The following is a 57,671-nucleotide window of genomic DNA, read 5'->3' on the forward strand; positions in this document are numbered from 1 at the left end:
CCGTCGTGACGTGCGGTTCGGAGGTCGTGGTCACGCGGCGCCGCCCGAGGCAGGGGAGCTTCCGGCGCCGGTCGCGGCGCTGGTGGAGCGGCCGGTGGACGGGCCTTCGGCGTCGGAGGCCGCCCGCGCCGTCCCCGCCGCCGGGGGAGCCGGGATCGTCCCGTCGCGCAGGCGCCGGTCGTGCCGCACGAGCACGCGGGCGCACAGCGCCAGCAGGGCGGCGGTGACGGCCAGCAGCCCCCATACCCAGCTTCCGCCGCCCGTACCGGTCGTCCCCGTGCTGGTCGTCCCCATGCTGGTCGTCCCCGTGCCGGGGTTCGCCGTGCCGGGCGCGGGAGTGGCCGCCGGCGCGGTGGCCGTCCCGGGGGCCGCGCCCCCGCCCGTCACGCTGAACTTCACGGCGCCGGTGACCGGGTGGCCGTCGTTCGACACGATGCGGTAGCCGATCGCGTACGCCCCCGCGGGGGTGCCGGTCCGTACGCCGATGGAGACGTTCCTGCCGTCCACCGTGATCTCGCCCTGCTCGTAGTGGGCGCCGTCGGGTCCGGTGACGGCGATGCGCGCGAAGTCGCGGCGTACGGCCTGGTCGAAGGTGAGCGTCACGGAGGCGGGCATGGCGTCGAGGACCGCGCCGTCCTTGGGATCGCTGGCGACGAGCACGTCGTGGGCCCGTGCGGGCGTCGCGACCAGCATCACCGACAGCAGGGCCAGCAGCGGCACGGCGAGCAGCCGCAGACGGCCACGCGGCGGGACGGCGCGCACCCGCGGGCGGTTACGCGGCGGGACGGTGCGCGCGACCGCCGGGGGCGGGGCGGTCCGTCCGGCCGTTCGCCGACCGCCGCCCGTGGCTGGGGCGTCGTTGCACATCCGGGCGACCTGGTCCACCTGCCTTGCCTTCCTTTTCGCCGGGCGCCGACCCAGCCATGGTCCCATTGATCGCGGCCCGCGCACGCCGCGCGGCGAACCGGCGACGGCAGCGGATCGTGCCGTGATGATCGGTTCCGGTGATGTGCCGGGCGGCGTACGCATTCTCCTGATTAGGTGGACGACGGGCCGGATCCGGCGTTCGGCCCCGTATTCGGCCCCGTATTCGGCCCCGTATTCGGCACCGTGCGTCCGTCGTGACGACCGCCGCGAAGGAGGAGCTCATCATGACCCCCCAGCCGACCGTAGGCGGATCCGAGCGGAGCGAGGCGCCGGTGCGGCGCTCGCCGTGGCTGACGATCGTCGTCATCTACGTCGCAGGAGTCGTGGCGGCGATGAGCTACGGCAAGTTCTCCGCGGTCGGGCCGTCGATGGCCGACGAGCTCGGGCTGTCGCTGTCGCAACTGGGCTGGGCGATCTCGGCGGTGGTCGGGGTGGGCGCCGTCGCCGGGCTGCCCGCCGGATATCTGGTCCGCCGGTTCGGCGCGGGCAGGTCGCTGGTCGCCGCATTGGCGTTGATGGTGGCGGCGAGCGCGCTGAGCGCGGCCGCGGGGAGTTTCGGCTGGTTGCTGGCCGCCCGGATCGTCGAAGGCGTCGGCTATCTCGTGGTCACCATCGCCTGCCCGGCCCTGGTCCTCCAACTCGCCGAGGAACGGGACCGGGGGGTCGCCCTGTCCGTCTGGGCGACGTTCGTCCCGGTGGGCATCGGCGTGAGCACCCTCGTGGGCGGTGCCGCCGGCGAGGCCCTCGGCTGGCGCGGCTGGGTGCTGCTGATCGCGGGGCTGACGCTGCTGATGGCGGTGGCCGTCCGGATGCGGCTGCCGCGGACGTCCGTCTCCGGCGCGGCCGCCGGGCCCGTGCCCGGCGCGCGGGCGCTGGCGTGGCCCGCGCTGCTCACCGTGTCCTTCTGCCTGATGGTGATGGTGACGATGCCGGTGGTCGTGCTGCTGCCCACGCTCCTGATCGACGAGCACGCGAGCTCCGCCGGGGCCGCAGGGGCCCTGACCTCGGCGATCTCGTTCGTCGGCGTCCTCGGCGGGGTGTCCGTGGGCGTCCTGCTCCGCCGGGGCGTGCCGCTCGCCGTGCTCGCCGTGACCGGGCTGCTGGTCGTGCCGGCCGCCTGGCTCGTCTACGGCGCCGGGGCTCCGCTGGCCGCCGCGGCGACCGGCGCGGGGATCGTCTCCCTGGAGAACGGCCTGCTGGGCGCCTTCGCCTTCGCCGCCCTGCCCTTCGTGCTCGAGCGCCTCGACCACGCCGACGTGGGCACCGGAATGGTGGCCCAGATGGGCAGTCTGGGCGCGCTCGTCGGCCCCCCGCTGTTCGGCCTCGTGGCCGGGGCCTCCGGGTTCGGGGCCGTCGTGCCGGTCATCGCCGCCGGGATGCTGGCCTCGGTCGGCGGGATGCTGCTGGTGACCAGGAACGTCGCCCGCCGTTCCCGGGGCCTCGCCGCTGAATGAGAGGCGCGACGCCCGGCGGTCTCTCGACTTGTGATCGGCTGAGACCGCCGGGCGCCGGCTCCGGGCCGTACCGGTGTCACCGGCCGGGACGGCCCGGAGGCTGTGCCGTACGTCCGGGCGAGCCGCCGCGGGACGTGCGGGCGAGGAGGTGGGTCAGAGCTTGGTCCAGAGGGCGGCGACGTTCGGCGGCTCCCAGCCCGCCAGGGCGGTGTGCGGCTGCCGGCACTGGTAGACCGCGCCGCCGTAGGTCACCCGGTCACCCGCCGCGTACGCCGTGCCGGCCGCCCAGGCGGGGTAGCCGCCGGGGCTCGCCGACGGCGAAACCGACGGCGAGGTGGACGGCGAGGTGGACGGCGAGGCCGAAGGTGAGGCGGACGGCGATGCGCTTGGGGACGGGCTGGGAGACCTGCTGGGGGAAGCGCTGGGAGACGCGGACGGCGAGGCCGAGGGTGAGGCCGAGGGCGAGGCGGACGCGCAGGGTCCCTGGTCCAGCCACACCTGGGCGTTGCCGGGCGTCTCGCCCTGGGTCCACCACTGCGCCTTCCAGGTGTGACCGGCGTACGAGACGAGGTTGCCGCCCGTGTAGACGGTCGTGGACGACCACGCGGGGGCCGTGCACGTCCCCGCCGAAGGAGACGCGCTGGGCGACGCCGACGGGGAGCCGGACGGGGAAGCCGAGGGAGACGCGGTCACGCCGCCCCTGGCGAGGTCCTGCGTGATGCCGTACGTCGCGCCGCCGAAGGAGACCGTCCAGTTCGAGGGGGTCGAGGTGGGCAGGTAGTAGACGAAGGCGACGTCCACGGAGGCGCCCGGCGCGAGGGCCTGCCAGCTCGGCAGCTTCAGCGACACCCGGTTGTAGTCGCCCTTCAGGCCGCCGACGTTGTTGGACGCGGTGTGGTCCCTGCGGATGATCGTGGAGCCGAAGCCCGACTGGTCGGCCGCGTTGCCCGGGGCCGAGGTCGCGTAGTCGAACTGGAACTCCGTTCCGCCCGGCAGCGTCACGCCCGAGTTGTTGGTGATGTGGATCTTCGGGTTGATCGGGTAGTTGTTGTCGCCCAGGGCGAAGTCGCGGAACTCCACCGAGACGTCCAGCTTCTGCGCCGGGATCGGGGTGGTCGCCCGCACGTTCCCGTACGGCGTGGCGGCCTTGAACTTGTCGTACATGAGCGTGGTCAGCGTGGTGCCGGGCTCGTACTGGCCCTTGGCGGAGTTCCAGCCGTAGTCGCCGGCCAGTTCCCAGATCATCGTGCCGCCGATGCCCCTGGAGATCACGTAGTCGGCCTTGGCCGCCACCGACTGGTCGTCCTCGGTGGACAGGAACACCTTCTTGGTGGAGTTCCACAGCCAGGGGGCGGTCAGCGTCGAGTCGTAGTAGCGGGCGTAGGTGCCGGTCAGCGACGTGTCGGTGACGCCGTAGGAGGCCAGGTAGTCGCCGAGGATGCCCTTCTCGAGGTTCTTGGCGTGCCACATCGGGTTGGAGCCCGCCGGGGACTCCTTGCCGTTGTCGTCGAGGTCGTGCCACAGGTTGTCGATGCCGACCGCGCCGTCGCCGCAGCTCGTGAGGCCGGAGCCGGCCGGGCAGGTGGTCGCGGGGGCGGTGCCCCACAGGCCGTTCGTGCCGCCCTGCACGTTCTTGAACCCCCGCGTGTAGTACGGCAGGCCGATGTTGATCCGGCCCGGCTGCATCGCCCCGCGGAAGTAGTGGTAGGCCCAGTCGGTGTTGAGGTAGCCGATGCCGCCGTACTGCCCGGCCCCGTACACGCCGGCGGCGGCGAGCTCGCCGTCCTTGCCGTCGTCGAAGAGGTAGGCGTTGGGGCCGACGTACTTGTTCCACGCGCCGTGCAGGTCGTACGACATGATGTTGACGTAGTCGAGGTACTGCGTGACCTGGTAGGTCTCCATGCCGCGCAGCAGCCAGCCGGACGCGGGCGCGGCGACGGTCAGCATGTAGTACTTCCCGTCGGCGGCGGAGGCGCGGTCCAGCTTCTCGCGCAGCGTCTTCATCAGCGCGACGTAGCCCTTCATCAGGGTGCCGCGCTTGCCGTTGGCGATCGGCCAGTCGAGCGGGTTGCCCGCGTCGTTGTTCGACGTCGGGTACTCGTAGTCGATGTCCACGCCGTTGAAGCCGTACGTGCGCAGGAACGACACGACCGAGTCGGCGAAGGCGTCGATGCCGGCCTGGGTCGACGTCATCGTGTAGAAGCCGCCGCTCGCCTGCCGCTTGCCGGCGTCGTCGATGTATCCGCCGGTCTCGGCCCAGCCGCCGACGCTGACGAGCGTCTTGGTGTTCGGGAACTGCTTCTTGAACTTGTTGAGCAGGTTGAAGTGGCCCTTGTAGGAGTAGGCCGGGTCCATCTCGGCCCCGGCGACGCCCGGCCAGGTCATGCCGATGGCCGGGTTCCTGTCCGTGTTCGACCCGACGGAGATCTTGTTGTCCGGCCCCACATGGGCGAACGCGTAGTTGATGTGGGTGACCTTGCCCCAGGGGATGTCACCGGCGAGGTAGCGGGTCTGGCCGTTGGAGCCGTCGCGCCAGCCGGTGAAGTAGCCGATGATGCGGCGGGGGTGGTCGGCGCCCATCTTCTCCCGGCCCTCGGTGTCGTAGGCCAGGCAGTAGGGGACCTCCACACCGGGCGTCCGGTAGAGCCCGTCGGGCCGGCACGCCTCGTCGCCGGCCGCCGCTCCGGCGGTGCCGCCGGTCGCGGCCAGTGCCACGGCGCCGGCGGCGAACGCGATGCAGACCGCGGAAGCGGTCCGCGCTAACGATGATCTCAACAGGCGCACAGCCATACCTCCGACAGGCGAAGTGCCGATCCTCCACACCCCACCCCCCAGGGGTTGATCGGAACGTAAGCCGCCGGAACAGCCGCGTCAATGCTTTCTATTAAGAAACTTTCCTTTTAATCAGCCCTTAAGGCGAGCTTGATCAGGCCAGCAGCCAGCCGTACAGCCAGGCGAGCAGCACGAGGCCGGTCAGGGCGGGGACGATCTTCGCGGCGGCAGCGTTCAGCCGGAACGCCTCGACGATCGACAGCCCGGTGGAGACGAGGGCCAGCAGGCCATACCAGGCCAGGGCGTGCGGCACCCCGATCGCGAGCGTGGTCCAGTCCCGGATCCCCGACAGGCTGAGGGCCGACAGCGCGCCCAGCGCGACGCCCGCCAGGCCCGCGAGCGCGCTCAGCCCGCCGCCGCGCCTGCGCACCAGGGAGACCAGCCCCGCGACGAGCTGGACGGCCGACACGAGCAGGAAGACCGCGGGGACGGCCAGCGGGATCGGCGACCGGGACAGCCGGTAGACCGAGGACGTGAGGAGCAGGTCGCCCGGACGCACGACCGGGTACGGCGCGGCGCCGGGGTCGCACGGGCGGCCGTCGCGGCCGGGTCGTCGAGGAACGCGGCGATCATCTGACGGCTGCAGGCGCTCCGACAGGAAGACGGCGTGCCCGACCCGGCGAACTCGGCGAACCGCGCGCCCGGCACCGCCGACACCGCCTGACGCGCGGCCTCCGGCGGTGTGGTGGGGTCGTACTGGCCACCGAGGACCAGTATCGGCGGCGCCGCCCCCTCCCGACGACGCCGTCTGGGTTACCGACGCGTGCGGGGTCAGGAGGTCGGCGTCGGCCCGCGCGGCCGGCAGGCCCCAGGCGTCGCAGACCGCCGCGTCGACGACCCCGGTGAACAGCCGGGGGCCCCGCGAGCCGGGGAAGGAGTTGTACGGCGCCTCGTCCTGGCACTGGACGGCGTAGTACAGGCCCCACTCGTGCGAGGTCAGCCCGTCGCCGGCCGCGTCGACCAGGGGTTGCAGCAGTTCGGTGCGCCCGGCGGCCAGCCCGTCCACGAGGGCCGGCACGATCGGGATCACGTCGGTCTCGTGCAGCGCCTCGCCGAGGATCGTCGCCACGTCGTCCCCGTTGAGCTGCACAGTCAGCCGCTTGTGGGTGAGCGGGTCCCGGGTCTCGTACGTCGCTGGGTGCGCGTCGAGCGCCTTGACCATGGCGTCGAACCGGGCCGCGACGCCCAGCTTGGTCGTCGTCGCCGAGAGCGCGGCGGACGCCTTGTCGTACCAGCGGGAGCCCGCGGGAAGCAGGGAGTCCAGCACGACCCCCCGGGTGCCCTGCGGGTCGCGCGCCGCCGCCAGCAGCATGGGGCGGGTGGAGTAGCTGACGCCGAACAGGTACCACCGCGGGTAGCCGAGCGCGGTCCGCAGGTCCACGACGTCGGCCGCGATCTCGGCGGTCCGGTAGCCGCGCAGGTCGACGTGCTCGGCCTCCAGGCGCGACTGGCAGGCCAGCGCCTGCCGGGCGAGCGGGGTGGTCTCGGCCGACGCGGGTCCGGGCGTGCGCAGGGTGTCCACGACCCCGCGGACGATCTCGGGGCAGCTCAGCCTGGGCTCGGAGTAGCGCCCGCCGCGCTGTTCGAGCACGACCACGTCGCGGCCGGGGAACATCTGGCTGAGGAACCCGGTGAGCTGGAGCGAGGCCGATCCCGGCCCGCCGCTCATGTAGACGACCGGGTCGGCCGCCTGCCCCGAGGCCTGTGACGCCCGGTGCACCGCGTAGCCGACCTTGATCGTCCTGCTGTTGGGGACGTCACGCCGCTCGGGGGCGAGGAGGTAGCCGCAGGTCGTGCCGGACGGTACGGCGACCGGGCACGGGTGCTCCTCGACGGACCCTTCCGCCGCCTCGGCCGCCCGCTCGGGGGAGACCGCCGACGCCGGGCCGGTCACCGCGTGCCCCGCGCCCGGCACCGTCCCGGACCATGCTGTCCCGGCCGGCACCGTCCCGGACCACGTTGTTCCGGCCCGTACCGTCCCGGCCCCGTCGCGGACCGGCGCCGCGAGGGCCGCCGACCCGGAACCTCCCAGAAGCACGAGCGCCGCGGCGAATGCCGTGACGGCCGCTCCACGCGAACTCCGCAACCGTCAGCCCCGTCCCGCGAACCCGGCGATATCCGCAGAAACCTTAGCGTGTTCGTCGGTCATCCCGCCCCCATTCGTCCATGCGCTCCCATTTTGGACGATCATGGGATCGGTCCCGGTTTCACCGGGGCCGTGCGGTGCTCTCCCGGACCACGAGGTCGGTGGACAGCTCGACGCGGCGGGCCTCGGTGTTCTCGCCCCGGCCCATGGCCAGCACCATCCGCGCGGCCAGCGCGGCCATCTCCTCCAGGGGCTGGCGCACGGTGGTCAGCGGCGGCCACGCGGACCGGGACAGCGGCAGGTCGTCGAAGCCGACCACGCTGAGGTCCTCGGGCACCCGCAGGCCCCGCTGCCGGGCCGCCTCGAACACGCCGAACGCCTGCATGTCGCTGCCGGCGAAGATGGCGGTCGGAGGGTTGTCGAGCGAGAGCAGCGCGTGACCGGCGTCGTGGCCCGAGTTGACGAGGAAGTCGCCGTACCGGATGAGCTCCGGGTCGATGGACACCCCGGCCGTCTCCAGCGCGGCGCGGTAGCCGTCGATCCTGGCCCGGCTGCACAGCATGTCGGGCGGGCCGCCGATCATGCCGATCCGGGTGTGGCCGAGGTCGAGAAGGTGGCGCGTGGCCGCGAGGCCGCCGTGCCAGTTGGTCGCGCCGACCGACGCCACGCCGGGCGGCGGCTCGCCCTCGGGATCGACGACGACGAACGGGATCGAGCGGGCGCTGAGCTGGCCCTGCTGCCGCACCGAGAGCCGGGAGCTGACGATGATCACACCGTCCGTGCGCCGCGCCGCGATGCGCTCCAGCCAGTCACGGCCGGGGCCCGCGTGGGTGTGCAGCACGGAGATCACCACGCTCGCGGCGGCCTCGTGCGCCGCCTGCTCGGCCCCGCGCACCAGCTCCATGGCCCACGGGCTCTCGATCTCGGCGAAAACCAGGTCCAGTAAACCGACCGGGCCGTCGCCCTGCCCCGTCCTACGCTGGTATCCGTGCTTCTGCAGGAGGCGCTCCACCCGCTGACGGGTCTCCGGCGCCACCTCGGGACGGCCGTTGATCACCTTGGACACGGTCGGAACGGAGACTCCGGCCTCCTCCGCTATCTGGGCGATGGTCACCCGCCTCTTCACTGGCATGAAGCAGATCGTAGCCGAAAGTTTCGGTAGACCTGAACCGGTTCCTCCTGATGAGACGCCAGACGGCCGTGATCAAGCCGCGAGCGCCCTTGACGCTCAACCTCAGCTTTACTTATCCTCCGGACCACGAAACATTCGGATGCTCGCCGAAACTTTCAGCGCGACCGTCAACAGCGGGTAGCGAGGAGGAGGCGGGGGCCGTCGCCCTCCGGCCACGCCGCCGGTACCGAGGATTGAGGAGAATCGATGACGCTGCTGCGCGTGTCCGGATCCCGGCTGGTAGACGAGGCGGGCGACCCGGTCAGGCTGCGGGGGGTCGGCCTGGGCGGTTGGCTCAACATGGAGAACTTCATCACCGGCTACCCGGCCGACGAGTCCTCGATGCGCGCGGCGGTGCGGGAGGTGCTCGGCGAGGAACGCTACGAGTTGTTCTTCGACCGCTTCCTGACCTCGTTCTTCACCGAGGCCGACGCCGACCTGCTGCGGGACATGGGCGTCAACTGCGTGCGCATCCCGGTGAACTACCACCACTTCGAGGCGGACGACCGGCCGATGGAGATCATCGAGCGTGGTTTCCGCCACCTCGACCGGGTTATCGACCTGCTGGGGGAGCGCGGCGTCTACAGCGTCATCGACCTGCACGCGCTTCCGGGGGCTCAGAACCAGCACTGGCACTCCGACAACCCCACCCACGTCGCCTCCTTCTGGCAGCACCGGCACTTCCAGGACCGGGCGGTTCACCTTTGGGAGGCGATGGCCGACCACTACAAGGACAACCCGTGGGTGGCGGGCTACAACCCGATCAACGAGCCGGCCGACTCGAGCGGCCAGGTGGTCGGGCCCTTCTACGACCGTCTGGTCAAGGCGCTGCGCGCCGTCGACCCCGCTCACGTGCTGTTCCTCGACGGGAACACCTACTCGACCGACTTCTCGGTGTTCCGCGAGGTCTACGAGAACACCGTGTTCGTCTGCCATGACTACGCGCTGGCCGGATTCGCCCACGGCGGGCCGTACCCCGGGTACACCCGCGGCGAGTGGTGTGACCGCGACGAACTCGAGCGCGCCTTCGCCCGCCGCACCGCCTTCCAGCGGGAGACCGGCACGCCGATCTGGGTCGGCGAGTTCGGGCCCGTCTACACCGGCGACCCCTCCGTGGACGAGCAGCGCTACCAGATCCTGCGCGACCAGCTGGAGATCTTCGACGCGTACGAGGCCGGCTGGTCCATCTGGACGTACAAGGACGTCGGTCTCCAGGGCCTGGTCTGCGCGGGCATGCCCTACATGGAGCGGTTCGAGCCGTTCATGGCGAAGAAGAAGCGGCTCGGCGCCGACCGGTGGGGCTCGACGATGGAGGAGACGGCGAGCGAGCTCGCGCCGCTGCACCGGCTGATCGACACGGAGTTCCCTTCCTGGGACCCTTACCCGTGGGGCGCCCGCTACCAGACCGACGACCTCATCCGGCACATCCTGATCGCCCAGGCGCTGCTCCCCGAGTACGCCGAGCTGTTCCGCGGGCTGGACGACGACGAACTGCTCGCGCTCGCCGACTCCTTCGCCCTGTCCAACTGCACTCGGCGCGAGCCCCTGATCCGGCTTCTCGCCGACAACCTGGCCGCGCGCTAGCGCGGCACGAGGAGACCCCCCGATGCGCAGCCTCCGTTCCCGGGCGGCCGCGGCGATCCTGCGTTCGCTTGCAGTACGGCCCGCTGCCGCGGCGTCCTGTGCCTGTTCGCGGGACTGCCGGTGGTCGCGGCGAGTGCGGCACCCGCCGACGCCGCGGCCGTGCAGGTCGCGAAGTACGACTTCGAAGACGGCACCACCCAGGGATGGGGGCCCAGAGGCGACGGGGTCGAGGTCGGCGCGACCTCCGACGCCGCGCACTCGGGGTCGCGCTCCCTGCTCACCTCCGGCCGCACCGCCACCTGGCACGGGGCGTCCATCAGCCCGCCCTTCCAGAAGGGCGTCACGTACCAGGTCACGGCGTACGCCCGGATGGTGAGCGGGGAGCCGTCGAGCACGATCGCGCTGACCGTGCAGCGCACGCCCGACGGCGGCGACACCACCTACGAACGCGTGGCCGCCGCCACCGTGACCGACGGCGGCTGGGCCGAGCTGTCGGGCACCTACTCCTTCGGCGCCGACTCCACCGGCCTGCAGCTCTACGCCGAGAGCTCCGAGGCCACCGCGAAGTACTACATCGACGACATCGTCATCACCTCCGACACCGACCCCGCGCGCTCGGGCCTGAGCACCGACTTCGAGACCGGCACGGCCCAGGGCTGGTCGCCGCGCGCCTCGGCGTCCCTGACGGCGAGCACGGAGGCCGCGCACGGCGGCTCCCGCAGCCTCGCGGTGACCGGCCGCTCGGCCTCCTGGGACGGCCCGGCGATCAGCGTGCTCGGCAAGATGGCCAAGGGGTCGAAGTACACCCTGTCGGCCTGGGTGCGCCTGGGCCCGGACACGACCGCGGGCGGTCTCGGCCTGTCGATCGAGCGCCGGACGAACGGCACCCCCAGCTACGAGCGGGTGGCCGCGCCGAAGGCCGTCCCCGAAGGACAGTGGGTGCAGCTCACCGGCACCTACACGCTCGCGTACGACGTGGACTTCCTCAGCGTCTACGTCGAGTCCGACACCGGCACGTTCCCGTTCTACCTGGACGACTTCACGCTGACGTACGTCGAGCCCAAGCCGATCCAGACCGACATCCCCTCGCTCAAGGACGAGGTGCCGTTCACGCTGGGCGCGGCCGTCGCCCGCGCGCAGACGCTCGGCGAACACGGCGACCTGCTGCTCAAGCACTTCGGCGGGGTCACCCCCGGCAACGACCTGAAGTGGGACGCGACCGAGCCGCGTGAGGGCGAGTTCACCTTCGCCGAGGGCGACTACCTGGTGAACTACGCCGTCCAGCACGGCCTCACCTTCCGCGGGCACACGCTCGCCTGGCACAGCCAGACGCCCGACTGGGTGTTCAAGGACGGCGACCGCGACCTCACCTCCTCGCCCGAGGACAAGGCGCTGCTGCTCAAGCGGCTGGAGAACCACGTGAAGACGCTGGTCGGCCGCTACAAGGGCAAGATCGCGGTCTGGGACGTGGTCAACGAGGTCGTGGACGAGAACCAGCCCGACGGCCTGCGCCGGTCGAAGTGGTTCCAGATCACCGGCCTCGACTTCATCCGCACGGCCTTCCGCGTCGCGCACGAGACCGACCCGGCCGCCGAGCTGTTCATCAACGACTACAACACCGAGTTCCCGCGCAAGCGGCAGGCGCTGTACGACCTGGTGAAGAAGCTGAGGGCCGAGGGTGTGCCGATCGACGGCGTCGGCCACCAGCTCCACCTCAACATCGAGCAGCCGCCGGCTTCCGAGGTCGAGGCCACCATCGAGCAGTTCGCCACGCTCGGGGTGGACCAGCAGATCACCGAGCTGGACGTGAGCGTCTACCCCGACTTCGTCTCCACCTACGACGAGGTGCCGGCCGAGGTGCTCGCCGAGCAGGGCTACCGCTACAAGGAGCTGTTCGACGTCTTCCGCAGGCACAAGGCGCAGATCAGCTCGGTCACCGTATGGGGCCTGGCCGACGACGCCACCTGGCTGTCGACCTTCCCGATCACCCGGCTGAACGCCCCGCTGCTCTTCGACGACGAGCTCCAGGCCAAGCCGGCGTACTGGGGCGTCGTGGACCCGGCGAAGCTGCCGCCGCTGGTGCGCAGACTGGAGGCCCCCGCCGCGACGCCGAAGGTGGACGGCGGTCGCGACCTCGAATGGGACCTGCTGCCCGACGCCCCGATCGCCCGCGTCGGCGACGTGTCCGCCGGGTTCCAGGCCCGCTCGTCGGCCAGGTGGCTGTACGTCCTGGCCGAGGTGCGCGACCCGAGCGACGACCGGGGCGACCGGGTCGCGTTCACCGTGGGCGGTACGCCGTACGCCGTCCGGCGCGACGGCGGCCACCCGCGCGGCGTCGACGCGGCCGTGAGGAAGACGGCCGGCGGCTACCGGGTGGAGGCGCGGCTCCCGATCGGGACCGACGTCGCCGTGGCGGTCGCCGACGCCTCCGGCGGCTCGCAGACCTTCTGGACCGGGAAGGTCACCGCCACGCCCGCGGTGAAGCTGGCCACCGCGCCGGGCCGCCGGCCGGTGGTCGACGGCACCGTCGACCGGGTCTGGGCGGCGGCGCCGGAGATCCGCACCGCCACCTGGATCCAGGGCACGTCGGGGGCGACCGCGCGGGCCCGGGCGATGTGGAGCGGCGACACGCTGTACCTGCTGGCGCAGGTCGCCGACCCCACGCTCAGCGAGCAGTCGGCCAACCCGTGGGAGCAGGACTCCGTCGAGTTCTTCGTCGACCCCGGCAACGGCAAGACCAGGGGCTACGGCGACGACGACGGCCAGTATCGGATCAGCTTCTCCGGGAGGACGTCGGCCGGAGGCCCGCTCGACCCCGCCGCCATCGCGGGCAACCTGACGGCCGCCGCCAAGGTCGTCCCCGGCGGCTACGTGGTCGAGGCCGCCGTCAAGCTGCCCACGATCACGCTGCGGGACGGCACGCTGCTCGGCTTCGACGTCCAGGTCAACGACGCCACAGGGGCCGCCAGGACCGGCGCGGTGACCTGGAACGACGCCACCGGGCAGGGATACCGGGACACGAGCCACTGGGGCGTGCTCCAACTGCGTCACTGAACTGCGTCACTGAACTGTGCCACTGAACTGTGCCACTCAACTCCGGCACCGGCCCGGCGAAGGGGCCCAGCGGAGAGGACCAGTGCAGGGGCCTGGCGCAGGGAGGCCCCGCGCTGGAAGGCTCTGCGCTGGAAAGCCCCGCGCTGGAAGGCGCGCCGCGTGTCCGTGCCGGACGGCCCGGTTCCCCACCTGGGGAACCGGGCCCGTCACGTTCGAGGAAGGGACGAATGATCGACGGAGTCGACGGCTGGGAGTACCGGAACCCGGTCATCCCCGGGTTCCACCCCGATCCATCGGTCTGCCGGGTGGGCGAGGACTACTACCTGGTGACCTCCAGCTTCGAGTGGTTCCCCGGTGTGCCGATCTTCCACAGCCGCGACCTGGTCAACTGGCGGCAGCTCGGCCACGTGCTCGACCGCCCGTCCAGCTCGACCTGGACGGCATGCGGCCCTCGGGCGGCGTCTACGCCGCCACCATCCGCCATCACGACGGTGTCTTCCACGTCGTCACCACGCTGGTGGACGGGCGGGGCAACTTCGTCGTCACCGCCACCGACCCCGCGGGCCCCTGGAGCGAACCCCGATGGCTGCCGGGAACCCGCGGCATCGACCCCTCGCTGCTGTTCGACGACGGCCGGGTCTGGCTCACCGGCACCAGGGAGAAGGACGCGCCCCGCTATCCCGGCGAGACCGAGGTCTACCTCCTGGAGCTCGACCCGTCCACACTGGAGCCGCGCGGCGAGGAGCGGGTCGTCTGGGAGGCCGCCCAGCGGGGCGCCGTGTGGTCCGAGGGCCCGCACCTGTACAAGATCGGCGGCAGGTACTACCTGCTGACCTCGGAGGGCGGCACGTCGTACGACCACGCGGTCGTGGTCGCCAGGGCCGACCACGTGACCGGGCCGTACGAGCCGAACCCGCGCAACCCGATCCTCACCCACCGGCATCTCGGTCTCGGCCACCCCATCGCCTGCACGGGCCACGCGGACCTGATGGAGACCCAGGACGGCGAGTGGTGGATGGTGCTGCTGGCCACCCGCCCGTACGGCACCCCCGGCGACCTGGGCGCCGGCAACGTGAGAGGCGACAACCTGGGCAGGGAGACGTTCCTCACCCGGGTCTCCTGGGAGGACGGCTGGCCGGTCGCCGAGCAGGTCGGGTCCGTGGCCGCGGGGCCGGCGCTGCCCGAGCACCGCTGGCCCGCCGTCCCCGCCTGCGACCACTTCGACGCCGACCGGCTCTCACCCGTCTGGAACCACCTGCGCACCCCGCGCACGCCCTACTGGAGCCTGGGCGACAGCCGCCTGCGGCTGCGGCTGCGGCCGGAGACGCTGGCCCAGCGGGTCAACCCGAGCCTGGTGGCCCGCAGACAGCAGCACATGGACTTCGCCGTCCACGCCGCGCTCGACTTCATGCCCGCGGCCGGGGAGTGCGCCGGTCTCGCCCTGGTGCAGAACGACGACCACCACGTGCTGCTCGTGCGGACCGTGCGCGGCCTCGAACTCGTCCGCAGGAGGGCGGGCTGGGACGACCTGCTCGCCTCCGTGCGGGTGCCCGGCCAGCGGCGGCTGTATCTCGGAGTCGAGGCGCGCGGGCAGGCCTACCAGGCCAGGTACGCCGTGGCGCCGGGGGAGTGGACCGACCTCGGCGACCCGGTGGACGGCAGGATCCTCAGCAGCGCCGTGGCCGGCGGCTTCACCGGGGCCTACGTCGGCATGTACGCCAGCTCCAACGGCCGCCCGAGCTCCAACGTGGCCGCGTTCGACTGGTTCGAGTACCTGCCGCTCAGCCCGTGACTCACTGGACGATGCGGCGGAAGGCGGAGCCGGCCGCCCGCACCGCCAGGGCGGGCGAGAGCCGTACGGCCCGCCAGGTGGCGCGGGCGGACGCCGGCGCGACGATGAGCGCCTGGTTCCTGGCCACGCCGCGCAGCACGTCGCGGGCGAGCGACTCGACGGGATACAGGCGGCCCTGGGCCCGCACGGCCGTCGTGCGGGCGCGCAGGCCGATCTCGGTCTGCGGCAGCCCGGGGTTGGCGTTGTCCAGCAGCGGGGTGTCGGTGAACCCGGGGCAGACCACGCTGACCCTCACGCCGTGTGCCGCCGCCTCGGCCCGTAGCGCGAGCGACAGCCCGACGACGGCGTGCTTGGTCGCCGTGTACGGCAGCATCATGGGCGCGGGGGTCAGCCCGGCCAGCGACGCGGTGTTGACGATGTGCCCGTAGCCCTGCTCGATCATGAGCGGGTACGCCGCGTGCACCCCGTGGACCACCCCGCGCAGGTTCACGTCGATGGTCCGGTTCCAGTGGTCGAGCGTGAACTCCTCGGCACGGCCGCCCACCGCGATTCCGGCGTTGTTGAACAGGAAGTCGAGCCGCCCGTGCTCGGCCGCCACACCGGTGACCAGTTCCCGCACCGCCTCCGCGTCGGAGACGTCGCACACGACGCCCGCGCAGCCGAGGTCCTTGGCGGCGTCCTCGGCCCCCCGGACGTCGGCGATCGTGACGTGGACGCCGCGCCGTACGAGCTCGGCGGCGACGGCCCGCCCGATCCCCGACGCCCCGCCCGTGACGACGGCGGTCTTCCTCACGAGTTTCCCCTCGCTTGAGCCTTAGGCTCATCCCAGATGCCCATCGCCCGCCACAAACGGCGGCTGACCGGGTTCATCATGCCCAGATCGGCGCAAAGCTCTCTCGTCCTGGACACCGAGTCGCGGGTCTGCGCGGCCGTCTCGGGGTTGTCGACGTAGACCTCGCGCACGACGTCGTCCGGGATCCGGAACGCCCTGATCATCGAGCCGGGCGGGGACAGCATGATCCGCGCCATCAGGCCGATGATCAACGGCGTGAGCACACTCAGCGCGAAGCGGCGGTGGCGCGGCATGCGCGGCACCCGCCGGCGCAGGTAGTGACGGGCGAAGGAGATGTGCCGCGCCTCCTCCGCCACGTGGATGCGCATGATGGTCTCCTCGAGCGGATGCCGGATGCGCCCGCTCTTGAGCGTCGTGCGCTGCACGTGGTCGATCGGGTCCTCGCCGCCCAGCACGAAGACGAAGAACAGCTCGGTGGAGATCAGCGGAATCCACGGCACCACCTGGGCGAGCAGGCTGAGCGGGCCGGGCATGCCGCGAATGGGGAGCTTCGTGCGGTTCACGAACTCCTGGAACATCATCCCGTGATGGCCCTCTTCGATCGTCTCGTGGTAGACGTACCGGAACTCGGGAGAGCCGTTCGGCAGCCGGTAGGCGTAGTTGAGCAGCCCGCGCTTGAGCAGGTTCTCGAACTGCAGCCCGATCTTCATGGCGGTCGCGACCCGCCAGAGCCCGATGCGCGCCCTGACCTCCGGTGACCGGCTCCGGTACCAGGGATGGCCGCCCAGCCGGTCGGCCGGCGGCAGTTCCCACCGCGGGTCGGCCTGGTCCACGTGGAACTCCGGGTCGTCCCAGGGGATGTCGACGTACGGCTCCCAGTGCTTGTCGACCGAGGCCTTCGACAGGCGTTCGATGACGGCCTCGTACGCGCTCCGGGCGGCGACGTGCTCGTCCTTCTCCCTGTTCGCGGTGGTCTTCGGCGCGGCGGACATGCGGCCTCCCTTCCGGCGCCGCAATTGTACGACTCATCCAATAACTCGGGAAGGGGGCCGCCACGACGCGACTCGGCGGATTTCCCGGCCGGCAAGATTTCCGCGCGGTACAGTTCGGCGAGGTCACCCGTGTGTGGCCTTCTTGAACGGCCCTCCCTCACCTACTGTCGAAGCGAGGGGACGGCGAATTGGGAGCCCGCGTGCGTGAGACCTGCGACGTCGTGATCATCGGTGGTGGCGTGATCGGCTGCGCGATCGCGCACCGGCTGGCCGCGCGGGGCACGAGCGTGGTGCTCGTGGACGCCGGGCAGCGCCTCGGGCTCGGCGCCTCCGACGGCGCGATGGGCGGCATCCTGACTCAGACGGAGCCCTCCTGCCTCGGCCCGCTCAGCAGCGTCATCAAGAGCAGCCGCGACATCTACCCGGACTGGCTTGAGGAGATCCGCGACGCCTCGGGCGTCGAGGTCCCGGTGCTGGACGGCGGCGACATCCAGGTCGCGCTTGACGAGGCCGAGATGGAGCGCCTGGAGTCCAAGGTGCTGCCGCAGTGGAAGAACTCGCCGTTCGCCGTCGAGCGGCTGACGGCGGCCGACGCCAGGAGCCTCGAACCGCTGCTGAGCGAGCGCGTCGTCGGCGGGTTCCTGCTGCCGGAGGAGCTCGCGCTCGACCCGCGGGTGCTCATGGCCGCCCTGTCGGGAGCCGTGCTGTCGGGTCGTACGCCGATCCGGGTGCTGAACGCGGTGCGCGCCACCGACCTGCGGACCGGGCCGGGCGGCGTCGAGGTGGACCTCCACGACGGCCGCCGGGTGTCCGCGGAGCAGGCCGTCGTCGCGGCCGGCCACCTGAGCGGGGTCTTCCTGCCCCGCCACCGCGCCCACCTGTTCCCCATCAAGGGCGTGGCCTTCGACGTCCGTCCGCCCGGGGCCGTCACCTACCCGCTGCGCCACCACATCTTCGCGGAGATCAGGCAGGACGGCCGGGAGTACTACCCCTATCTCGTCCCGCGCCACGACGGCAGGGTGGCCGTCGGCGTCACGTACGAGGAGAACGTGGGCGACGTGACGGTGACCGCCGCGGCGGTCGAGGAGATCCGGCGGGGCGTCGCAGCGCTCATGCCCAGAGCGGCCACCTGGCCGATCGGCCGGCGCTGGGCCGGACTGCGGCCGGGCAGCGCCGACCACATGCCCATCCTCGGCCACGTGGACGACCACGGCCGGGTCGTGGCGGCCACCGGCCACAGCGGCCTCGGGGTCACGCTCGCCCCCGTCACGGCGGAGCTGGTGGCGGCCCTGGTCCGCGGGACCGCCGGCCCCCGGGAGAAGGAACTGCTCGCCGTCTGCCGGCCCGACCGCCCCTTCCCTCCCGCGCCGCTCCCGCCTACGCCGCCGGTGTCGCCGCCTCCCACAGTTCGCTGAACCGCTCGGCCCGCTCCCGCACCCTCTCCTGGTCCTGGACGAGGATCGTGCTGTGGATCACCGGGGCGATGCCGTCGCCGACCTGCGGGGCGGGGTTGGACTCGTAGTAGACGACCCCGTCGAACAGGATGAAGTCCGACAGCGAGCCGCGCAGCAGGGGCGGCGCGTCGGTGAGGAGGAGCGTGCGCACCTCGATCCCGACCGTGGTCTGCCACTTCCACACCCGGCGGAACGTCTCGGAGTCGAGCCGCTCGGAACGGTCCACTACGAACACCCGGCGCACCCGCGCCCCGCGCTGGACGAGGTCGCGCTGGAGCTTGACGTAGCGCTGCCCGAGGTCGGTGTGCCAGAAGCCGCCCTCGAACTCGGTGTCGCGGGCGTCCACGCTGGTCAGGCTGATCGCGTCGAGACTGACCCGGGCGTTGCGCGCGAGCGCCAGCAGCCAGTCGCGGTCCTCGCCCTCGTACAGCGCGTACCTGCCGTCGGCCAGCTCGCCGAGGAACTTCGCCATCCGGGTGACCTCGTGGTGCACCAGGCTCTTGACGAGGTCGGGCATGTCGTCGCGGATCTTGGCGGCGTTCTGCACCAGCTCGGCCACACCCCTGGTCTCCAGCGCGGACATCTCCACGACGCCGAACAGCTTGCTCGCCTCGTTGATCTTGGAGAAGCTGTCGGCCACCAGATCGTGGGTCTTCGTGTGCTGCCTGCGCTGCTCCTGCAGCACGGTCTCGAGCTGGTCGTCCACGTCCGCGAGGAACTGCACGACGAAGGCGACGCCGCTGATGAAGGTCGCGAGCAGCAGGCTCCACAGGTCCTCGTTCGGCCCGTGGATGAGCGCGTTGCTCACGAGATAGCTCACGCCGCCCACGAGCACGTCACGAGGACCTTGCGCACGATCCTCGGGACGAGCGACGGGGAGGGCTCGGGTGCTGCTCCGGTCACGGTCACCTCCGTCCGGCTTCGGCGGTCGCGCTGAGCAGTGCCAGGGTGTTCATCGCGACCTGGTCGCGGACCCGGTCGACCAGGGAACGCCACTGCCGGGTGAACCCCGGCCGCCGCTCCAGGCTCTCCCAGAACGGCGTCAGCCACTCCTCGACCCGGGCGGCGGGCATCCACAGGTGCATGAGGTGGTCGATGGCGGGTGCCAGGCGGGCCACCGCCTGGGCCCCCGGCGTCGCGCCGATCCGCGCCCGCTCGACGATGACCAGTAGCGACGTCAGCAGCCAGTCGTGCGTCGCCAGGTCCTCGCACAGGTCGACCACGGCGGGGGTGAACGGGCCGGGATGCGTCAGGCGCAGCGTCCGCTCCTGCTCGGTGTGCAGGGTGAACCGGATCGACGGCTCGCCGGTTTCCGCCACCCACCGCAGGCTCGTCCGCGGGATCTTGAAGGGCGCCCGCCGGTCCAGCAGCGGGGACGCCTGGACGAGGTCGAGGAACCGGCCGCTGACGGCGCCCAGATCGAGACAGCCGGGCGCGGGGTCGCCGGTGAACCCTTCGGCGAGGTCGGACGCCTTCGCCTTCCCCAGGACCTCCACGACCCCGGGCCGGGACAGGTAGTGCGACCAGGGCAGCCTCCGGTCGGTCTCCGAGCGCACCACCCGGACGTACGACGACCCCTGGGCCACCCGGCCCCCGGTCACCGCGCAGCGGGACACGACCGTGCCGACGCCCCTGATCCGGGAGCGGGAGGCGGCGGGCAGCGCGCAGTCCACCCCGGTCAGCCGCTCGGGCGACAGCGCGTGGACGATGGGACGGCGGGAGACCCGCACGCTCTCCCCGGCCATGAGCCCCAGCACCTGACGGCACGTCGACTCGGAGATCTCCCCGGAGTTCTGCAGCAGCCCGGTCTGGACTTCCCCGATCACCAGCATCGGGCCCCTCAGACGAAGACGTAGGAGATGCGGTCGACGAGCTCCTCTTCGAGCCGGACTCCCTCGCTCTCGCTCCGGGTGGCGACCTGCCGCAGGACCTCGTCGTCCACCGCGACCTGGCTCAGGATCGTCCGTACGGCCAGCTCGACGGGCAGGAACCGGGGGGAGAGGACGGACAGCGTGGTGTACGCGCTGAACGGCGCGGCCTGGGGGTTGAGCCGGACGACCGCGGGCAGTCCGTCCCAGTCGCGGGGCCAGCCGCCGTCCAGGGCCACCGGAGGGAGCGGCACCCGGCCCTCGCTGCGCAGCAGCCCCAGCCGCAGGAGCTGCCAGACGGCCGCGAGGAAGGGGCACGACCAGGTGCGCCGCGGCCCCTTCTCGTCCCACAGCTCGACGTCCACGAAGATCGAGTGGCCGCGCTTGGCGTTCTGGGCGGGAGGCTCCCACGGCCGGGCCTTGCCCATCGCCTGCAGCGGCGCGGTGCGGGGCGAGCGGGAGCCGTTGCACAGCCAGCCCGTCTCCTTCACGGGCGGGCGCGACCCGTCGGTCTCCGGCGGCGGGTCGTCGACGAGCCGGTCCTCCACGAGCCGGGCCAGCTCGACACCGCCCGATTGGGCGCAGGCCGACTCGCGGGCCAGGTAGTCGATGGACAGGTCGTGCTCCGCCGCCGCCTCCAAGACCATCGGGACCAGTTCTGCGGGGGTGCTGAAGCGGCTGAAGTAGTCGTCCACCAGAAAGCAGGTGCTCACCCGGGCACGGCCCCCGGGCACCCGCTCCCGCCATAACGAGCGGACCGTGGCGAGCCACGGCGCGACCCTGCGGAACTGCTCGCGCAGCCGGTCCGGGCCCGCCTCGAAGTCCTCCATGTAGAGATGCCCGAGCTCGACGGACACATGGGAGAGGGGGACGGAGGCGATCCTGCGCTCGGCCGCCACCTCGCCGAACGTCGCGTGCACCGGCGTCACAGGCCCTCCCACGCGCTGTCGTCGACGATCTTCTTGGCGAGCTCGTCGAACGCGGCGGCGGTCTCCGCGTTGGCGATCTTGCTGGCGAGCACGTCCTCGTCGGTGATGAGCTGCTCGCGCCACTGGAGGACCGGGTCCAGGGGGATCTTGCCGAGCATGGCCGTACGGCCGACGCCGTGGCGGCCGGCCAGCTCGCGCAGCTCGCTGTCGCACGCGCTCAGCCAGGCCCGCTGCTCGTCGCGCAGCCCGACGAGCTCCGCCGCGTCCGGTTCGAGCACGGCCGTGCGCACGAAGCGGATGCGGTCGCGCAGGTCCTCCCGGTCGTGGCCGAACCTGCTGCCGACGTCGAGCAGCCCGTCGGCGCCGGCGACGAGCCCGTCGGCCGCGATGATGTGCTGGCGCGTCCAGCGGTGGAAGACCAGCCAGCGGAACGGGACCGCGGGCATCCGCACGGTCGCCGCCAGGACCAGCTCGGCGGTGAACGACCGGCCGGCGCTGACGTCGATCATGCACAGGTCGAACTCCTCCTCCAGCCGCCCGAACAGCTGGACGCAGCGGCCGACGATCTCGTCGGTGAGGGCCGACAGCTCGCCGCCGCCCTCGCTGCCCGGCAGCAGCACGAGCCGTCCCGCGCCGGGCGGGCGGGTGCGCAACCCTTCGCGGTCGGACTCGGCCCACACGTCCACCCGCCGCGGCTGCGGGCACTCGCCCCGCAGGTATTCGTGCAGGCCGTTCTCCGGGGTGCCGCGGGCCACCGCGCTGACGCTGAAGATCGCCCCGGCGGTCGGCGAGCCGAAGTCGAAGTCCAGATAGCAGACGTCGTTGCCTGCAGGGCGTGCCGGTACACGATGTTGGTGCCGGTGACCGAGCGCCCGGTCCCGCCCTTGTCCGAGATCGCGAAGACAAGCACCTAGATCGCCTCCGACGCGCTGTCGCGGGCGGCGGCCAGCCGTTCGAGGCCGAGCAGGGCGTCGTTGATCAGCGCCTGGGCGGTGGCGGGCCGGTCGCTGACGATCGCCCTGGCCCGCTGCAGCGACGCCTGGATCGAGCGCAGCTTGGGCTGGATCGTCTGCCCGCCCACCAGAGGCCGGGTGACCAGCTCCTGGTCCAGCAGGTGCTCGGCCTCCCCGAGCATCTGGAGGGCCAGCTCCACGAGCTGGGGGCTGCGCAGCGGCGGCTCCCCGCTGGACGCCGCCGCGGAGACGAGGAACTCGACGACCCGCTCGCTGAAGTACCAGGACGGCTCCTCGTCGCGCACCTGGATGTCGCTGAAGACGTTGCCCGGCTGGTCCCACAGGCCGGCGGCCGGGCCGTCCGTGTGGCGGCGCAGCATGATGTGCCGCCAGATCTGGTCGGCGAGGGCGAGCAGCCGCTCGCGCATCCGCGTGTTCTGCGCGATGGAGGCGGCCCAGATGGTCCGTTTGAGCAGCGTGATGGCGAAGTCGGAGACGACCCACACGAGGTGGGGGCCGAGCACGTCGCTGCCGTGCAGGTTGATCGGGACGCCGGGGGAGTGCATCAGCACGGGCGGGTCGCCCGGCACCGCCCTGCGGATGATCCTGGCGCGGACGGCCAGCTCCTCCAGCACGGCGGCGACCCGGCCGAGGTCCACGTCGGCCGCCCGGTTGTTGACCAGGCTCTGCACCACCATGGCGGTGACGCCGAGGCTGTAGTAGTCCGACTCCTTCTCGTCGACCGTCCGCCAGGGGATGTCCTCCAGCGGCCAGGTGCCCCGTCCGTACGTCGCGATGGTGCGCCAGTAGGACTGGGTGAGGTCCCAGCGGCGCTGGATGGCCTGGGCGAGGGTGATCTGGTCGTCGTTGAGCAGGCTCAGGACGCGGGTGCGGGCGGAGAACAGGTCGGCGATGCCGACGAGGGCGTTGACGGTGAAGTACAGGAACGGCGTGTCGGCGGCCACGCCCTTGGGCTGGGGGCCGATGTCGAGCGGCGTGACGATGTCGGGGGCGTCCTTCACGATGCCCCACGTCCAGCCGCACTCGAACAGCAGGTTCTCGTTGTCGAGGTCCACCTGGCTGCCCGAGCCGATCGTCAGGTCGCGCAGGCCGGCCCGCACCGGCCGCAGCTCGCGCCGCAGGTCGTCGAGCACGCGGCGGACGGGTGCGCCGGTCTGGTTCACCGTGCGCAGCAGCGCGCGGCCCGCCGTGGAGCCGGGGTCGAACGCGTTGACCGTGAAGCTGCGCAGCAGGCCCGCCATCGCGGCCGACAGCCGTTTGCTGGCCAGGTCCTCCAGCTCGCGGATCTCGCGGCGGATGGACTCGCGCCGCACGCTCTGCCGGAAGACCTTCAGGAAGCCGAGTGTGCCGAGCGCGAGCGTGACCGACATGGAGAAGGAGTCGACCACGTCGAGCTGGAGCTGCTCGGGCGTGACCTTCGTCTCGTCGTCCACCGAGCGGAAGTAGCTGCCTCCGGAGAACAGCGGGCGGCCGTCGTCGGCGGTGTACGTGCGCAGGTACTGCCCGATGACCTTGAGCAGGAGCTTGGGGATCTCCACGGAGTCGCCGAGGACGGCCAGCGCGGCCAGCACGTCGTCGGCCGTCTCGTCCGGCGTGTCCAGGCGGAAGCCCGGCAGTTCCGAGGCCGGATACATGAAGCAGAGAAGCTGCTCCGCGTCGGAGATGGAGTTCGACCCGTCCCGGCCGCCCCACGCCCAGACGCCGTCCCGGTAGGAGGCGCGCGCGGCCGCCTCCCACAGCTCCAGGAGCTGCTGTCGCGGCTGGAGTTTCATTTGGGCCCTCTCTGCGCTGCGCCGTCTTCCGTGCCCTCTCCGTGCTGCCGTCGCGAAGAAAGGCACGCTCGTGTGGCCGGGCGGGACCGAGGCCGGGGTCCCCAGACCCTCCCTAGGGGTTTCCTTTTCCGACTCAGGTGGAGACGGAACCACCACAACCCTTATACCATTGGATTCCAGCTTCGTCGCCTGGACCATCTGTGGTATTTCGTGCACCGCCTGGTTGTCGTGATTGGAGAGATACCACAGAGAAAAACAGACATATATGTCCTAAGTCTGAGAGATATTTGAAATGTCCCAAACCGCGGCTCCAAGGGATATAACGGACTATCGTCCCGTGCAGCCGTGGCCGGCGGCCGGAGCGGCCCCCAAAGGCGGGACGGTCCTGGTGACCGGGGCGGGCATCGACATGGCGCTGCTGGAGCCGCTCGCCCGGCAGGGGCTCACCGTACGGCGGCTCGCGTCGCCGCTGACCGAGGACCAGCTGGTGCGCGAGCTGCGGGGAGCGGTCGCCTATCTGCACGGCGGTGAGGAGCGGGCGAGCGCGCGGGTGCTGCGCGAGGCGCGCAAGACGCTGAAGGTCGTGGCCTTCCTCGGGGTGGGCTACGAGAACTTCGTCGACGCCGCGGCGGCCGACCGGCTCGGCATCGCCGTCACGAGCACGCCGGGGGCGGCCACCGACGCGGTCGCGACGTTCACGGTCGCGCAGATCGTCAACGCCAACCTGGGCATCCCCCGGCACCTGGGCGCCCGGGTTCCCGGCTGGCAGGGCTCCGACGAACTGCCCCACGAGCTCGCCGCCCGCAGCGTCGGCATCATCGGCATGGGCGCGAACGGCCGGCGGATCGCGGAGATCCTGCGCCGGGGCTTCGGCGTCCGCGTGTCCTACTACAGCCGCACCCGCAGGCCGGACACCGAGCGGGACCTCGGCATCTCCTACCTGCCCCTGCTCGACCTGGCCGCGGGCAGCGACATCCTCGTGGTCATGGTGCCGGAGACCGGCGAGACCAGGTCGATGGTCGACTCGTCGGTGATCGGCCGGATGCCGGAGGGCGCGATCCTCGTCAACACCGCCCGCCCGGCCATCGTCAGTCCCGGCGCCCTTTACACCGGCCTGGAGAAGGGCCGCGTCAGCATGGCGGTCTTCGACGGCTTCTACGGCCCGGAATGCAAGGAGGCGATCGAATTGCGGCGGGATTTCCCCGAACGCCTCCTGGTCACCGGGCATATCGCCTCCCACACCGTCGAGGCGATGGACCGGATGGTGCGCCAAGCCGTGAAGTCCATTGAGAATGTGCTGACGTACGGATGGGACGAACACGAGGTCGGATCGCGTTCCCGGCCCCGTTTTCGTTAGCCGGAGGAAAAAGGCGGCACGCGGAACGGTAGGGCGGTGCGTGGAAGGGGAAACCATTTGGGAAACCCAAGGGAAACCCCTCCGCTATCCCGGGAAGTGATACGTGGACGGCCATGACCCGATCCCCCCGGCGGGGACGATCACGACGCCCACGGGGGCGCGCGCCCTGGTCGAGGCGCTGCGACTGCACGGCGTCGACACGATTTTCGGTATTCCGGGCACCCATAACCTCGCGATCTACGAGGAGCTCGACCGGGCGGGCGTGCGATGCGTGACGCCCCGGCACGAGCAGGGCGCGGGATACGCCGCCGACGGATACGCCAGAGTGACCGGCAGGCCCGGCGTCGTCGTCACCACCACCGGTCCCGGTGTGGTCAACGCGGCCACGGCCCTCGGGCAGGCGTACTCCGACTCCTCCCCGGTCCTGCTCGTCTCACCCGGCGTTCCCACCGCCCATCCCCGCGACGGCCGCGGCTACCTGCACGAGAGCAGGGACCAGTCGCGGGCGATCGACGCGCTGTGCGCCTGGAGCCACCGGGTGACGACCGTGCGGGAGATCCCCGCCGCGGTCGCCCGTGCCTTCGGGCGGTTCGCCGAGGGACGCCCCCGGCCGGTTCACATCGAGATCCCCTTCGACCTGCTCGACCTGAAGGGCCAGGTGAAGATCGTCCCGCCGTACCGGATCACGCGCCGTGAGCCCGACCCACGGGCCCTCGACGCGGCGGCCGGGCTGCTGCGCACGGCGCGCCGCCCGGGTCTCGTGCTCGGCGGCGGCGCCCAGTGTCCAGGCGAGCGGGGCCCAGGCGGGCGGCGCCCGGGTGGAGGGAGCCAGGACGACGAGCCGCCGGTGGGGCGTCTGGCGATGCGCCTGGCGGAACGGCTCGGCGCGAGGGTCGTGACCACGGTCAACGGCAAGGGCGCGGTGCCGGAGAGCCACCCGCTGGCGCTCGGCACCACGCTGCACCTGGCGGCCGTACGCCGGTGGCTCGCCGCGTGCGACGTCGTGCTGGCCGTCGGCACCGAGCTCGGCCCGGCCGACCTGTGGGACGACGCCTTCGTCCTGTCCGGCCGCCTCGTGCGCATCGACATCGACCCGGGGCAGATGCACGGCGACCACGTGGCCGACGTGGCGATCGTCGCGGACGCGGAGCTCGCCATGCGGGGGCTGGCGGAACGGCTCGACCGGCAGGGCGCCGTGCCGTTGCCGCGCCGGGAGCCGGATCCGGCGTGGGCCACAATGCGGAGCTCGACCAGCTCACCCGCAGGTGGTCCGGCCAGCTCGCGGCGCTGCGCCGGGCCCTGCCGCCGGAGACCGTCGTGGTGGGCGACAACTCGATGTTCGTCTACCACGGGGCGCTCGTCGGCATTCCGATGGACCCGCCCGGGCGGTTCCTGTTCCCCACCGGGTTCGGCACGCTGGGCTTCGCGTTGCCGGCCGCCATCGGCGCCAAGCTCGGGCGGCCCGACCTCCCCGTGGTGGCGCTGGCCGGCGACGGGGCCTTCCAGTTCAGCCTCCAGGAGCTGGCCACGGCGGTGGAGCTGGAGCTGAGCCTGCCGATCGTCGTCTCCGCGAACGGCGGCTTCGGGGAGATCCGCGAGGAGATGCGGGAGCGGGGCATGCGGCCGGTCGCCGTGGACCTGCACGCGCCCGACTTCCCCGCCCTCGCCGCCGCGTACGGAGCCCGGGGCCGTGCCGTCAAGACGCCGGGGGAGCTGGAGGAGGCGGTCGCCGAGGCCCTGCGCGTCCCGGCGCCCACCGTGATCGTCGTACCCGAGGAGGACTGAACCGTCACCGGGCGGGCGCGAGCGGGAGCCGCAGCACGAAGCGGGCGCCCCGGTCGCTGTCCTCGATCGTGAGCGTCCCCCCGTGCGCCTGGGCGATCTGGCGGGCGATGGACAGCCCGAGCCCGGTGCCGCCGGCGTCCTTCGACCGGGCGGCGTCGAGCCGGGTGAAGCGCTGGAAGACCAGTTCCCGCTTGTCGGGCGGGATCCCGGCGCCGTCGTCGAGCACCTCCAGCACGCCCTTGCCGTCCTCGCGCCGCACGGTCACCGTGAGCCTGGACACCGCGTGCCGCTCGCCGTTGTCGAGGAGGTTGTTGAGCAGGCGCGCCAGGGCCAGCCGGTCGCCGACGACGATCACGCCGGGCGCCAGGTGCCGCACCACCTCCACCTTGCGCGACCTGCGGTCGAGCTCACGGGCGGCGAGGCCGCCGAGGTCGGCGGGCTCGCGACGGGGCGGCGCGCCTGCGTCGAGCCGGGCGAGCTGGAGCAGGTCGGTCACGAGCGCCTGCAGGCGGTCGCAACTGCTCAGCAGGGCGCGCCCGGTGGCCGGCCAGTCGGCGTCCTCGCTGTGCAGCAACGCCTCCTCGATCTCCGTGCGCATCGCGGTCAGCGGGCTGCGCAGGTCGTGGGAGGCGTCGGAGGCGAAGCGCCGCTGCCGCTCGACGGCCATCTCCGCCCGGTCCAGGGTCTGGTTGGCGGTCTCGGCGAGCCGCCGTATCTCGTCGTGATACTTCGGCACCGGCACGCGCTGGCTCAGGTCGGTCGCGGTGATCCGGGCGAGCTTGCCCGTGATCGCCTCCACCGGGCCGAGCGCCTTGCGCACGGTCTGGTACGTGCCGAGCGCGGTGAGCCCGACCAGCAGGAGTGAGCCGCCGAGCAGCGCCGCCAGCAGCGGGCCGCTGACGTACCACGGCACGGTGTCGTCGGCCGCGTAGATCGTCCACAGGCCGCCGGTGTTGTGGAAGCGGAACGCGACGACGACCATGCACCGGTCCGGGAACGCCGGGGAGGCGCACAGCACCTTGCTCGTCTCCGGGGTCGTCAGCTCCGGCCGGAACGCGGCCATGCGCGGCCGGCCGGTCAGGGTGTCGCTGACGGAGACGATCCGGCCGTTGTTGTCGATCACCTGCACGCCGGCCACGCCCGGGTCCAGCAGCACCGGAGGCAGCCGGTCGCGCTTGGCCTGGTAGGCGAGGCGTACGGCGGTGGTGGTGATCTCGTCGGTCTTGTACCGCTCGGCGGTGCCGTGCAGGATCCCGAGGACCAGCAGCACGGCGACGGCGCACAGGAGAGCCATCACCGCGCTCGCCAGCACCGTCAAGCGGATCCGCACCGAGGATCCCCGCCACCCGCTCATCTGATTCCCCCCGGTAATCAGATGACCATTCAGGCCTCGCGGCCGCGCCGCCGGGTGTCCCCACCCGGCTCACCTGGCACGTTACCCCTGCCGATGATCGACGCCGTCGCCGGGACGCCGCTGTCCGTTCCTTACCCATTCCGGCCCGTACGCAGCGCCGGGTCACGCCGCCCGTCTCACTCCGGGGCGGGGGAGCGCCGCTCGACGACGTAGCAGCCGCCGGCGAAGCCCGTCACCGTACGGCCCTGCGCCATCAGCCCGCCCAGCACGTCGCGTACGGCGTGCCGCCAGTCCTTGGCCGCATCCGGGTCGGTGCGGCGCAGGGTCTCCACGTCCGCCGGCACGGCGACGAGCACGGCAGGCCCGTCCGCGGGAAGGGCCACCGGCCGGCCGTCCCGCTCGGCGAGCGCGGTCACCGCGCCGTCCGCCCCGGCGGGGCGGTGCGGCAGGCCGTCGCAGGCCCGCGCCACCCGCGGGTCGTCGAGCCGCCACACCGCGAGGACGCGGTCGGACTCGTCGCCGGCGTTGACCGCGTCGCCCATGGGACCGTAGAAATCGGGCAGGTACTCCTCCGGCAGGGCGGCCAGCTTGGCCAGGTTGAAGTGGGCGTTGCGGCGCACGAGGGGGTCGAAGGTCCAGGTGATCCGGCTCAGGCCGCGCTCCAGGGCCCAGGCCCGCTGGTGCAGCTTGAGTGCGAACCCGGCGCCGGGCCGCACGGCGCCGGTCACGTGCGAGTGCAGCGCCTGCCCCACCGGCGCCGCGAGGAAGGCGACGGCGGCCCCGACGAGTTCCGGGCCGTCGAACGCCCCGGCGACGTACCCGCCCGCGTGGGTCAGCGCCCGCATCAGCTCCGCCGTGATCGGCGGGTTCCAGGGCTCCGGACGCCAGATGCCGTCGAACAGCCGGACCACGCGCTCGAACTCGGCGACCGTGCGCAGCTCGGCGATCCGCAGGCCGCGCCGCGCGGCCGCCCGGGCCGCCTGATCCCGGGCGGCGACGGGATCGCACGGGTTCACGCGGTCTCCCCGGCGGTCTGCCTCACATCCCGCAGTGTGGGATCGACATGGGTGGGATCGGCCCGTGTGGGATCGGCGCCGCCGGGGCCGCTGACCGGCCCGCCCGACAGCACGTACGCGACCAGCGCCGCGACCAGGCGGGCGCGGACCGGCATCTCGGCGACCAGGACGTGCTCCTCGGCGGCGTGCGCGCCGCCCCCCACCGCGCCCAGGCCGTCGAGCGTCGGGCAGCCGACGCCCGCGGTGAAGTTGCCGTCAGAGCCGCCGCCGACCGGCACCCCGCGCAGCGCGCCATGCCCAGCTCGGCGGCGAGCCGTACGGCGACCTCGAACAGCCCGGCGGAGGCGGCGGGGTCGAGCGGCGGGCGGTTCGGCCCGCCACGCAGCTCCAGCCGGACGCCCGGGGTGTGCGGGGCCAGCGCCCGCATCAGCTCGTCCACCCGCCGCTGCGCCGCCAGGTCGGGCACGCGGACGTCGACGGCGACCCGGCCCCGGGCCGGAACCGTGTTGGTGCTCGTCCCCGCGGTCAGCATGGTGGGCGTCACCGACGTCGCCCCCGCCCTGGACGACGACTCGACCTGGGCCGCGATGCCCGCGATGGCCAGCACCTGGTGGGCCAGCTCGACGCCGGCGTTGGCCCCCAGCTCGGGTTCGAGACCGGCGTGCGCGGCCGGCCGTGCACGGTCAGCTCGTAGCGCGAGATGCCCTTGCGGGCCGTCTTCAGCGCGCCGCCGTCCGCGCTGGCCTCCAGCACGAACGCGGCGGCGCACCGCGACGCGACCGACTCGATCACCGGGCGGGAGGTCGGCGAGCCGAGCTCCTCGTCCCCGACGACGAGCACGGTCAGGCCGTCGGGAGACGGCAGCGAGGCGACCGCGTGGAAGAGCTGCACGAGACCGGCCTTCATGTCGAACACGCCCGGCCCCCGCGCCACCCCGTCGGCCACCGACCAGGGATGCTCGCGCAGCGTGCCGACCGGCCAGACCGTGTCGTGGTGGCCCAGCAGCAGGACCCGCGGTGGGCCGAACGACCAGCGCAGGTGGGTGACCCCGTCGATCACCAGGGTCTCCGGCTCGGCCCCCAGCAGCCTGCGGCCCAGCGCCCCGACGACCCGCGCGCTGCGTGCCACCGCCTCGTGGTCGGTGGAGTACGACTCGCAGAGCACCAGCTCCTCGAGGTCGGCCAGCATGGCCTCCAGGTTCACCGCCGCGGCCGTTCGGGCTCGGGCCGTTCCCGGGCCGTACGGCCCAGCTCCGCGCGGAACAGGCGCATCACGTTGGCGCCCAGGATCTTCTGGATCTCCTCGTCGGAGAAACCCCGCTTGACCAGCGCGTCGGTCACCAGCGGCAGGCCGCGCGGGCCCTCCAGCCCCGGGATGGCCGCGCCGGAGTCGATCCCGGAGTAGCTGAAGCCCTCGCAGCACGGCGGGGTGAGGTCCTCGTACACCTCGCGCACGAAATCGGGGCCGAGGCCCACGTGGTCGATGCCGGCGACGCCCGCGACGTGCTCGATGTGGTCCACGAGGTGGTCGATCGTGGCCGAGCGGGCGTCCTCGGTGAGGAAGGCGGCGAGGAAGTTCACGCAGACGACGCCGCCCCCTGCGGCGACGCCCCTGAGCTGGTCGTCGGTGAGGTTCCTGTGGTGGTCGCGCAGGGCGCGCGCGGAGGAGTGGGTCGCGATGACGGGCCGGGTCGCGATCTCCAGCACGTGGGCGACGCCCGTGGCGCCCAGGTGGGAGATGTCGAAGATCATGCCGAGCCGTTCCATCTCGCGCAGCGCCTCGACACCGTGGCTGGTGAGCCTGGAGCTGGTGCCGTCCTGGCCGCTGCCGTCGGCGAGAGCCGTACGGCCCCAGTGGGCGATCGAGGCGACGCGGACCCCGAGGCGGTGCAGGGTCGGGATCAGCTCGACGCTCTCGTCGATCCCCGGCATGCTCTCCAGGGCCAGCACCAGGGCGATCCTGCCGAGGGCGAGGGCCTCGTCGATCTGCTGCCCGTCGTGACACAGCGCCACCGCGTCGGCGTTGCCCTCGGCCAGCACGTGGGCGCACTCGATCATCCGCAGCGTCTGGCGCAGCGCGCCCTCGGGGCGGAACTGGCTCTCCACGAACACGGGCAGCACCTGCACGTCGACCCCGCCCTCGACGAGCTGGGGGAGCCACCGCTCGCGGAAGAACGAGGCCCATATCGCGGGCGGCCGGGCGGACACGGCCATGAGCAGGTCGTTGTGGGTGTCGGCGACCACGGACTTGACGTGCAGGTTCTGCTGTTCAACGGGCACGCTGGGGATCCTTCCTGACGGCGGGGCGTCAATGGGGACGTTACTCTTCCCGGAACGTTCCGCCAGCAGGCTGTAGTGTGCGCGGGTGGAATCGATCTCCTGCACCCTCGCCGAGGTGGTCGAGTGCCTGGAGGCGCTGTACGACCCCTCGTGGGCCGAGCCCTGGGACGCGGTGGGCCTCGTCTGCGGCGACCCGGAGCAGGCCGTACGGAAGGTCCTGTTCGCGGTCGACCCGGTCGCCGCGGTCGTGGACGAGGCCCTCGGCTGGGGGGCCGACCTCGTCGTCACCCACCACCCGCTCTACCTGCGCGGCACCACGAGCGTGGCCGCCACCACCTTCAAGGGCCGGGTCGTGCACCGGCTCATCCGCGGCGGCGCCGCGCTCTACGCCGCGCACACCAACGCCGACGTCGCCGACCCCGGGGTCTCGGACGCGCTCGCGCGGGCCGTCGGCCTGACCGGGGACCTGCGGCCCCTCCAGCCCTCCGCCGACGATCCGCGCCGGGGGCTCGGGCGGATCGGAGATCTGCCCGCCCCGACGCCGCTGCGGGAGTTCGCTGCGCTGGCCGCCTCGGGCCTGCCCCGTACGGCAGGGCCGCTGCGGGTCGCGGGCGACCCCGACCGGCCGGTGCGGACCGTCGCCGTCTGCGGCGGCGCGGGCGACTCCCTGCTGGGCACGGCCAGGGCCGCGGGCGTGGACGTCTTCCTGACGGCCGACCTGCGGCACCACCCGGCCAGCGAGCACATGGAGGCGGACGGGCCAGCGCTGGTCGACGCCTCCCACTGGGCCACGGAGTGGCCGTGGCTCGCGGACGCCGCCCGGCGTCTGACGTCAGCGTTGGCGGCCAGGGGCATTACTGTTGAGGCGCGCGTCTCGGACGCCGTCACCGACGCCTGGACGGCGACGACCACCGACTTGGACCCCCGAGCATCTTGAGGGATTTGGGATGAAGGCCGCACCGGAAGCACAGAAGCGTCTGCTCGATCTCGCTGAGCTCGACACCAGTCTCGACCGGTTGCGGCACCGCCGCCGCACCCTGCCGGAGCTCGCCGAGATCGACGAGCTGTCCAAGAGGCTGGCCCAGGTCTCGACGCAGATCATCGCCGCCGAGACCGAGGCCGGCGACCTCGCCCGCGACCAGGCCAAGGCCGAGTCGGACGTGGACGCCGTACGCGTCCGGGTCGACCGCGACCAGAAGCGCCTCGACTCCGGGCAGGTCTCCTCGCCCAAGGACCTGGCGAGTCTCCAGTCCGAGATCGTCTCCCTGCGGCGCAGGCAGTCGGACCTGGAGGAGGTCGTGCTGGAGATCATGGAGCGCCGGGAGGCGGCCGACGCCCGGGTCACCACCCTCAAGTCCGAGCGCGAAGAGGTGACCGGCACGCTGCGCGCCGCCGAGGACCGCCGGGACGCGGCCTTCGCCGAGATCGACAAGGAGACCGGCGAGCTGACCTCCGGCCGGTCCGCGATCACCGCCGACGTCCCCGCCGACCTGCTCGGGCTGTACGAGAAGATGCGCGAGCAGACCGGCGTCGGCGCCGCCATGCTGCACGGCGGCCGGTGCCTCGGCTGCCGTACGAGCTTGTCGATCGCCGACCTCAACCGGATCCGGGCCGCCGCCCACGACGAGGTGGTCCGCTGCGAGGAGTGCCGCCGCATCCTGGTCCGTACGGCCGAGTCGGGTCTGTGACGGTCGCCGTGGGGTTCGTCGTCGAGGCCGACGGCGGGTCGCGGGGCAACCCCGGACCGGCCGGGTACGGCGCGGTGGTCAAGGACGACGCGGGGCGGGTGCTCGCCGAGGCCGCCGAGTCGATCGGCACCGCGACCAACAACGTGGCCGAATACCGCGGCCTGATCGCCGGGCTCCGGGCGCTGCTCGCGCTCGGCGCGGAGGGCGGGCAGGTCGAGGTGCGGATGGACTCCAAGCTGGTCATCGAGCAGATGGCCGGCCGGTGGAAGGTCAAGCACGAGGGCCTGCGGCCGCTCGCCCTGGAGGCGGCGGGCCTGGCCCGGCGGTTCCGGGTCACCTGGACGTGGGTTCCGCGCGAGCGCAACAGCCACGCCGACCGGCTCGCCAACGAGGCGATGGACGCGGCGGCCCGGGGGGAGACCTGGCAGTCGAGCGAGATCACCTCCGCGCCGGAGTCCGCCCCGGCCGTCGAGCCCGGCGCCGCGCCGCCCAACACCGACGCGCCCTCGCTCTTCGACGACGTTCCAGGCGCCCAGGCTCCGGCCGCCGCCGATGGACGTGCGGGAACGGCGGCGGCCGGAACCGCCACGTCCCACGACAGGCGCGGGCACGGATGGATGCCCCGGGCCTCGCGCGCCGCCACGTCCCTGATCCTGCTCAGGCACGGGCAGACGCCGTTGTCGGTGGAGAAGCGGTTCTCCGGGCTGGGCGACCCGTCGCTCACCCCCACCGGGCTCGCGCAGGCCGAGGCCGCCGCCCTGCGCCTGTCGCGGCAGCCGTACGAGGTCGAGGTGATCGTCGCCTCCCCGCTCGCGCGCGCCCGGCAGACGGCGGAGGCGGTGGCCGCCCGGACGGGCCTGACGGTGCTGGTCGACGACGACCTCCGCGAGACCGACTTCGGCGAGTGGGAGGGGCACACGTTCGCGGAGATCCAGCAGCGCTGGCCCCGGGAACTGGCGGCCTGGCTGGCCGACCCGGACGTCGCGCCGCCCGGCGGGGAGAGCTTCGCGTCGACGGCCCGGCGGGTCGAGCAGGCGAGGGACCGCATCGTGAAGGCCCACGAAGGCCGCAGCGTCGTCGTGGTCTCCCACGTGACCCCGATCAAGATGCTCGTCCGCTTCGCGCTGGGCGCTCCGCCTGAGGCCCTCTATCGGATGCACCTCGACCTGGCCTGCCTGTCGGCGATCGACTACTACGCCGACGGGCCCGCCGTCGTACGGGCGCTCAACGACACCGCCCACCTTTCCTGACGCCGCTGTCACAAGGCGACGCGCCGCGGGGGCCGCACGCTCGGCCGTGCCCCCGCGGCGTCGGCGTTTTCCGGCCCGCCCGCACGACCGGTCGCTTGAAGTGGATGGTTGAGGGTTTCGCTCTCGCGATCTGGCGATTTGACGGACAAGTCTCCACATAAAGGTTCAACGATACCGTTGAAGGTATGGATACCGGCATCAAGGACACCGTCCATCCCGTCGAGGCCGCCTCCGTCATGAGCCTGCTTCCGGACCGGCCGCGGCTGCTCGCCCTGGGCGAGCCCACCCACGGAGAGGACCTCCTGCTCGACGTGCGAAACGAGCTTTTCCGGCAGCTCGTCGAGCAGGAGGGCTACCGGACGATCGGGATCGAGAGCGACTGCCTGATGGGCGTGGTCGTGGACGACTACGTCACCTCGGGCACGGGCACCCTCGACGAGGTCATGGAACGCGGCTTCAGCCACGGGTGGGGCGCGTCCGCGGCCAACCGCGAGCTCGTGCGCTGGATGCGCGCGTACAACGACGGCCGGCCCGCGTCCGAGCGGGTGCGCTTCGCCGGTCTCGACGGCCCGCTGGAGATCAGCCACGCCGCGAGCCCCCGGCAGGCCCTCACCGCGCTCTACGGCTACCTCGCGGCCCGGGTGGACGCGGATCTGCTGCCGTGCGACGCGGAAACGCTCGACCGCCTGCTCGGCGCCGACGACCGCTGGGCCAATCCCGCCACGATGATGGACCCGTCCCAGTCCGTGGGGCGGTCGGCCGAGGCCCGGCAGCTGCTCCTGCTCGCCGACGATCTCGTGGCGCTGCTCGACGCGCAGACGCCGCACCTGGTCGCGACGTCCTCCCGGGACGACTGGGACCGGGCACGCCTGTACGCGCGTGCCGCCATCGGCCTGCTGCGCTACCACTACTGGATGGCCGACACGTCACCGGGCCGCATGCCGCGGCTCCTGGGCCTGCGCAGTTCGATGATCGCCGCCAACATCCTCGCCGTCGCCGAGCGGGGCCCGGCGCTGGTCCACGCCCACAACGCGCATTTCCAGCGGGAGAAGAGCACGATGCGGCTGGGCGACGTGCCGTTCGAGTGGTGGAGCTCCGGCGCGATCGTGAGGGCCCACCTGGGCGGGGGGTTCGCCTTCCTGGCCACGGCCCTCGGCACGATCCGGCACCAGGGAGTGGACACCCCGCCCCCGGACACCCTCGAAGGGCTCCTGTACGCGCTGCCGGAGGACCGCTACGTCGTCGACACCGGCCGGCTGGCCGCCGCGCTCGGCGACGCGCGGCCCGCCCTCCGCGTGTCCCCCTGGTTCGGCTACGCCCCGCTGGACCCGGCCCACCTGGCCGGGTACGACGGGATCGTGTTCGTCAAGGACGTTACGCGACGCTAGAGCGGCACGGCGTCGCCTCGCGCCTCGTCCGGGGCGGGGAATGGATCGGGAGCCGCTAGGCTTACCTTCACGGTGGACGAGCCGGCCGGGCGGCCGCGTCAGGGCCTCATGGCCCTGCCGAGGAAGGTCCGGGCTCCACAGGGCAGGGTGGTCGGTAACGCCGACCCGGGGTGACCCGCGGGACAGTGCCACAGAAAACAGACCGCCCCCTTCGCGGGGGTAAGGGTGAAACGGTGGTGTAAGAGACCACCAGCGCCCACGGTGACGTGGGCGGCTCGGTAAACCCCACCCGGAGCAAGGTCAAGAAGGGACGTTCTCCGGAACGTCCGCGCGCGACGTTCGAGGGCTGCCCGCCCGAGCCGCGCGGGTAGACCGCTTGAGGCCGCCGGCAACGGCGGTCCTAGATGGATGGCCGCCGGTCAGCTCTCATGGCTGATCACAGAACCCGGCCTACAGGCCGACTCGTCCACCTACCACCCCTCTGAGCTGGGCCGACTCTCGGGGGACACCTCGGGGGCACACCGAGCACGGACTCAGGAGCCGGATTACGGTCTTGTCGGCGTGCGGCAGGCGAATGTCCCGGCAGGGGTGTCTTGTGTCCGCCTTGCGGACAGCGTCGAAGCGGTCAGCTCAGCCTTGCGATCGAAGCTGGAAACCCTTCTCGTCCCGATACCGCACCAAGGCTAGCGGGGCTAGACGGTGACGATCGGCCGGTCGCGTCTATCGCTCGAGCGGTACCTTCTCTATCGGTTCATCGGGCTGGTTCGGTTTGCATCGCCTGTGTGCCCACGACGGTCAGCAGCGCGAGCTTCTCGGCGGTGTCGGTCCCGGCTCGTGGGGTGAACCAGAGCAACCGCTGGCGGCCGTCCTCGCTGAAGAGGCTGAGGCAGTTGAGGTCGAGCATGCCGACGGCGGGGTGGACGATCCGCTTGCGCTCGTCTCTGCGCACCTCCACGTCCTGGTCGGCCCAAAGCGCCTGGAACTCCGGCGACTGCTGCAGCAACTCGTCCACCAGCTTGGTCGCCTCGGCGTCGCCTGGGCTGCGTCGCCCGACTGCCGCGCGCAGGTCGGCAACGAACGAGCGTGACTGCGGGGCGAGGTCCTCCTGCGGGTAGATCTGCCGCGAGGCCGGGTCGGTGAACCATCGGTAGATGAAGCTCGCCGAGCGGCCGTGGTGCGCGGACAGGTCGCCGAGCATCGCGATGGCGAGCGGGTTCTGGACCAGAACGGTGTGCAGGTCGGTGCTCACCATCGCCGGGGTCCCGTCGATTCGTGTCAGCAGGTCGAGCATCGCGGGGTGGACGTGTGACGCCGTCCCGCCCTGGTGCGGGATCGGGCGGTTCGCCAACCGGTACAGATGGTCGCGTTCGTCGCGACTGAGGCGCAGGGCGCGGGCGAGCGCGGCGAGCATCTGGTCGGAGGGCTGCGAGCCGGCACCGCGCTCGAGCTCGGTGTAGTACTCCACCGAGGCACCGGCCAGAACGGCGACCTCGTCGCGACGCAGACCGGGGACGCGGCGCCGCGGGCCGGGCGCGAGCCCGACCTCCTCGGGGCGGATCCGCTCGCGTCGCGAACGCAGGAAGCCACCGAGTTCGGAGTACCTCGTCTTCGACATAGACACAGCCTCCCTGGGCGCGCCGTTGGCGCCAGGGGATGTCGTCCCCACCTTTGGCAGCAACTGTCGCGGGCCCGCGCCGCGCCACAGAGTGGACGCCATGAACACCTCACTCACTGACACACTCACCGACTCGGGCGCATCGCCGGTCGCTGGAAAGACGGTCCTGATCACCGGTGGCACGAGCGGGATCGGCGCCGCGACCGCTCGGCTCCTGCTCGTGCGTGGCCACCGGGTCGCCGTCACCGGGCGCGACCCTGGCCGGCTCAAGGCCTTCCTCGACGAAGTCGGCCACGCGGACCGCGTCCTGGGCCTGGTAGCAGATGCCTCCGACTGGGACTCCACGAACACGGCGGTCACCAGCACGGTGGAGCGCTTCGGGGCGCTCGACGCGGCAATCGCGAACGCAGGCGGCGCGTCCGCGGATCACTTCCGGACGGGCGGTGCCGGCGTCATCGACGGCGGCGATCCGGAGCTGTGGGCACCGATGGTACTCGCCAACGTGCTCGGACCGGCTCTGCTGGCCAAGGCGACCCTGCCCCACCTCGAGCAGTCCCGCGGCCGGCTGGTGCTCATCGGCAGCGTGGCCGGAATCAAGAACAGCCCGGGCAACCTCTACTCCGCCACGAAGTGGGCAGTGGTCGGCTTCGCCGAGAACCTCCGCCTGCACGCCACGACCCGTGGCATCGGAGTCACGGTCGTGAACCCAGGCATGATCGACACCGCGTTCTGGCACGGCCAGGCTCCCCCCATCGCGATGAGCCCGGATTCGGTGGCCGAGGCGATCGGCTTCGCGCTCGACCAGCCGGCAGGCGTCGACGTCAACACGGTGACGATCCGTCCGATCGGCCAGCCCGCCTGACTCCAGGCGGGCGGCGTGCTCACTGGTGCACCATCCTCGTGTCAGCGATCTTCGATGGATCGCTGATGCATCCGAGGTGCTGCCGGGTCATCGCCCTGCTCGCTTGACACGTTGGACGTCCAGCATGAGTTCTGGGGGGCCCGGCAGAGGGGGGCGGGTCGGTGGCCGGGTAAAGGTCGAGGCCTCCCGACCGCCACCACCGAGGAACTGCCAGACGCGGTCGCGGTCATGGACCCGTTCCACGTCGTCCGCCTCGCCGGCGACGCACTGGACCGCTGCCGACGCCGGATCCAGCTCGCCACCTGCGGACACCGCGGCCGAGCCGGCGACCCGCTCTACAAGTCCCGACGCACGCTGCACACCGGCGCCGACCTGCTCACCGACGAACAGAAGACCCGCCTCGAGGAGCTGTTCGCCAACGAGGACCACCTGCAGGTCGAAGCCACCTGGGGCATCTACCAGCAGATGATCAACGCCTACCGCGAACCCGACCGCGGCGCCGGCCGCAAGCTATGCAGCAACTGATCACCTCGCTGAGCAGCGGTGTTCCTCGCACGCTGACCGAGCTGGTCACGCTCGGCCGGATATCGAAGAAGCGGGCCGCCGACGTGCTCGCCTACTTCGACCGACCCGGCACGTCCAACGGCCCTACGGAGGCGATCAACGGACGGCTGGAACACCTACGCGGCTCGGCGCTCGGCTTCCGGAATCTGACCGACTACATCGCCCTGCAATTGAGTCGGACAGGTCCCGCGTGCTCTCCAGCCGGAGGCGGCGTACCGGTTCGTATCGGGTGCCGCGTTCCGAGGGAGTGGCGGCACGGGCGTGAGCGTGGACCTTCCTACGTATCGTGCTGTCGGCGCACCATCTCGGTGATCCAGATGGGCGCGAATGGAGACGTGCATCCAGGCGAAGTCGGGTAGTCCTTGAGCACCTCCAGGCGCTCACCGATGCCGATCGCACGGGCGCGGTGCTCGGCGTGCTCGATCCCGATCTGAGCCAGGCAGTGGTTCATCGCCCACTGCAGGCGATCTGGGGCGTCTTTCATCTCCGCCTCGATGACGTCGAGCAGTCCTGCGAGGTCGAGGCCCTCAGGCTTCTTGGCCACGCGCTCGGTGGTCAGCGCCCAGCCGGCACTCGCGACCACCGGATCCGGATCTGCGGACCAGGCCAGGCGCAGCTCTTCGGAGTGCGGGTTCTTCTTCACCACGTAGTTCACGAGCCAGTCGTGCACTTTGGGTGTGCGCGCCACGCGCACCATGACGTCCAACTCGTCACGCTCGAACGCCTTCGGGCGGCAGATCAGGATCGCCAGCAGTCTCGCCGCGGTGTCACCGGTCTCCCAGAGCCGGCACGCGAGTTCCTGCTGCGTCTTCAGCCGCTTCGCGAGCGCGCGCAGCTTGCTGAGGTTCACCCCGTGATCGTCGCCGTGTTTCTCGTTCACCTCGCGTGCCCTCGGGTCCTCGAGCTCGGCCAGCTCGGCCATCACCTCGGCTAGCGTCGTCTCGGCCACCTCAGCCTCCTGCCCATCGCGTGTGAGAGGCAGCCTACGAGCACTCGCCCGTTCAGCTCGGCACCGCGGTAGGTGGCCGGCTGGGGGACCACGACCGCGAACTGCAGCGAACGACGCTGAGCAGTCCTTGCAGGTCAGGGCATAAGTCCAGGAGTCCCACCGAAATTGGTTCGCGTGGCGGGATGCCGAGCGCCTAGCGTTGATCTCCCTATGGGCGCGGACGGCGTGCCCTGTCTTCAGCAGAAGGAGGTGCGGAGCGGAATGACTTGTCACCTCGTCGCGCTCTGCTTCGATGCGCATGATCCGCTCCGTCTCGCGCGTTTCTGGGCCGGCGTCCTGGGCTGGGAGACGGCCGACGACCCCCAGGACGGCCTCGCGCTCCTGCCGAGCGATGACACGGGGTTCCGGATCCGGTTTCTTCCGAGTCAGGAGCGGAAGGTCGGCCAGAACCAGATGCACTTCGACCTGACGAGCACGTCCCTCGAGGACCAGCAGCAGACGGTGGCGAGGGCGCTCGAGCTCGGCGCCCGGCACATCGACATCGGTCAAGGCCCGGACGAGGACCATGTCGTGCTCGCGGACCCCGAAGGCAACGAGTTCTGCGTCATCGGGCCGGACAACAAATTCCTCGCCGACTGCGGATTCATCGGTGCGCTTGCCTGCGACGGCTCGCAGGAGGCCGGATACTTCTGGAGTGAAGCGCTGGGCTGGCCGTTGGTCTGGGATCAGGACCAGGAGACCGCGATCCGCTCGCCGCAGGGCGGTCCGAAGATCACCTGGGGTGGTCCGCCACTGATGCCCAAGACCGGGAAGGAACGGCTGCATTTCGACCTCGCTCCACCCGCCGACGGTGATCAGCAAGCGGAGGTCGACCGTCTCATCTCCCTCGGGGCGACGCGCGTCGACATCGGTCAGGGCGAGGTCAGCTGGGTGGTCATGGCCGATCCCGATGGCCACGAGTTCTGTGTTCTGACCCCGCGATAGCGCGAACAGATCCCGAGACAGGCCCCTGCGCAGGCGCGACCGGTGGCCTCAGCGGTGCGCGCTAATCCGCCTCAGAAGCGAGAGGGGAAGATGGGAACTTGGGGATCAGGGCCTTTCGACAGTGACACGGCCGAAGATTGTCTCGAAGAGTTGGAGGGCATGTCGCCGCAGGAGCGCAAGGCGGCGATAGAGGCTACGTTCCGGTCTGTACGGGACGGCGACGGGCGGCTTCCTTCTACGATGCTTCCGGAAGAGGTCATTGTTGCCGCCGCTGTGGTGGCTGCGAACGCATCCGCCGGCAGAGCGATCTCGTGGCATGAGGACTATCCGATCGAGGAGTGGTTGCCCAAGCCTCTTGGAATCGGCTTTTCAGCTGAGGCAACGGAGGCGTTGGAAGTGGCCGTCTCTCCAGAGGGCTACTATTGGTCTGGTTGGGTGAAGCCCCGCGATCGTCAGGAAGCGCGAGAGTCGATCGACACCATTTTCGCCATTCTCCGCTCCGCGTGTTCCAGCGGCGCGCACTGAGTGACGAACTGTCCGGCAACGTCCTTTGACACCCGTGCACGAGCGCGAACGACCTCAGCCGACGGCGCCGACCAGAGCGCCCATCACCGTGAGGACCGCCAGGACGAAGAGGACGCCGGCAGTCCGTGTGCGTAACCGTGAATTCATGGCGGCAGATTACGAACCGGGTCGTGCGGTTCAAACCTATCCGGCGATTCCCACTTTGGCGACCCCTGTATTTCGCGCCGGAAACAAAGGCCTATGTGCTGATTTTAGCTGTCCATGGGAATCGGCGCGGACGGGGCAGGGCACCTCACAGATGTGACATCGCTCCGCCACCTCCGTGAATGCCTTGGCGAACTCGATGAGCTGGAGCGCAGCATCAAGCACGGCATCGACAGCATGTGCGGCAAGCTGTATCGGGCCATCGACTGGCAGCGACGATTCGAGGCCGACGTGTCGCACGAACTGCGCACCCCGATCGCGGGACTGCGGGCGCAGTTGGAGGAGGCCCGGCTGCATCCCAGCGAGATCGACGTGGACGACCTGCTCGAACGGGCGCTCAACGACGTGGAACGGCTGCAGGCGCTGGTCGACGACCTCTACCTGCTGGCCCAGCTTCAGGCCGCCGCGCAGCCGGCCGAACCGGCCCTGCTGGACCTCGGGGATCTCGTACAGAGCGAACTGGCCCGGCGCACCGACAGGGTCGACGTGAAGGTGCAGGCCGTTCCCGGGGTTCTGGTACGCGGCCTGGACGGGCGACTCCGGCGAATGCTCTCCGAACTGCTCGACAACGCGCAGCGACACGCCAAGACAGTCGTGTTCGTCCAGGTCCGGCGTACGGCCGACACCGCGGAGCTCGTCGTGGCCGACGACGGCGACGGGATCGGGAAGGAGGATCGGGAGCGAATCTTCGACCGCTTCACCCGCCTCGACCCCGCCCGCTCCCGCGACCGCGGTGGGACCGGCCTCGGCCTGGCCATCGTGCGGAACATCGTGTACGGCCACGAGGGCGAGGTGCACGTGGAGCAGTCATCGGCCGGCGGTGCGGCCTTCGTCGTCCGGCTCCCACTGGCCTGACGGTCGTCCTCGCCGGAATCACGCACCGTACAGCCGCAGACCCCGAAGGCGGCACCGGGTGATCAGGGGCCGGTGCGGGCGGCGGCGATCGCCGCCACGGCGTCGGCGATCTGGGCCCGCAGCGTGGCGGGGTCGGCGGCCAGTCCGGGACTGAGTCGCGGGCCGAAGGGGCTCGCCGCCGACCAGGCGGTGGCGAGCGCCAGGATGGCCGTCAGCAGGAATTCCGGCGCGAAGCGCGCCCCCGGGCCGTCCGCGTCGTGCGCCGCGGCCTCCATGGCCGCCACCTTCGCGCTCTGCGCCGCGTTGCGCAGGGCGACGTCGCCGGCCTCCTGTTCCAGGCCCGCCCATGCCATGAGCCGCATCAGGCCGGGATTGGCCATCGCGAAGTCGAAGACCCGCGCCGCGTACCCGGGCAGGTCGTCGGGCGTGAACCGCAACTCGTCGTAGACCCGTCGGAGGTTCTGCTCCAGGACGGTGGCGAACAGGGTCTCCTTGCTCTGGAAGTAGATGTAGAGCAGGTTCTTGTTGCAGCCGGCCGCCTTGGCGATGCGGTCGACGCGCGCCCCGGCGATGCCGTGGGCCGAGAACTCGTCCCTGGCTGCTTCGAGGATGCGTGCCTTGGTCGCCTCAGAGTTACCGGTCGCCACGGCGCCATCCTAGCTTTGACTAACCGGTTAGGTCGAGGCGTACACTAACTAACAAGTTAGCTAGGAATCGGGAAAGGGTTACGACGATGGATGCGCGTACATGGCTGATCACCGGGGTGAGCAGCGGCTTCGGCCGGGAGATGACGCACCAGCTCCTCCGGCGCGGCGACCGCGTCGCCGGGACGGTGCGGCGGACGGAGGCGGTGGACGACCTGAAGGCGGAGTACGGCGACCGGCTGTGGCTCGCCCGCCTCGACCTGACCGACGCACCCGCGATCCGGGAGGTGGTGGACAGGGCGTTCGCCGACCTCGGCAGGATCGACGTGGTCGTCAACAACGCCGGGTACGGCTTGTTCGGCGCGGCCGAGGAACTCACCGACGAGCAGATCGTCCACCAGCTCGACACGAACCTGCTCGGCTCGATCCGGGTGGCCCGCGCCGCGCTGCCTCACCTACGCCGTCAGGGTGGCGGCCGCCTCATCCAGGTCTCCACGTACGGCGGTCAGGCCACCAACGCGGGCGCGTCCGTGTATCACGCGAGCAAGTGGGGCATCGAGGGCTTCATGGAGTCGACGGCCAAGGACGTCGCCCCGTTCGGCATCGGTGTGACCATCGTCGAGCCGGGCAGCGCGCGCACCCGATTCCGGGACGGGAGTTCACGGCTCGCCGCACCGATGAGCGCCTACGACGACAGCCCGGCCGCGCTGACCCGGGGCATCCGCGACCCCGCGCTGCCGTCCGTCGGCGACCTCGCCAAGACGGCCGCGGCGATTGCCGGCTGTGCGGACCTGGACCCCGCGCCCGTACGGGTCGCTCTGGGCAGCGACTCCTACACCCACATCCACAAGGCCCTCACGGATCGGCTCGCGGAACTGGAGGCGGGGCGGGACCGCGCCTTCTCCACGGACGCCGGCGCAGATGCCGTGCGCCGCTGAATCGCGTACGCGAAGAGACAGGGCCGCTCAGGAGAAGCGCTCGACGGTCACGGGGATCGGTCCCGCGTGGCGCATCGCCGTCGTCAACCGCCGCAGCACCGGCCCGAGGGCCTGACCGGACGCGGTCCCCAGGTGAGCCGTGAGGTCGAGGCAGCAGGCGACACCGGGCCCGATCCGGCGTACCTCCCACGTGAAAACGTCCGGGTCCGTTCGCAGCTCACCCGTGCCGATGATCCGGGTCCGCGGGTCGCCGGCCTCCCCGGCGAGCGCCACCACGTCCGCGAGACGGGACAGGTGCGGCTCGCCGGCGAACAGGACGCGGTAGACCCGCGTGTCCTGGAACCCGTCGGGGACCCGCGGCGGGCCGAGGCGCAGGGGAGGCGAGTCCGGCAGAGGCTGGTGGTCCCGGAAAAGGGCACGCAGCCGCGTCTCGCCGGGCAGTTCGCCCCCGCCGAGATCGCGGTAGGCGGCCTCGGCCTCGGAGCGGCTCACCGCGCGGGCCCGGGCGCGCAGGCCGGGATCCTCGCGCATCGCCCGCCCGAAGGCCGCGGAACTCCACCAGGCGCCGTCGGCCGCGGTCCATCCGGCGGTGTCCAGGCCGACCGTCCTGAAGTCGCCGGTGAGCGCGAACTCCTCGACGACGACGCCCTCGGCCGGGGCTCCGTCCGTGCCGGCCGCGGACATGATCAGGTAGTAGTCGAGAGCCGCCTGCGATCCGGGCGGGGCGGTGACGGCCGCGCGCCCGCGCCCGCGTATGTCGCTGGTCATGGGCCGCACCCTACTGACCTTCGATCGTCCGTACGCGGGGCGGGCGGCCCGCCCGGTGCTTCACCGGAACCGTGCCCGTGGGGGAGCGGGACGGATCAGTGCGGCATGGTGCTCATGTCCGAGCCGGTGCCCGTGCTCATGCCGCCCATGTCGTGGCCGGGAACGTTCCCGTTCTCGTCGGCCACCATGAACACGCCGGCCATCCCCATGTCCGAGTGGCTCTGGACGTGGCAGTGGTACATCCAGGCCCCGGGGCCGACGCGCTCCCCGGCGATCACCTGGAAGCCGAACGACTCGGCCGGTCCGGTGATCTTCGTGTCGATGATCCGGCTCGGGTCCTGCGGGTTGTCCAGCAGGCCGGTGCGGTTGTCCGCCCAGCGATGTCCGTGCAGGTGCCAGGTGTGGAAGAAGTTCCCGTGGGTGACCACGATGAACTCCACGCGCTCGCCGATCTTCGCCATGAAGTGCGGCGCCTCGCCGGCCTTGGCGTTGTTGACCGTCATGTCGTTGAAGAAGACGACGAACTGCTTGTCCGGCAGGATGTCGCCCTTCCGCCGGACTATCAGCGCGCCGTAGAGCCCTCTGCTGATGCCGCCGGTGCCGTGGTCGGTCCCGACGACGTGGTCGTGGTAGTGCCAGTAGCCGGCGCTGCCGGGCTCGATGGTGCCGCCGGGGCGGCGGCCCGGCGCGTGGGTGCGCCAGACGTAGGTGCGCCGGCCGCCCGGCTCCACCACGCTGTTGCTCATCCGCGTGCCGTCGCTGGTGATCTCGTAGTCCACGCCGTGCACGTGCAGGCTGACGGTGATGTCGGTGTTGTTGACCAGTTCGATCTCGAGGGTCTCGCCTTCGACCATCTCGATGAGCGGGCCGGGGATCGTGGCCTTGCCGGGCTCCAGGCCGTATCCCAGCAGATTGTTCGGCAGCTTCTCCGCGTAGAGGGTCATGCGGCGGACGTCGCCTTTGTCGGGCTTGCCGGTGACCTTGTCGGACGGCGCCGCGTTGGCCTGGCCCGCCCCGACCAGCGGAACGAACGCGGCGGCGTCGCGGCCGTGGTGAAGGCGCGCCGGGAGAAGAGGCCTCGCGTCGTGCCCCTGCCTGCCTCGGTCATGGTTCCCCAATCCGATCATGACGCCTCACTGCCGTGAGGCGAACGGCATCTGTTCGTGGCGCCGGCCCGGGGACCGGCCTGTACGGCGTGACGTCTCGATGCGGCCCCCGAAGTGGGGCGCGTTCCGCCGTCGGGTGACGGGCGGGGACCGGCCAGCGAGGCTTTCGACGCCGTAGATGAAGCTTTCGATGGAAGTAGGCGATAGTTCCGCCAAAAAGTCAAGAAGTCAGAGTGTAAGTAAGGAAACTTTGTCACAGGACTGGATGAAGTGTCGTGAGGCTGCTACGTTGAGCCCAAACCGCCCACTTGACGCAACCGGAATCTCCCAGTCCGATCCGTCTCCTGGGCATCACCTGGCCCTCGTCCACCCGCCCACGCAACCATCCGCGACTCTCGGAAAGGCTCAGCGGTGCTTCGGCGACACCCCCCACGGCCGACATCCGCCCTGCACGGCCCGCCCTCGCACGCCCCGGCGGACCTGCGGCTCAGACATGCCGGACCACGCCCCGGCGGCGCCGCCGCCGGGCGTCGCCGGCATCCCGGCGCTCCGGCCTGAGACCGGGAAGACACCTCATTTCGGTCGCCGTCCCGACGGACGGCCGGCGACCGCTGCACGCGATCCGTCCCCGGCGCCCGTGACGACGGGCTCCGCGGCGATCGCGCCCGTCGACAGCGCGACGAACGGCGATGCCGCACGCCTGCGACGGCCCGAACCGTCCTGACCGCGTCGCCGCGACGCCGGGGTCAGGGACCGACCGGCGAGCGAGAGGAGTAAAAGACCGGCACAACCCTCGGCCTTCCGGCATCTGCGTGCCCGGTCGCCGTCACGGCCGACCGAACGACCTCCGCAAGGTGCTGATCCAACCCCCCGACCTGAAGGAGCGAACGATGGGTCGCAGAGACCTGCTCGTACACCCTCGGCCACCCGCCTGGCGCCGTGCTCTGATCACGGCGTCGAGCGCCGCGCTGACGCTGGGACTGGCGACGGTCCCCGCCGTGCAGGCGCAGGCCGCACCGGCCCTCCCCGCCGCCCAGTTGCAGGCGCAGGCCAAGCCCAACCCTCCCGAGCCCGATACCGGTAAGCCAGATAAGTCCGATAAGTCAGTCAGTGTGCTGGTGTTCCACGGCCCCGCCAAGGAACAGAGCGACCCGGTCGAGAAGGCCGCGGAGTCGATCAAGAGCCTGGGCAAGGACAACGGCTTCTCGGTCGAGGTGTCCGAGGACCCGGCGGTCTTCACCTTCAGCAACCTGTCCCGCTATCGCGGGGTGGTCTTCCTGTCCGCCAAGGGCGTGACGCTGAACGCGGCCCAGGAGGCCGCCTTCCAGGCGTACATCCGGGACGGCGGCGGGTTCGTCGGCGTCCACGACGCCGTACGCGCGCAGCCCGACTCGTCCTGGTTCACCGACCTGGTCGGCACCCGCCCCGCCGGCAGCCTGCCCCCGGCCGAGAAGGTCGTGGAGATCACGGCGAACGCGGACAACCCGCCGAACGAGACCAAAGAGAAGCTGGTCGACGGCAACAACAACACGAAGTGGCTGACGTTCAACCCGACCGGCTGGGTCTCGCTCAAGCTGGAGCAGCCGAAGGCGATCGCCCACTACGCGCTGACCTCGGCCAACGACTTCCCCGGCCGTGACCCCAAGGACTGGACGCTGCAGGGCTCCCAGGACGGGAAGAGCTGGACGGACCTGGACAAGCGGACGGGGGAGACCTTCCCCTCGCGGTTCCAGACCAAGGAATACAAGTTCACCAACACCACGGCGTACGCGTACTACCGGCTGAACATCACGGCGAACAGCGGTGAGCCCCTCGTCCAGCTGGCCGAGCTGCGGCTGTTCGGTCCCGACGCCGGGCCGCCGCCGGACAGCCAGGTGCAGAAGGCCACGGTGGACTTCACCGACCGTGAGCACCCGGCGAACAAGGGCCTGCCGTTCAACACGACGCGGTCCGACAAGTGGATGAACTGGAGCCCGAGCCCCCTGGGCAAGGTCCAGACGGTCGCGCAGGTCGAGGAGTGGACCTACAAGGCGGGCCTGAACGGCAACGGCGCGTTCCACCCGATCTCGTGGTGCCGTGACTACGACGGCGGCCGGTCGTTCTACACCGGCATGGGCGGCACCGAGGAGAGCTACACCAAGGACGAGCAGTTCAAGAGCCACCTCGGCGGCGCGATCAAGTGGGCGGCCGGCCTGGTCCGCGGCGACTGCCAGGCGACCATCGCGTCGAACTACAAGACCGAGCGGCTGACCGCGCAGAACCAGTCGGGCCAGCTCGACCAGATCGGCGAGCCGCACGGCCTGACCATCGCCCCCGACGGCAAGGTCTTCTACGTCGGCAAGGCGGCCTGCCCCACCGGCCCGATCGCCGACTGGAACAACCCGAAGGTCGGCCTCGGCTGTGGCACGATCCACCAGTGGGACCCGAAGACCAAGCAGGTCAAGCTCCTCACCACCCTCGCCGTCATGGGCAACCGCGGCAGCGGCGACGAACTGGTGAAGAACGAAGAGGGTCTCCTCGGCATCGTGCCCGACCCCAAGTTCCAGCAGAACGGCTGGCTGTACGTCTACTGGATGCCGCACGAGTCGATCGACAGGGACAAGCGGATCGGCAAGCGGACGATCTCCCGGTTCACCTACGACGCCGCCACCCAGACGATCGACCAGAAGACCCGCAAGGACCTGCTGCAGTGGGACACCCAGATCCACAGCTGCTGCCACGCGGGTGGTGGCATGGCCTTCGACAAGGAAGGCAACCTCTACGTCGGTTCCGGTGACAGCAACTCCTCCGGCGGCTCGAGCGGTTACTCGGGGAACAACTGGACCCAGGACTACAAGGGCACCTCGTTCCAGGACGCCCGCCGCACCGCCGGCAACACCAACGACCTGAACGGCAAGATCATCCGTATCCACCCGGAGGCCGACGGGACGTACACGATCCCGAAGGGCAACCTGTTCACGGGCAAGGAAGAGGGCGGCGGCAAGACCCGCCCGGAGATCTACGTGATGGGCGTTCGCAACATCGCGCGGCTCCAGTGGGACAACGTGAACGACTGGCTGACCGCCGGATGGGTCGGTCCGGACGCCGGTGCCCCGAGCGAGATCTGGGGTCCGGCGAAGTACGAGACCGCGACGATCCTCACGTCCGCCGGCAACCAGGGCTGGCCGTACTGCATGGGCAACAAGCAGCCCTACCGTGACCGCAGCAACGTCGACGCCTCCCAGCCCGCCGACTGGTACAACTGCGACAACCTGAAGAACACCTCGCCGCGCAACACCGGCCTGGTCGACATCCCGCCGGCCCGCGACAACATGATCTGGTACTCGCCGCAGGGCGGCGGCCCGGTCTACCCGAAGCGGACCGACGGCAGCGGCCTGCCGACCTACAAGCTGGGCGAGGAGACTCTCACCCAGCCCTACCTCTCCGGCGGCGGCCAGGCGGTCATGTCCGGGCCGACCTACCACCGCTCCGAGGTCGACACCAACAGCGGTGTCGCGTGGCCGGCGTACTGGGACAACAAGTGGTTCATCGGTGACGAGTCCAACGCGAACAACCGGGTCGCGGTCACCGTCGACCCGAAGGGCGTCAAGGACGCGAAGCCGCCGGTCTTCGCCGAGGACCTGCGCTCCATCATCCAGCCCGGCGGCGGAGCCACCCAGCTCCAGTCGTGGATGGACGCGAAGTTCGGCCCGGACGGCGCGCTGTACATGCTGGACTACGCCGGTGGCTTCTTCAGCCTGCACCCCAACCAGAAGCTGATCCGCATCACCTACCAGGGCGGTCCGGCGACGCCGAACCCGAGCCTGGCCACGGTGCGGCCGGAGCGGCAGAGCACGCCGAAGACCGTGGTGTTCTCCAGCACCAGGGCCGGCGGCGTGAAGTGGGAGTGGGACTTCGGCGACGGCAGCAAGCCCTCGACCGAGGCCGACCCGACGCACACCTACAAGGACTTCGGCACCTACAAGGCCAAGCTGAAGGTTACCTACGCCGACGGTGAGGTGGCGACCGGCGAGGTCACCGTCGTGATCGGCTGCCCGGCGCCCGACGCCCGGCCGACGGTCCGGCTGCTGGACACCGACACCGGCGTGGCCAACCGCGTCGTCGCCGGCGGCTGCACGATCAACGACCTGATCGACGACGAGCGCATGTGGTCGAACCACGGCGAGTTCGTCAGCCACGTCAACGACCAGGTGAACGAGTTCCGCAAGGCCGGCGTCATCGACAATGGCGAGGCCTCCACGCTGAGCAAGGCGGCAGCGCAGTCCGACATCGGCAAGACGAACGGCTACGAGACCATCTTCGACGGGACGCCCGCGTCCCTGCAGGGCTGGTCACAGGCTCCGTCCGGCCAGTTCAACCTGCAGCAGGACGGCACCCTCCGCACCTCCGGCGGGCTGGGCATGCTGTGGTACTCCGACAAGGCGTACGGCGACTTCTCGCTGCGGCTGCAGTTCCGTGACGTCGCGCCGGGCACGGCCCGTGCCAACACCGGCGTGTTCGTCCGGTTCCCCGACCCGCGGACCCCGCTGGACCAGCGTCCGGCCGGGAGCTGCGGCACGGTCGGCTCGGCCCGCACGTCGCAGGCGTGGGTCGCGATCTACTGCGGTCACGAGATCCAGATCTACGACGGCGACACGGGCGAGCCGCAGAAGACGGGCTCGATCTACAACTTCCAGCCGAACACCCTGGACAAGGCGGGGGCGACCCCGAAGGGCCAGTGGAACGACTACGAGGTCCGGGTGGTCGGGCAGCACTACACGATCATCCGCAACGGCGTCGTGATCAACGAGTTCGACAACACCCCGGGCAAGTCGTCGTCCCGCGCCGGCGACCCCGCCACGGACCTGCGTCAGTTCGTCAGCGGGTTCATCGGGCTGCAGAACCACAGCAACACCGACCTGGCGGAGTTCCGCAACATCCGGGTGCGGGAGCTCTGACCCGGTAGCCGGGCGGGGGAGACCCCGCCCGGCTGTCTCCCATGACCCTGGCGGGCGACGCCGTTCGCCCGCCCACATGCATGCACGTTCTGTGAGGTGCGACCTCAGATGCAGTTATTGACAGGGAAGCTACGGAGGGCGCTGGGCGCCGCCGTGGCCGTGGCGCTGTTGTGCGTGGCGCTTCCGGCGCTGTGGCTGTCGCCGGCCAATGCCGCCGCGCCGAAGCCCGAGGCGCGGCAGCAGGTCGGCCAGGCGGCGGCGCAGGTGCTCACCTGGACCGCCGACAACAGCATGACCGCGTACAAGGACACGCCGACCACGGCGGTCGCGGGCCCCGCGACGATCGTCTTCGAGAACAGCATGGCGACCGGCAGCACGTTCGGAATGACGCACACGCTGACCTTCGACACGTCGACGCCCGGATACAACCACGACGTCAACGTCAACATCATCGCCAGCCCGTACGACGCGGACGGCGGTCGGCATGAGGTCCAGGTGAACCTCACCCCCGGCAAATACCGCTTCTTCTGCGCGATCCCCGGCCACCAGATGGTCGGCGAGCTCGTGGTCACCCCCGGCGGCCCCACCGACACGACCGCGCCGCAGGTGTCCGCCAACGTGTCGGGCGAGAAGGACGCGGACGGCAACTACGTCGGTTCGGCGACGGTGACCGTCTCGGCGACCGACACCGAGTCGGGCGTGGACAGGGTGGAGTACGCGCTGGACTCCGGGGCGTTCACCACCTACTCGGCTCCCGTGTCGGTGAACCAGGTGGGCTCCCACACGGTGCAGTATCGGGCGACCGACAAGGCGGGCAACGTCTCGGCCGTGGCGTCGGTGTCGTTCAAGGTGGTCGCCCCGCCGGCCAAGGACACGACCGCGCCGCAGGTGTCGGCGCAGGTCTCGGGTGACAAGGACGCCAACGGCAACTACGTGGGCTCCGCGACGGTGACCATCTCGGCGAGCGACAGCGAGTCGGGCGTGGACACGGTCGAGTACTCCCTCGACTCGCAGCCGTTCGCGCTGTATTCCAAGGCGCTGACGGTCGACCAGCCGGGCGCGCACCGGGTGAGCTACCGGGCCACCGACAAGGCGGGCAACACCTCGGCGGTGGCGTCGGTGACGTTCACGGTCGTGGTGCCGCCGGCCAAGGACACCACGGCGCCGCAGGTGTCGGCGCAGGTGTCCGGTGACAAGGACGCCAGCGGCAACTACGTGGGCTCCGCGACCGTCACCGTCTCGGCGACCGACACCGAGTCGGGCGTCGACAAGGTGGAGTACGCGCTGGACGGCGCGGCCTTCACGACGTACTCGGCTCCGGTCGCGGTCAACAAGACCGGCTCGCACACGGTGCAGTATCGGGCCACGGACAAGGCGGGCAACACCTCGGCGGTGGCGTCGGTGACGTTCACGGTGGTCGCGCCGCCGGCCAAGGACACCACGGCGCCGCAGGTGTCGGCGCAGGTGTCCGGTGACAAGGACGCCGACGGCAATTATGTGGGCTCGGCCACCGTGACCATCTCGGCGACCGACACCGAGTCGGGCGTCGACACGATCGAGTACTCCCTCGACGGGCAGCCCTTCGGCCTGTACTCCGCACCGGTGGCGGTCAAGCAGCCGGGCGCGCACACCGTGAGCTACCGGGCCACCGACAAGGCCGGGAACGCCTCCGACGTCGCGTCGGTGTCGTTCAAGGTCGCCGCACCGGAGCAGAAGGACACCACGCCTCCGCTGGTGTCGGCGCAGGTGTCCGGTGACAAGGACGCCGACGGCAACTACGTGGGCTCCGCGACCGTCACCGTCTCGGCGAGCGACAGCGAGTCGGGCGTGGACAGGGTGGAGTACGCCCTGGACGGCGGAGCCTTCACGACGTACTCGGCCCCGGTGTCGGTGAACACGGCCGGGTCGCACACGGTGCAGTATCGGGCGACCGACAAGGCCGGCAACGTCTCGCCGGTCGGCTCGGTGACCTTCAAGGTCGTGGCGCCGCCGGCCAAGGACACGACCGCTCCTCAGGTGTCCGCGCAGGTGTCCGGTGACAAGGACACCAACGGCAACTACGTGGGGTCCGCCACCGTCACGATCTCGGCGAGCGACAGCGAGTCGGGCGTGGACAAGGTCGAGTACTCCCTCGACTCGCAGCCGTTCGCGGTCTACTCGAAGGCGCTGACGGTCGACCAGCCGGGCGCGCACCGGGTGAGCTACCGGGCGACCGACAAGGCCGGGAACACCTCGGCGGTGGCGTCGGTGACGTTCACCGTGGTGGTCCCGCCGGCCAAGGACACCACGGCTCCGCAGGTGTCGGCCAACGTGTCGGGCACGAAGGACGCCGACGGCAACTACGTCGGTTCGGCCACCGTGACGATCTCGGCGAGCGACACCGAGTCGGGCGTCGACAAGGTGGAGTACGCGCTGGACGGCGCGGCGTTCGCGGCCTACTCGGCTCCGGTCTCGGTGAACAAGACCGGGTCGCACACGGTGCAGTATCGGGCGACCGACAAGGCGGGCAACACCTCGCCGGTCGGGTCGGTGACCTTCAAGGTCGTCGCGCCTGAGCAGAAGGACACCACGGCCCCGCAGGTGTCGGCCCAGCTCGGCGGCAGCATGGACTGGGCGTGGAACTACGTCGGCTCCGCCACGCTCACCATCTCGGCGACCGACGCCGAGTCGGGCGTGGCCACGGTGGAGTACTCCCTGGACGGGCAGCCGTTCGCGCTGTACTCCAAGCCGGTGGCGGTGGGCCAGCCGGGGGCGCACACCGTGAGCTACCGGGCCACCGACAAGGCCGGCAACACCTCCAACGTGGGCACGGCGAAGTTCACCGTCGTCGCCGCGCCGGGCTCCGACTGCACGAAGCCGGGCAAGGGCAAGGGCTGCAAGGACGCCTGAGTTCGTTCAGCCGCAGGCGGCCTCGGTCCGGCGACGGGCCGAGGCCGCCTCTTTCCGGCCATCGGGGCTCGCCCTCACTCGGTCCGGAAGGGGTCGTGCTCGGCGAGGAGCTTGTCGAGCCGGGCCTGGTCCACCCGGCTGACGACGGTCGCCTCCTCCTGCCGGTCCCGCACGCACTTGGCCAGCGTGAACGTCGAGGTCACCACGTACATCAGTCCGAGGGCGAGGAAGGAGCGCACCCAGGTCGTCACCGGAAGGTAGAGGATGCCGGCCGCCAGGCCCACGAGGGAGATCGCGAACGAGATGACGGCCTGGACGTAGAAGGCCGTCGTCGTCGAGGGTTTCACCGGTTTCGCCATGATGCCATCGTCCGTGGCGTACGCCTGGCGGGCATGAGCGCCGATACTCAGTTACCGGTGAGTACGAACCCCCGCTTCAGTGGTCCGGGTTCAGCGCGTTGCCGATGTACATGGCCGCCAGCATGGTGAACAGGAACGCCTGCAGGAACTGGATGAAGATCTCCAGGCCGGTCATGACGACGGCCATGGCCACGCCGAGGACGCCCACCGGGAACCCGAGCACGGTCGGCTGCTCGGCGAGGAACCAGAACCCCACCGCGCTGAAGAACGCCAGCAGCAGGTGTCCCGCGAACATGTTCGCGAACAGCCGTACGGCGTGCGTGAAGAGCGCGAAGACGAACGTGTGCAGCAGTTCGATGGGCGCGTACAAGACGAGGGCGAGCGGCTTCGGCAGGCCGGGCGGGAACATCAGGCTCTTGAGATAGCCGCCCACCCCGTGGTGCCGGAAGCCGAGATAGAGCTTGATCACGTACACGACCACGGCGAAGACCAGCGGGAACGCGATATGGGCGTTCACCGGGAACTGCACTCCCGGGATCACGCCGAACAGGTTCCACAGCAGGATCACCGAGAAGAGGCTGAGCAGGAACGGCATCCACCGCTCGGCGTCCGCGCCGAGGAACGGCCGGGCCGCCTGGTCGCGGACGAACAGGTAGCCGTACTCGCCGAGGTGCTGCAGCCCTCGCGGGACGAGCGACGGCCGCGCGAACGCCCCCCACGCGACCGCGCACAGCAGGATCACCCCGACCGCGGCCAGCACCACGGGCTTGGTCAGCCAGTACGGCGCGCCGGGCCACAGCGGCGGAAAGTCGAACAGTTCGAGACCGGGAGCCGTGAAGTCGTCCCCGGCGAGGCTTACGGGCATAGGGAATCCCCTCGTCCGGCCGTCCAAAAACTGAGTACGTCGTACTCACTTTCTCGATGTGAGCCTACATACCGGGTACCGTGTACGCAATAGCGCGACGACCTGGGACGACCAACGATGACGGGCCACGAGAACCTGTGGATGCGACCCGAGCGCCCCGCGCGGGGGCCGCGGCCGAGCTTCAGCCGCGCCGCCCTCGCGCAGGCGGCGATCGGGATCGCCGACGCCGAGGGGCTGGAGGCGATCTCCATGCGCCGCCTCGCCGCCGATCTCGGCGCGGGCACGATGTCCCTGTACCGCTACGTGACCGGCAAGGACGAGGTGTTCGACCTGATGATCGACACCGCCGTCAGGGAGTACCTGCCGGAGGACCAACGGCCGCCGGACGACTGGGCTGACGGCCTTCGCCGGCTCGCCTGGCAGGTCCGGCGCACCATGCTGCGCCACCCGTGGCTCGCGCCGCTGGCGGCCGGCCGCCCGCAGACCGGCCCGAACAGCGCGCGTCTGATGGAGACCGCCCTCGGCATGCTCGACGGCCTCGGCCTGAGCATCGACGAGATGCTGACCCTCGTCGGCACGGTCTTCGCGTACGTGAACGGCTACATCCAGAGCGAGCTGGCCGAGGCGGAGGGGCGGCGGCGGACGGGGCTCACGCTGGCCCAGCGGCTGGCCCGGCACCTGGCCTACATCCAGTCGCTCATCGCGACGGGCGACTATCCCATGCTGGAGCGGATGACGAAGGAGGCCGGGCGGGAGTACATGGCCAGTGACGACCGCTTCGCGTACGGCCTGGACCGGCTGCTCGACGGCATCGCCGCCGGCCTGCCGCCGCGCGGCGGCCCGCAGGGGCCCACGTCATCGCGGTGACGCCTCCGGCTCACCGTCCGGCTTCCTCACGTGGGCGTACGCAGGGGAGGGCCTTCCGCGGGCGTCGCGGCTTCCACGTCGCCGCAGGCCGGTGGCCGGTCTCGGTGGCCGGTCTCAGAGGAGTACGGCTCAGTTAGGCGTGATCTCGTGCAGGCGGCAGACCTGCCGCCAGACACGCGCGTCGAGCGTGCCCGCCCTGTCCTGGAAGTCGGCGACGGGCACGCGGACCGGGCCGGTGAGGTCGAGGAAGCTGTTGTGGTCGGCGTCCGGGTCCCACGTGCGGGTGGGGATCTCCACGTGGTCGGCGCGGTCGCTGCGGTCCTGGCTGGTGATCTTCAGGACCTCGGCGCCGCCCCGGTATGTCCTGAGCACCACACAGGGGCGCACCTTGTGGCCCGGCCCGTCCTCGTAGGGCACGTCGGCCCACCAGATCTCACCCGGGTGCGGACCGGCCTGCGTGGCCGCACCGCCGCGCACGCCCGTTTCGCCGCCCGTCGCCGGGCGGCCCCCGCCCCGGGTCCCGGTCCCGGAGGCGGTGCCGCGCCTCGCGTGGGGAGCGGCGCCGCCACCGGGCCTGGTGCCCGGCCGCGAGGCCGGGGCACGTCCTCCGGGCCGCGCGGTCCGGCCGGCGCGGCCTGACGGGCGGCCTCCCGGGGAGGGGCGCGGCGCGGACCGCCGCCGTGAGGTTCCCGGCAGGCGCCCGGCCATGCCGAGCCCGCCGAACACGACCAGCACGGCCACGATCACAACCACCCAGAACATGGCCGACAGCCTACGGCTCCGCGCACACGACTCCGGCAGGGGAGTCCGCCGCCCCCGCCCGCCGCGCTCGTTCCGCCGCTCCTGCCCGCCCGCGCCCCTCTCGGCTTCGGCGGCCGAACCGCACCGCCGCCCGCCCGCACGCACGCGCGCGGGCGGCGGTCACGGTCAGGAGCGGGCGTCCCAGGCGGCGAGGATGCGCGCCTCCTTCTCCGGGTCGATGCCGTGGTGCATCTGGCCGCCGAAGCTGCGCTGCTCCTCCGGGATGTCCTTCAGCCACTCCCAGGTGTCCCGGACGGTCTCCCGTACGGGCCGGCAGGTGAGGCCCGCGGCGATGGCCTTCGCGGAGGAGTGCGTCCACACGCCCTGGTAGCCCGTCTCCGGAGCCCACAGCGGAAGCTCGGTCCACATCTCCACGCCCTGGTCCGCCAGGAACGTGTCGTCGACCCACACCAGCTCCGCGTCGGAGCCGGTGACCTCCACGCAGTCGTTCAGCCAGCCGCCGTACGTCGTGTTGCCCTGCACCCCGCCCGTCATGTAGCGGCCGGTGGTGCCCTTGGCCGCCTGGTCGAGGGTGAACGCCGCGATGTCCCGGGCGTCGATGAGCTGCATCGGCAGCGCCGGGTTGCCGGGGGCGAGCACCCGCCCGCCTCTGGAGATGCGGGTGAGCCACCAGGGCAGCCGGCCCACGTTCTCGTGGGGGCCGAGGATCAGGCCGGGCTGGATGATCAGGGCGCCGCCGTCGAAGTGCTGCTCGACCGCCCGCTCGCAGCCGGCCTTCAGCACGCCGTAGTCGCCGAACTCGGCGTCCGCGTCCGGCGGGCACTCGTGCAGGGGGAAGGTCTCGTCGACGCCGGACTTGTCGGGCCAGTCCGGGTAGGCGGAGATGCTGGAGATGAACGTGTAGTGCGGGGCGTGGCCCGACAGCGTCCGCACCGACTCCAGGACGACGCGGGGGACGAACCCGCACACGTCGACCACCGCGTCCCACTGCCTGCCGTCGGCGAGCCGCCGCAGATCGTCGGTGACCTCGCGGTCGCCGCGCACCGCCTCCACACCGGGCAGGTCCGTCCCGCTCCTGCCCCGGTTGAACGTCGTGACCTCGTGACCGCGCCGCAGCGCCTCCTCCACGATGGCGCGTCCGAGAAACACCGAACCGCCGATTACCAGAATCTTCATACG

The 57,671-nt window shown here is 71.3% G+C and carries 42 protein-coding genes, 1 other RNA gene and 7 pseudogenes; 23 read left to right on the forward strand and 27 right to left on the reverse strand.

The window, feature by feature from the left end:
• Positions 1–30 precede the first annotated feature (30 nt).
• The gene (locus B1L11_RS25290; RefSeq protein ID WP_179155312.1) at positions 31–762 is read right to left on the reverse strand and encodes a copper resistance CopC family protein; all 732 of its coding nucleotides are present in this window, start codon (positions 760–762) and stop codon (positions 31–33) included.
• 389 nt (positions 763–1,151) lie between these two features.
• On the opposite strand from B1L11_RS25290, the gene B1L11_RS25295 reads away from it, so the two are divergent.
• Positions 1,152–2,381, forward strand: coding sequence for an MFS transporter (locus tag B1L11_RS25295; protein ID WP_143737524.1), 1,230 nt, complete (start codon positions 1,152–1,154; stop codon positions 2,379–2,381).
• 153 nt (positions 2,382–2,534) lie between these two features.
• On the opposite strand, the gene B1L11_RS25300 is transcribed toward B1L11_RS25295, so the two are convergent.
• The 4 genes and pseudogenes from B1L11_RS25300 to B1L11_RS25315 form a co-directional block, all read right to left on the reverse strand.
• Entirely contained in the window at positions 2,535–5,165 is a 2,631-nt protein-coding gene (locus tag B1L11_RS25300; protein WP_306291711.1) for a chitinase C-terminal domain-containing protein, read from the reverse strand.
• A 393-nt stretch (positions 5,166–5,558) separates the two neighbouring features.
• Positions 5,559–5,930: an alpha/beta hydrolase gene (locus B1L11_RS55125; protein ID WP_372974722.1), complete on the reverse strand. Its 372-nt coding sequence runs from the start codon at positions 5,928–5,930 to the stop codon at positions 5,559–5,561.
• Positions 5,931–6,477: 547 nt separating this feature from the next.
• A pseudogene (locus B1L11_RS55130) lies at positions 6,478–6,882 on the reverse strand (alpha/beta fold hydrolase); the annotation flags it as partial.
• Positions 6,883–7,420: 538 nt separating this feature from the next.
• Complete coding sequence (locus B1L11_RS25315; RefSeq protein WP_079316791.1) at positions 7,421–8,431, reverse strand: LacI family DNA-binding transcriptional regulator; 1,011 nt, start codon at positions 8,429–8,431, stop codon at positions 7,421–7,423.
• Positions 8,432–8,677: 246 nt separating this feature from the next.
• On the opposite strand from B1L11_RS25315, the gene B1L11_RS25320 reads away from it, so the two are divergent.
• The 4 genes and pseudogenes from B1L11_RS25320 to B1L11_RS48585 all read left to right on the forward strand — a co-directional run bounded on the left by B1L11_RS25320 (position 8,678) and on the right by B1L11_RS48585 (position 14,900).
• Positions 8,678–10,054 (forward strand): glycoside hydrolase family 5 protein, encoded by a 1,377-nt coding sequence (locus tag B1L11_RS25320; RefSeq protein ID WP_079316792.1) that lies wholly within the window; start codon positions 8,678–8,680, stop codon positions 10,052–10,054.
• 120 nt (positions 10,055–10,174) lie between these two features.
• Positions 10,175–13,108 carry an endo-1,4-beta-xylanase gene (locus tag B1L11_RS25325; protein ID WP_079316793.1) on the forward strand — a complete coding sequence of 978 codons (2,934 nt, stop codon included), beginning with the start codon at positions 10,175–10,177 and terminating at the stop codon, positions 13,106–13,108.
• Between the two features lie 227 nt (positions 13,109–13,335).
• Positions 13,336–13,482: pseudogene (locus B1L11_RS51890) on the forward strand (family 43 glycosylhydrolase); the annotation flags it as partial.
• 68 nt (positions 13,483–13,550) lie between these two features.
• Positions 13,551–14,900 carry a glycoside hydrolase family 43 protein gene (locus B1L11_RS48585; protein ID WP_256862871.1) on the forward strand — a complete coding sequence of 450 codons (1,350 nt, stop codon included), beginning with the start codon at positions 13,551–13,553 and terminating at the stop codon, positions 14,898–14,900.
• A gap of 1 nt (position 14,901) precedes the next feature.
• Here B1L11_RS48585 and B1L11_RS25335 read toward each other — a convergent pair whose 3' ends face one another.
• Together B1L11_RS25335 and B1L11_RS25340 are read right to left on the reverse strand one after the other, a co-directional pair.
• On the reverse strand, positions 14,902–15,693 hold the full coding sequence (locus tag B1L11_RS25335) for an SDR family oxidoreductase (protein WP_079316794.1): 792 nt from the start codon (positions 15,691–15,693) through the stop codon (positions 14,902–14,904).
• Entirely contained in the window at positions 15,690–16,685 is a 996-nt protein-coding gene (locus B1L11_RS25340; RefSeq protein WP_079316795.1) for a diiron oxygenase, read from the reverse strand. The genes B1L11_RS25335 and B1L11_RS25340 overlap by 4 nt, the downstream gene beginning before the upstream one ends.
• 200 nt (positions 16,686–16,885) lie before the next feature.
• Here B1L11_RS25340 and B1L11_RS25345 point away from each other — a divergent pair, with 200 nt between their 5' ends.
• A complete protein-coding gene (locus B1L11_RS25345) occupies positions 16,886–18,100 on the forward strand; it encodes an FAD-binding oxidoreductase (protein WP_179155313.1) in 1,215 nt (404 codons plus the stop codon).
• On the opposite strand, the gene B1L11_RS25350 is transcribed toward B1L11_RS25345, so the two are convergent.
• From B1L11_RS25350 to B1L11_RS25370, 5 genes and pseudogenes are all read right to left on the reverse strand, one after another.
• A complete protein-coding gene (locus tag B1L11_RS25350; protein WP_218671291.1) occupies positions 18,063–18,959 on the reverse strand; it encodes a hypothetical protein in 897 nt (298 codons plus the stop codon). The two genes, B1L11_RS25345 and B1L11_RS25350, sit on opposite strands and share 38 nt — an antisense overlap.
• Before the next feature lie 85 nt (positions 18,960–19,044).
• Entirely contained in the window at positions 19,045–19,971 is a 927-nt protein-coding gene (locus tag B1L11_RS25355; protein ID WP_079316798.1) for an SCO2521 family protein, read from the reverse strand.
• Between the two features lie 8 nt (positions 19,972–19,979).
• Positions 19,980–20,936 carry an SCO2522 family protein gene (locus tag B1L11_RS25360; RefSeq protein ID WP_143737526.1) on the reverse strand — a complete coding sequence of 319 codons (957 nt, stop codon included), beginning with the start codon at positions 20,934–20,936 and terminating at the stop codon, positions 19,980–19,982.
• Positions 20,933–21,754, reverse strand: a pseudogene (locus B1L11_RS25365) (SCO2523 family variant P-loop protein); the annotation flags it as partial. The gene B1L11_RS25360 and the pseudogene B1L11_RS25365, both read right to left, overlap by 4 nt.
• Positions 21,755–21,846: 92 nt before the next feature.
• Positions 21,847–23,682, reverse strand: a complete 1,836-nt coding sequence (locus B1L11_RS25370; RefSeq protein ID WP_079316799.1) for an SCO2524 family protein — start codon at positions 23,680–23,682, stop codon at positions 21,847–21,849.
• A gap of 337 nt (positions 23,683–24,019) precedes the next feature.
• Here B1L11_RS25370 and B1L11_RS25375 point away from each other — a divergent pair, with 337 nt between their 5' ends.
• The 3 genes and pseudogenes from B1L11_RS25375 (at position 24,020) to B1L11_RS51895 (ending at position 26,824) form a co-directional block, all read left to right on the forward strand.
• Entirely contained in the window at positions 24,020–25,039 is a 1,020-nt protein-coding gene (locus B1L11_RS25375; RefSeq protein WP_179155314.1) for a 2-hydroxyacid dehydrogenase, read from the forward strand.
• Positions 25,040–25,142: 103 nt separating this feature from the next.
• Positions 25,143–26,144, forward strand: a pseudogene (locus B1L11_RS25380) (thiamine pyrophosphate-binding protein); the annotation flags it as partial.
• A gap of 266 nt (positions 26,145–26,410) precedes the next feature.
• Positions 26,411–26,824 carry a thiamine pyrophosphate-dependent enzyme gene (locus B1L11_RS51895; RefSeq protein ID WP_256862872.1) on the forward strand — a complete coding sequence of 138 codons (414 nt, stop codon included), beginning with the start codon at positions 26,411–26,413 and terminating at the stop codon, positions 26,822–26,824.
• Positions 26,825–26,828: 4 nt separating this feature from the next.
• Here B1L11_RS51895 and B1L11_RS25385 read toward each other — a convergent pair whose 3' ends face one another.
• From B1L11_RS25385 to B1L11_RS25400, 6 genes and pseudogenes are all read right to left on the reverse strand, one after another.
• Positions 26,829–28,154 (reverse strand): HAMP domain-containing sensor histidine kinase, encoded by a 1,326-nt coding sequence (locus B1L11_RS25385; protein WP_256862873.1) that lies wholly within the window; start codon positions 28,152–28,154, stop codon positions 26,829–26,831.
• A 200-nt stretch (positions 28,155–28,354) separates the two neighbouring features.
• The gene (locus B1L11_RS25390) at positions 28,355–29,194 is read right to left on the reverse strand and encodes a GNAT family N-acetyltransferase (protein WP_079316801.1); all 840 of its coding nucleotides are present in this window, start codon (positions 29,192–29,194) and stop codon (positions 28,355–28,357) included.
• Positions 29,191–29,472 (reverse strand): hypothetical protein, encoded by a 282-nt coding sequence (locus B1L11_RS55135; RefSeq protein ID WP_372974720.1) that lies wholly within the window; start codon positions 29,470–29,472, stop codon positions 29,191–29,193. The genes B1L11_RS25390 and B1L11_RS55135 overlap by 4 nt, the downstream gene beginning before the upstream one ends.
• A gap of 194 nt (positions 29,473–29,666) precedes the next feature.
• Positions 29,667–29,963: pseudogene (locus tag B1L11_RS55140) on the reverse strand (peptidase dimerization domain-containing protein); the annotation flags it as partial.
• Positions 29,903–30,382: pseudogene (locus B1L11_RS51905) on the reverse strand (M20/M25/M40 family metallo-hydrolase); the annotation flags it as partial. The pseudogenes B1L11_RS55140 and B1L11_RS51905, both read right to left, overlap by 61 nt.
• A gap of 11 nt (positions 30,383–30,393) precedes the next feature.
• Positions 30,394–31,473 (reverse strand): dipeptidase, encoded by a 1,080-nt coding sequence (locus B1L11_RS25400; protein WP_256862875.1) that lies wholly within the window; start codon positions 31,471–31,473, stop codon positions 30,394–30,396.
• 85 nt (positions 31,474–31,558) lie between these two features.
• Between B1L11_RS25400 and B1L11_RS25405 the strand changes: the two genes are divergently transcribed.
• From B1L11_RS25405 to rnpB, 5 genes are all read left to right on the forward strand, one after another.
• Positions 31,559–32,410: a Nif3-like dinuclear metal center hexameric protein gene (locus tag B1L11_RS25405; RefSeq protein WP_079316802.1), complete on the forward strand. Its 852-nt coding sequence runs from the start codon at positions 31,559–31,561 to the stop codon at positions 32,408–32,410.
• Positions 32,411–32,420: 10 nt separating this feature from the next.
• Positions 32,421–33,161, forward strand: coding sequence for a zinc ribbon domain-containing protein (locus B1L11_RS25410; protein WP_079316803.1), 741 nt, complete (start codon positions 32,421–32,423; stop codon positions 33,159–33,161).
• The gene (locus B1L11_RS25415) at positions 33,158–34,411 is read left to right on the forward strand and encodes a bifunctional RNase H/acid phosphatase (protein WP_256862876.1); all 1,254 of its coding nucleotides are present in this window, start codon (positions 33,158–33,160) and stop codon (positions 34,409–34,411) included. The genes B1L11_RS25410 and B1L11_RS25415 overlap by 4 nt, the downstream gene beginning before the upstream one ends.
• Positions 34,412–34,596: 185 nt before the next feature.
• On the forward strand, positions 34,597–35,799 hold the full coding sequence (locus B1L11_RS25420) for an erythromycin esterase family protein (RefSeq protein WP_079316804.1): 1,203 nt from the start codon (positions 34,597–34,599) through the stop codon (positions 35,797–35,799).
• 77 nt (positions 35,800–35,876) lie between these two features.
• An RNA gene (rnpB, locus tag B1L11_RS25425) (RNase P RNA component class A) lies at positions 35,877–36,268 on the forward strand.
• A 282-nt stretch (positions 36,269–36,550) separates the two neighbouring features.
• Here the strand turns inward: rnpB and B1L11_RS25430 are convergent.
• Positions 36,551–37,414, reverse strand: a complete 864-nt coding sequence (locus B1L11_RS25430; RefSeq protein WP_079316805.1) for a helix-turn-helix transcriptional regulator — start codon at positions 37,412–37,414, stop codon at positions 36,551–36,553.
• Between the two features lie 100 nt (positions 37,415–37,514).
• Between B1L11_RS25430 and B1L11_RS25435 the strand changes: the two genes are divergently transcribed.
• Together B1L11_RS25435 and B1L11_RS25440 are read left to right on the forward strand one after the other, a co-directional pair.
• A complete protein-coding gene (locus B1L11_RS25435) occupies positions 37,515–38,276 on the forward strand; it encodes an SDR family oxidoreductase (RefSeq protein ID WP_079316806.1) in 762 nt (253 codons plus the stop codon).
• Positions 38,277–38,456: 180 nt separating this feature from the next.
• Positions 38,457–39,025: pseudogene (locus B1L11_RS25440) on the forward strand (transposase); the annotation flags it as partial.
• Positions 39,026–39,117: 92 nt separating this feature from the next.
• On the opposite strand, the gene B1L11_RS25445 reads toward B1L11_RS25440, so the two are convergent.
• Positions 39,118–39,762: a DNA alkylation repair protein gene (locus tag B1L11_RS25445; protein WP_079316840.1), complete on the reverse strand. Its 645-nt coding sequence runs from the start codon at positions 39,760–39,762 to the stop codon at positions 39,118–39,120.
• Between the two features lie 237 nt (positions 39,763–39,999).
• Here B1L11_RS25445 and B1L11_RS25450 point away from each other — a divergent pair, with 237 nt between their 5' ends.
• The 3 genes from B1L11_RS25450 (at position 40,000) to B1L11_RS25460 (ending at position 42,357) form a co-directional block, all read left to right on the forward strand.
• Entirely contained in the window at positions 40,000–40,773 is a 774-nt protein-coding gene (locus B1L11_RS25450; RefSeq protein WP_256862878.1) for a VOC family protein, read from the forward strand.
• Positions 40,774–40,863: 90 nt separating this feature from the next.
• Positions 40,864–41,298 carry a DUF4259 domain-containing protein gene (locus B1L11_RS25455; RefSeq protein ID WP_079316807.1) on the forward strand — a complete coding sequence of 145 codons (435 nt, stop codon included), beginning with the start codon at positions 40,864–40,866 and terminating at the stop codon, positions 41,296–41,298.
• 300 nt (positions 41,299–41,598) lie between these two features.
• Positions 41,599–42,357, forward strand: coding sequence for a cell wall metabolism sensor histidine kinase WalK (locus B1L11_RS25460; RefSeq protein ID WP_179155315.1), 759 nt, complete (start codon positions 41,599–41,601; stop codon positions 42,355–42,357).
• A 62-nt stretch (positions 42,358–42,419) separates the two neighbouring features.
• Here the strand turns inward: B1L11_RS25460 and B1L11_RS25465 are convergent, their stop codons facing one another.
• A complete protein-coding gene (locus B1L11_RS25465) occupies positions 42,420–43,004 on the reverse strand; it encodes a TetR/AcrR family transcriptional regulator (RefSeq protein WP_079316810.1) in 585 nt (194 codons plus the stop codon).
• Positions 43,005–43,090: 86 nt separating this feature from the next.
• Between B1L11_RS25465 and B1L11_RS25470 the strand changes: the two genes are divergently transcribed.
• Positions 43,091–43,939: an SDR family oxidoreductase gene (locus tag B1L11_RS25470; RefSeq protein ID WP_079316812.1), complete on the forward strand. Its 849-nt coding sequence runs from the start codon at positions 43,091–43,093 to the stop codon at positions 43,937–43,939.
• A 27-nt stretch (positions 43,940–43,966) separates the two neighbouring features.
• On the opposite strand, the gene B1L11_RS25475 is transcribed toward B1L11_RS25470, so the two are convergent.
• A complete protein-coding gene (locus tag B1L11_RS25475) occupies positions 43,967–44,707 on the reverse strand; it encodes a hypothetical protein (RefSeq protein WP_079316814.1) in 741 nt (246 codons plus the stop codon).
• A gap of 95 nt (positions 44,708–44,802) precedes the next feature.
• Positions 44,803–45,834 carry a multicopper oxidase domain-containing protein gene (locus tag B1L11_RS25480; RefSeq protein ID WP_079316816.1) on the reverse strand — a complete coding sequence of 344 codons (1,032 nt, stop codon included), beginning with the start codon at positions 45,832–45,834 and terminating at the stop codon, positions 44,803–44,805.
• 869 nt (positions 45,835–46,703) lie between these two features.
• On the opposite strand from B1L11_RS25480, the gene B1L11_RS25485 reads away from it, so the two are divergent.
• Positions 46,704–50,750: a ThuA domain-containing protein gene (locus tag B1L11_RS25485; RefSeq protein ID WP_079316818.1), complete on the forward strand. Its 4,047-nt coding sequence runs from the start codon at positions 46,704–46,706 to the stop codon at positions 50,748–50,750.
• A gap of 108 nt (positions 50,751–50,858) precedes the next feature.
• Entirely contained in the window at positions 50,859–53,639 is a 2,781-nt protein-coding gene (locus B1L11_RS45595; protein ID WP_143737530.1) for an OmpL47-type beta-barrel domain-containing protein, read from the forward strand.
• A 74-nt stretch (positions 53,640–53,713) separates the two neighbouring features.
• Here the strand turns inward: B1L11_RS45595 and B1L11_RS25495 are convergent, their stop codons facing one another.
• Both B1L11_RS25495 and atpB read right to left on the reverse strand, forming a co-directional pair.
• Complete coding sequence (locus tag B1L11_RS25495) at positions 53,714–53,998, reverse strand: YiaA/YiaB family inner membrane protein (RefSeq protein ID WP_079316820.1); 285 nt, start codon at positions 53,996–53,998, stop codon at positions 53,714–53,716.
• 76 nt (positions 53,999–54,074) lie between these two features.
• The gene (atpB, locus tag B1L11_RS25500) at positions 54,075–54,863 is read right to left on the reverse strand and encodes a F0F1 ATP synthase subunit A (RefSeq protein WP_079316822.1); all 789 of its coding nucleotides are present in this window, start codon (positions 54,861–54,863) and stop codon (positions 54,075–54,077) included.
• Between the two features lie 117 nt (positions 54,864–54,980).
• Here atpB and B1L11_RS25505 point away from each other — a divergent pair, with 117 nt between their 5' ends.
• On the forward strand, positions 54,981–55,730 hold the full coding sequence (locus B1L11_RS25505; RefSeq protein ID WP_079316824.1) for a TetR/AcrR family transcriptional regulator: 750 nt from the start codon (positions 54,981–54,983) through the stop codon (positions 55,728–55,730).
• A 129-nt stretch (positions 55,731–55,859) separates the two neighbouring features.
• Here B1L11_RS25505 and B1L11_RS25510 read toward each other — a convergent pair whose 3' ends face one another.
• Together B1L11_RS25510 and B1L11_RS25515 are read right to left on the reverse strand one after the other, a co-directional pair.
• The gene (locus tag B1L11_RS25510) at positions 55,860–56,492 is read right to left on the reverse strand and encodes a type II toxin-antitoxin system PemK/MazF family toxin (RefSeq protein WP_143737531.1); all 633 of its coding nucleotides are present in this window, start codon (positions 56,490–56,492) and stop codon (positions 55,860–55,862) included.
• A 165-nt stretch (positions 56,493–56,657) separates the two neighbouring features.
• A complete protein-coding gene (locus B1L11_RS25515) occupies positions 56,658–57,668 on the reverse strand; it encodes an NAD-dependent epimerase/dehydratase family protein (RefSeq protein ID WP_079316826.1) in 1,011 nt (336 codons plus the stop codon).
• Positions 57,669–57,671 lie beyond the last annotated feature (3 nt).

The sequence above is a fragment of the Microbispora sp. GKU 823 genome (assembly GCF_002027145.1).
Taxonomy (GTDB): domain Bacteria; phylum Actinomycetota; class Actinomycetes; order Streptosporangiales; family Streptosporangiaceae; genus Microbispora; species Microbispora siamensis.

Bases quoted from the DNA above. Each gene is read 5' to 3' on its own strand.
- B1L11_RS25295 (WP_143737524.1), top strand. From the start codon at position 1,152: ATGACCCCCCAGCCGACCGTAGGCGGATCCGAGCGGAGCGAGGCGCCG.
- B1L11_RS25315 (WP_079316791.1), bottom strand. From the start codon at position 8,431: ATGCCAGTGAAGAGGCGGGTGACCATCGCCCAGATAGCGGAGGAGGCC.
- B1L11_RS25320 (WP_079316792.1), top strand. From the start codon at position 8,678: ATGACGCTGCTGCGCGTGTCCGGATCCCGGCTGGTAGACGAGGCGGGC.
- B1L11_RS48585 (WP_256862871.1), top strand. From the start codon at position 13,551: ATGCGGCCCTCGGGCGGCGTCTACGCCGCCACCATCCGCCATCACGAC.
- B1L11_RS25340 (WP_079316795.1), bottom strand. From the start codon at position 16,685: ATGTCCGCCGCGCCGAAGACCACCGCGAACAGGGAGAAGGACGAGCAC.
- B1L11_RS25355 (WP_079316798.1), bottom strand. From the start codon at position 19,971: ATGCTGGTGATCGGGGAAGTCCAGACCGGGCTGCTGCAGAACTCCGGG.
- B1L11_RS25370 (WP_079316799.1), bottom strand. From the start codon at position 23,682: ATGAAACTCCAGCCGCGACAGCAGCTCCTGGAGCTGTGGGAGGCGGCC.
- B1L11_RS51895 (WP_256862872.1), top strand. From the start codon at position 26,411: ATGGACCCGCCCGGGCGGTTCCTGTTCCCCACCGGGTTCGGCACGCTG.
- B1L11_RS25410 (WP_079316803.1), top strand. From the start codon at position 32,421: ATGAAGGCCGCACCGGAAGCACAGAAGCGTCTGCTCGATCTCGCTGAG.
- B1L11_RS25420 (WP_079316804.1), top strand. From the start codon at position 34,597: ATGGATACCGGCATCAAGGACACCGTCCATCCCGTCGAGGCCGCCTCC.
- B1L11_RS25430 (WP_079316805.1), bottom strand. From the start codon at position 37,414: ATGTCGAAGACGAGGTACTCCGAACTCGGTGGCTTCCTGCGTTCGCGA.
- B1L11_RS25435 (WP_079316806.1), top strand. From the start codon at position 37,515: ATGAACACCTCACTCACTGACACACTCACCGACTCGGGCGCATCGCCG.
- B1L11_RS25445 (WP_079316840.1), bottom strand. From the start codon at position 39,762: ATGGCCGAGCTGGCCGAGCTCGAGGACCCGAGGGCACGCGAGGTGAAC.
- B1L11_RS25450 (WP_256862878.1), top strand. From the start codon at position 40,000: ATGGGCGCGGACGGCGTGCCCTGTCTTCAGCAGAAGGAGGTGCGGAGC.
- B1L11_RS25455 (WP_079316807.1), top strand. From the start codon at position 40,864: ATGGGAACTTGGGGATCAGGGCCTTTCGACAGTGACACGGCCGAAGAT.
- B1L11_RS25470 (WP_079316812.1), top strand. From the start codon at position 43,091: ATGGATGCGCGTACATGGCTGATCACCGGGGTGAGCAGCGGCTTCGGC.
- B1L11_RS25475 (WP_079316814.1), bottom strand. From the start codon at position 44,707: ATGACCAGCGACATACGCGGGCGCGGGCGCGCGGCCGTCACCGCCCCG.
- B1L11_RS25480 (WP_079316816.1), bottom strand. From the start codon at position 45,834: ATGATCGGATTGGGGAACCATGACCGAGGCAGGCAGGGGCACGACGCG.
- B1L11_RS25485 (WP_079316818.1), top strand. From the start codon at position 46,704: ATGGGTCGCAGAGACCTGCTCGTACACCCTCGGCCACCCGCCTGGCGC.
- B1L11_RS45595 (WP_143737530.1), top strand. From the start codon at position 50,859: ATGCAGTTATTGACAGGGAAGCTACGGAGGGCGCTGGGCGCCGCCGTG.
- B1L11_RS25495 (WP_079316820.1), bottom strand. From the start codon at position 53,998: ATGGCGAAACCGGTGAAACCCTCGACGACGACGGCCTTCTACGTCCAG.
- atpB (WP_079316822.1), bottom strand. From the start codon at position 54,863: ATGCCCGTAAGCCTCGCCGGGGACGACTTCACGGCTCCCGGTCTCGAA.
- B1L11_RS25505 (WP_079316824.1), top strand. From the start codon at position 54,981: ATGACGGGCCACGAGAACCTGTGGATGCGACCCGAGCGCCCCGCGCGG.
- B1L11_RS25510 (WP_143737531.1), bottom strand. From the start codon at position 56,492: ATGTTCTGGGTGGTTGTGATCGTGGCCGTGCTGGTCGTGTTCGGCGGG.
- B1L11_RS25515 (WP_079316826.1), bottom strand. From the start codon at position 57,668: ATGAAGATTCTGGTAATCGGCGGTTCGGTGTTTCTCGGACGCGCCATC.